Origin of the sequence: Olsenella kribbiana (assembly GCF_036408795.1) — a bacterium.
GTDB classification, from domain to species: domain Bacteria; phylum Actinomycetota; class Coriobacteriia; order Coriobacteriales; family Atopobiaceae; genus Olsenella_L; species Olsenella_L kribbiana.
In genome coordinates, this window is sequence record NZ_JAZGJP010000005.1 from 114,470 (window position 1) to 171,958 (window position 57,489).

At 61.1% G+C, this 57,489-nt stretch carries 49 protein-coding genes and 1 riboswitch (2 of these 50 only partly in view); of the genes, 13 read left to right on the forward strand and 36 right to left on the reverse strand.

All coding sequences use genetic code 11. The features are described 5' to 3' along the window. The 16 genes from VXJ24_RS05040 to VXJ24_RS05115 form a co-directional block, all read right to left on the reverse strand. Positions 1-312: the 5' portion of a DUF948 domain-containing protein gene (locus tag VXJ24_RS05040; RefSeq protein ID WP_330971827.1), read on the reverse strand. The gene continues 234 nt to the left of window position 1, outside the view; only the first 312 of its 546 coding nucleotides appear in the window; the start codon lies at positions 310-312; the stop codon falls past the left edge of the window. A gap of 71 nt (positions 313-383) precedes the next feature. Further along, positions 384-1,748, reverse strand: coding sequence for a replication-associated recombination protein A (locus VXJ24_RS05045; protein ID WP_330971828.1), 1,365 nt, complete (start codon positions 1,746-1,748; stop codon positions 384-386). 4 nt (positions 1,749-1,752) lie between these two features. Further along, positions 1,753-3,015, reverse strand: a complete 1,263-nt coding sequence (locus VXJ24_RS05050) for a deoxyguanosinetriphosphate triphosphohydrolase family protein (protein ID WP_330971829.1) — start codon at positions 3,013-3,015, stop codon at positions 1,753-1,755. Positions 3,016-3,073: 58 nt separating this feature from the next. Next, positions 3,074-4,927, reverse strand: coding sequence for a GNAT family N-acetyltransferase (locus VXJ24_RS05055; RefSeq protein WP_330971830.1), 1,854 nt, complete (start codon positions 4,925-4,927; stop codon positions 3,074-3,076). 52 nt (positions 4,928-4,979) lie between these two features. Then, on the reverse strand, positions 4,980-5,492 hold the full coding sequence (locus VXJ24_RS05060) for a DNA-deoxyinosine glycosylase (protein WP_330971878.1): 513 nt from the start codon (positions 5,490-5,492) through the stop codon (positions 4,980-4,982). After that, positions 5,482-6,273 (reverse strand): metallophosphoesterase, encoded by a 792-nt coding sequence (locus tag VXJ24_RS05065; protein WP_330971831.1) that lies wholly within the window; start codon positions 6,271-6,273, stop codon positions 5,482-5,484. Before VXJ24_RS05065 ends, VXJ24_RS05060 begins: the two co-directional genes overlap by 11 nt. A 148-nt stretch (positions 6,274-6,421) precedes the next feature. Further along, positions 6,422-6,814 carry a hypothetical protein gene (locus VXJ24_RS05070; protein ID WP_330971832.1) on the reverse strand — a complete coding sequence of 131 codons (393 nt, stop codon included), beginning with the start codon at positions 6,812-6,814 and terminating at the stop codon, positions 6,422-6,424. 9 nt (positions 6,815-6,823) lie between these two features. Beyond that, positions 6,824-7,876 carry a Holliday junction branch migration DNA helicase RuvB gene (gene ruvB, locus VXJ24_RS05075; protein WP_330971833.1) on the reverse strand — a complete coding sequence of 351 codons (1,053 nt, stop codon included), beginning with the start codon at positions 7,874-7,876 and terminating at the stop codon, positions 6,824-6,826. A 1-nt stretch (position 7,877) separates the two neighbouring features. Then, a complete protein-coding gene (gene ruvA, locus VXJ24_RS05080) occupies positions 7,878-8,516 on the reverse strand; it encodes a Holliday junction branch migration protein RuvA (protein WP_330971834.1) in 639 nt (212 codons plus the stop codon). After that, positions 8,513-9,148, reverse strand: coding sequence for a crossover junction endodeoxyribonuclease RuvC (gene ruvC / locus VXJ24_RS05085; RefSeq protein ID WP_330971835.1), 636 nt, complete (start codon positions 9,146-9,148; stop codon positions 8,513-8,515). Before ruvC ends, ruvA begins: the two co-directional genes overlap by 4 nt. A gap of 88 nt (positions 9,149-9,236) precedes the next feature. Further along, on the reverse strand, positions 9,237-11,069 hold the full coding sequence (locus tag VXJ24_RS05090) for a nitrilase-related carbon-nitrogen hydrolase (protein WP_330971836.1): 1,833 nt from the start codon (positions 11,067-11,069) through the stop codon (positions 9,237-9,239). A gap of 86 nt (positions 11,070-11,155) precedes the next feature. Further along, the gene (locus VXJ24_RS05095; RefSeq protein ID WP_330971837.1) at positions 11,156-11,536 is read right to left on the reverse strand and encodes a desulfoferrodoxin family protein; all 381 of its coding nucleotides are present in this window, start codon (positions 11,534-11,536) and stop codon (positions 11,156-11,158) included. 87 nt (positions 11,537-11,623) lie between these two features. Next, positions 11,624-15,523: a DNA polymerase III subunit alpha gene (gene dnaE, locus VXJ24_RS05100; RefSeq protein ID WP_330971838.1), complete on the reverse strand. Its 3,900-nt coding sequence runs from the start codon at positions 15,521-15,523 to the stop codon at positions 11,624-11,626. 77 nt (positions 15,524-15,600) lie between these two features. Continuing rightward, complete coding sequence (locus VXJ24_RS05105; RefSeq protein ID WP_330971839.1) at positions 15,601-19,125, reverse strand: UvrD-helicase domain-containing protein; 3,525 nt, start codon at positions 19,123-19,125, stop codon at positions 15,601-15,603. Continuing rightward, complete coding sequence (locus tag VXJ24_RS05110) at positions 19,122-22,385, reverse strand: PD-(D/E)XK nuclease family protein (RefSeq protein WP_330971840.1); 3,264 nt, start codon at positions 22,383-22,385, stop codon at positions 19,122-19,124. The genes VXJ24_RS05105 and VXJ24_RS05110 overlap by 4 nt, the downstream gene beginning before the upstream one ends. 64 nt (positions 22,386-22,449) lie before the next feature. After that, positions 22,450-22,752: a YerC/YecD family TrpR-related protein gene (locus VXJ24_RS05115; RefSeq protein ID WP_330971841.1), complete on the reverse strand. Its 303-nt coding sequence runs from the start codon at positions 22,750-22,752 to the stop codon at positions 22,450-22,452. 159 nt (positions 22,753-22,911) lie between these two features. Between VXJ24_RS05115 and VXJ24_RS05120 the strand changes: the two genes are divergently transcribed. Further along, complete coding sequence (locus VXJ24_RS05120; RefSeq protein WP_330971842.1) at positions 22,912-23,268, forward strand: phage holin family protein; 357 nt, start codon at positions 22,912-22,914, stop codon at positions 23,266-23,268. On the opposite strand, the gene VXJ24_RS05125 is transcribed toward VXJ24_RS05120, so the two are convergent. The 4 genes from VXJ24_RS05125 to dapA form a co-directional block, all read right to left on the reverse strand. Next, positions 23,158-24,438: an Mbeg1-like protein gene (locus tag VXJ24_RS05125; RefSeq protein WP_330971843.1), complete on the reverse strand. Its 1,281-nt coding sequence runs from the start codon at positions 24,436-24,438 to the stop codon at positions 23,158-23,160. The genes VXJ24_RS05120 and VXJ24_RS05125 overlap by 111 nt on opposite strands. A gap of 108 nt (positions 24,439-24,546) precedes the next feature. Beyond that, positions 24,547-25,707: a lactaldehyde reductase gene (fucO, locus tag VXJ24_RS05130; protein ID WP_330971844.1), complete on the reverse strand. Its 1,161-nt coding sequence runs from the start codon at positions 25,705-25,707 to the stop codon at positions 24,547-24,549. A 238-nt stretch (positions 25,708-25,945) separates the two neighbouring features. Further along, positions 25,946-26,665 carry a 4-hydroxy-tetrahydrodipicolinate reductase gene (gene dapB / locus VXJ24_RS05135; RefSeq protein ID WP_330971845.1) on the reverse strand — a complete coding sequence of 240 codons (720 nt, stop codon included), beginning with the start codon at positions 26,663-26,665 and terminating at the stop codon, positions 25,946-25,948. Further along, positions 26,658-27,548 (reverse strand): 4-hydroxy-tetrahydrodipicolinate synthase, encoded by an 891-nt coding sequence (dapA, locus tag VXJ24_RS05140; RefSeq protein ID WP_330971846.1) that lies wholly within the window; start codon positions 27,546-27,548, stop codon positions 26,658-26,660. Before dapA ends, dapB begins: the two co-directional genes overlap by 8 nt. 74 nt (positions 27,549-27,622) lie before the next feature. Further along, positions 27,623-27,792: riboswitch (Lysine riboswitch) on the reverse strand. A gap of 228 nt (positions 27,793-28,020) precedes the next feature. Here dapA and VXJ24_RS05145 point away from each other — a divergent pair. After that, a complete protein-coding gene (locus tag VXJ24_RS05145; protein ID WP_330971847.1) occupies positions 28,021-28,575 on the forward strand; it encodes a MarR family winged helix-turn-helix transcriptional regulator in 555 nt (184 codons plus the stop codon). A gap of 70 nt (positions 28,576-28,645) precedes the next feature. Beyond that, complete coding sequence (locus VXJ24_RS05150; RefSeq protein WP_330971848.1) at positions 28,646-29,842, forward strand: M20/M25/M40 family metallo-hydrolase; 1,197 nt, start codon at positions 28,646-28,648, stop codon at positions 29,840-29,842. 318 nt (positions 29,843-30,160) lie between these two features. Here the strand turns inward: VXJ24_RS05150 and gatB are convergent, their stop codons facing one another. From gatB to gatC, 3 genes are read right to left on the reverse strand one after another with little or no spacing between them, the layout of a single operon-like run. Continuing rightward, positions 30,161-31,690 carry an Asp-tRNA(Asn)/Glu-tRNA(Gln) amidotransferase subunit GatB gene (gatB, locus tag VXJ24_RS05155; RefSeq protein ID WP_330971849.1) on the reverse strand — a complete coding sequence of 510 codons (1,530 nt, stop codon included), beginning with the start codon at positions 31,688-31,690 and terminating at the stop codon, positions 30,161-30,163. Beyond that, positions 31,687-33,183, reverse strand: a complete 1,497-nt coding sequence (gene gatA, locus VXJ24_RS05160) for an Asp-tRNA(Asn)/Glu-tRNA(Gln) amidotransferase subunit GatA (protein ID WP_330971850.1) — start codon at positions 33,181-33,183, stop codon at positions 31,687-31,689. The genes gatB and gatA overlap by 4 nt, the downstream gene beginning before the upstream one ends. Beyond that, complete coding sequence (gatC, locus tag VXJ24_RS05165; RefSeq protein ID WP_330971851.1) at positions 33,183-33,500, reverse strand: Asp-tRNA(Asn)/Glu-tRNA(Gln) amidotransferase subunit GatC; 318 nt, start codon at positions 33,498-33,500, stop codon at positions 33,183-33,185. Before gatC ends, gatA begins: the two co-directional genes overlap by 1 nt. 411 nt (positions 33,501-33,911) lie before the next feature. Here gatC and sufC point away from each other — a divergent pair, with 411 nt between their 5' ends. The 6 genes from sufC to VXJ24_RS05195 are packed head-to-tail and all read left to right on the forward strand — an operon-like array spanning position 33,912 to position 39,418. Then, positions 33,912-34,688: a Fe-S cluster assembly ATPase SufC gene (gene sufC, locus VXJ24_RS05170; RefSeq protein ID WP_330971852.1), complete on the forward strand. Its 777-nt coding sequence runs from the start codon at positions 33,912-33,914 to the stop codon at positions 34,686-34,688. A 4-nt stretch (positions 34,689-34,692) separates the two neighbouring features. Next, on the forward strand, positions 34,693-36,108 hold the full coding sequence (sufB, locus tag VXJ24_RS05175) for a Fe-S cluster assembly protein SufB (protein WP_330971853.1): 1,416 nt from the start codon (positions 34,693-34,695) through the stop codon (positions 36,106-36,108). Then, positions 36,108-37,205 carry a SufB/SufD family protein gene (locus VXJ24_RS05180; RefSeq protein WP_330971854.1) on the forward strand — a complete coding sequence of 366 codons (1,098 nt, stop codon included), beginning with the start codon at positions 36,108-36,110 and terminating at the stop codon, positions 37,203-37,205. The genes sufB and VXJ24_RS05180 overlap by 1 nt, the downstream gene beginning before the upstream one ends. Positions 37,206-37,207: 2 nt before the next feature. After that, entirely contained in the window at positions 37,208-38,461 is a 1,254-nt protein-coding gene (locus VXJ24_RS05185; RefSeq protein ID WP_330971855.1) for an aminotransferase class V-fold PLP-dependent enzyme, read from the forward strand. After that, positions 38,448-38,912, forward strand: a complete 465-nt coding sequence (gene sufU / locus VXJ24_RS05190; protein ID WP_330971856.1) for a Fe-S cluster assembly sulfur transfer protein SufU — start codon at positions 38,448-38,450, stop codon at positions 38,910-38,912. The genes VXJ24_RS05185 and sufU overlap by 14 nt, the downstream gene beginning before the upstream one ends. Positions 38,913-38,914: 2 nt before the next feature. Beyond that, positions 38,915-39,418, forward strand: coding sequence for an RrF2 family transcriptional regulator (locus VXJ24_RS05195; protein WP_330971857.1), 504 nt, complete (start codon positions 38,915-38,917; stop codon positions 39,416-39,418). Between the two features lie 247 nt (positions 39,419-39,665). Here the strand turns inward: VXJ24_RS05195 and VXJ24_RS05200 are convergent, their stop codons facing one another. Together VXJ24_RS05200 and fba are read right to left on the reverse strand one after the other, a co-directional pair. Then, complete coding sequence (locus tag VXJ24_RS05200) at positions 39,666-40,949, reverse strand: C40 family peptidase (RefSeq protein WP_330971858.1); 1,284 nt, start codon at positions 40,947-40,949, stop codon at positions 39,666-39,668. Positions 40,950-41,173: 224 nt separating this feature from the next. Beyond that, positions 41,174-42,046 (reverse strand): class II fructose-1,6-bisphosphate aldolase, encoded by an 873-nt coding sequence (fba, locus tag VXJ24_RS05205; protein ID WP_330971859.1) that lies wholly within the window; start codon positions 42,044-42,046, stop codon positions 41,174-41,176. Between the two features lie 351 nt (positions 42,047-42,397). Here fba and VXJ24_RS05210 point away from each other — a divergent pair, with 351 nt between their 5' ends. Together VXJ24_RS05210 and VXJ24_RS05215 are read left to right on the forward strand one after the other, a co-directional pair. Beyond that, a complete protein-coding gene (locus tag VXJ24_RS05210; RefSeq protein ID WP_330971860.1) occupies positions 42,398-43,756 on the forward strand; it encodes a hypothetical protein in 1,359 nt (452 codons plus the stop codon). 138 nt (positions 43,757-43,894) lie between these two features. Continuing rightward, complete coding sequence (locus VXJ24_RS05215) at positions 43,895-45,289, forward strand: aminopeptidase (protein WP_330971861.1); 1,395 nt, start codon at positions 43,895-43,897, stop codon at positions 45,287-45,289. A gap of 88 nt (positions 45,290-45,377) precedes the next feature. Here VXJ24_RS05215 and dapD read toward each other — a convergent pair whose 3' ends face one another. Further along, entirely contained in the window at positions 45,378-46,088 is a 711-nt protein-coding gene (dapD, locus tag VXJ24_RS05220; RefSeq protein WP_330971862.1) for a 2,3,4,5-tetrahydropyridine-2,6-dicarboxylate N-acetyltransferase, read from the reverse strand. Between the two features lie 25 nt (positions 46,089-46,113). Next, the gene (locus VXJ24_RS05225) at positions 46,114-47,415 is read right to left on the reverse strand and encodes a diaminopimelate decarboxylase family protein (protein ID WP_330971863.1); all 1,302 of its coding nucleotides are present in this window, start codon (positions 47,413-47,415) and stop codon (positions 46,114-46,116) included. A 192-nt stretch (positions 47,416-47,607) separates the two neighbouring features. Here VXJ24_RS05225 and VXJ24_RS05230 point away from each other — a divergent pair, with 192 nt between their 5' ends. Then, a complete protein-coding gene (locus VXJ24_RS05230) occupies positions 47,608-48,747 on the forward strand; it encodes an amidohydrolase (RefSeq protein ID WP_330971864.1) in 1,140 nt (379 codons plus the stop codon). 94 nt (positions 48,748-48,841) lie between these two features. On the opposite strand, the gene VXJ24_RS05235 is transcribed toward VXJ24_RS05230, so the two are convergent. The 8 genes from VXJ24_RS05235 to deoC form a co-directional block, all read right to left on the reverse strand. Continuing rightward, positions 48,842-50,005, reverse strand: coding sequence for a pyridoxal phosphate-dependent aminotransferase (locus VXJ24_RS05235; protein WP_330971865.1), 1,164 nt, complete (start codon positions 50,003-50,005; stop codon positions 48,842-48,844). A gap of 79 nt (positions 50,006-50,084) precedes the next feature. Continuing rightward, a complete protein-coding gene (locus tag VXJ24_RS05240) occupies positions 50,085-50,873 on the reverse strand; it encodes an ABC transporter ATP-binding protein (RefSeq protein ID WP_330971866.1) in 789 nt (262 codons plus the stop codon). Between the two features lie 4 nt (positions 50,874-50,877). Continuing rightward, complete coding sequence (locus tag VXJ24_RS05245; protein ID WP_330971867.1) at positions 50,878-51,930, reverse strand: ABC transporter substrate-binding protein; 1,053 nt, start codon at positions 51,928-51,930, stop codon at positions 50,878-50,880. After that, the gene (locus VXJ24_RS05250; protein WP_330971879.1) at positions 51,927-52,673 is read right to left on the reverse strand and encodes an ABC transporter permease; all 747 of its coding nucleotides are present in this window, start codon (positions 52,671-52,673) and stop codon (positions 51,927-51,929) included. The genes VXJ24_RS05245 and VXJ24_RS05250 overlap by 4 nt, the downstream gene beginning before the upstream one ends. 82 nt (positions 52,674-52,755) lie before the next feature. Then, positions 52,756-53,094: a thiamine-binding protein gene (locus VXJ24_RS05255; protein WP_330971868.1), complete on the reverse strand. Its 339-nt coding sequence runs from the start codon at positions 53,092-53,094 to the stop codon at positions 52,756-52,758. Positions 53,095-53,747: 653 nt separating this feature from the next. Next, entirely contained in the window at positions 53,748-54,620 is an 873-nt protein-coding gene (locus VXJ24_RS05260; protein ID WP_330971869.1) for an SDR family oxidoreductase, read from the reverse strand. Between the two features lie 8 nt (positions 54,621-54,628). After that, positions 54,629-55,591 (reverse strand): class I mannose-6-phosphate isomerase, encoded by a 963-nt coding sequence (locus tag VXJ24_RS05265; protein WP_330971870.1) that lies wholly within the window; start codon positions 55,589-55,591, stop codon positions 54,629-54,631. Between the two features lie 8 nt (positions 55,592-55,599). Next, positions 55,600-56,310 carry a deoxyribose-phosphate aldolase gene (gene deoC / locus VXJ24_RS05270; RefSeq protein ID WP_330971871.1) on the reverse strand — a complete coding sequence of 237 codons (711 nt, stop codon included), beginning with the start codon at positions 56,308-56,310 and terminating at the stop codon, positions 55,600-55,602. A gap of 243 nt (positions 56,311-56,553) precedes the next feature. Here deoC and VXJ24_RS05275 point away from each other — a divergent pair, with 243 nt between their 5' ends. Next, positions 56,554-57,273, forward strand: a complete 720-nt coding sequence (locus VXJ24_RS05275) for a GntR family transcriptional regulator (RefSeq protein WP_330971872.1) — start codon at positions 56,554-56,556, stop codon at positions 57,271-57,273. 91 nt (positions 57,274-57,364) lie between these two features. On the opposite strand, the gene VXJ24_RS05280 is transcribed toward VXJ24_RS05275, so the two are convergent. Beyond that, positions 57,365-57,489: the final stretch of an RNA ligase family protein gene (locus VXJ24_RS05280; protein WP_330971873.1), read on the reverse strand. 805 nt of this gene lie beyond the right edge of the window; 125 of the gene's 930 nt are visible here — the last part of the coding sequence; its start codon lies beyond the right edge, outside the window; the stop codon is at positions 57,365-57,367.

The following is a 57,489-nucleotide window of genomic DNA, read 5'->3' on the forward strand; positions in this document are numbered from 1 at the left end:
TGCTGCCGTGCCGGACACCTCGGAGACATCGTCCAGGATGCCATTGATCTTGGCCAGGCTCTCGTTTGCGGAGTCGACCGCATCGCGTGCGCTCTCGAGGATTGGCTCGACCTGCTTTGCAGATGGCTGCAGGTCGTCCACCATGCCATCGGCCTTCGCGATGATGGGCTCGATCTCGTCGATTGCGTGGTTCGCCGAAGCCGTCACCTCGTCGATGGACTTGCGGGCCTTCCTGATGGTGATGGCAAGCTCCGCCACTGCCCAGATGCCTGCTGCCACAAGCACGGCCAGAAGCACGTCGGTAAGACTCATGCTGGCTCCCTTCCTCTCAGCGCACATACTCAAAGATTCGGCCTCCCCCTGGAGGCATGCTCTTCTGGATTCTATCCGTTTTTGCCGGCCTTATGCGAAGCTGCATCCTGGCGATCGCGTCCTGTCTGCTCGATGCGCCATGATTCCCATCCCCTGCCGCTCGGCTGGAAGAAGCAGCCACGCTCGAGGCCATCCGGCAGATACTGCTGCTCGACCCAGCCAGAAGGATAGTCATGCGGATAGAGATAGGCCCCATAGGACTCGGACCCCGGACGGTGACGGTCGCGCAGATAGGACGGCACGGCACGTGCAGGGCCTTCCCGCACTTCCTTGAGCGCAGCATCGATTGCCGCCTCTGCTGCGTTGGACTTAGGGGCGAGCGCATTGTAGAGCGCGGCCTGGCAGAGGTTGATCCGGCATTCCGGATAGCCGATGACCTCAGCCGAGCGGAATGCTGCCTCCGCCACGCATATTGCCATCGGATCTGCATTGCCGATATCTTCCGAGGCGCAGATCAGGATGCGGCGCGCGATGAACTTCGGATCCTCCCCTGCATCGATCATGCGGGCTAGCCAAAAGACCGTGGCATCAGGGTCGGATCCCCTCATCGACTTGATGAAGGCGGAGATGATGTCGTAATGCTCGTCTCCCGACTTGTCGTAGCTCTGCCCATGGCGAGGATTGGCCTCCTCGACGAGTGCCCGTGTGATCTTCCAAGGGCCTTCGTCTGCCTTGCCTTCGCTTTCTTTGCCAGGCACAGGCGCTGCAAGCTGCGCTGCAAGCTCGAGCGACGTGAGGGCAGACCGCGCATCTCCGCCAGCAAGCGTCACAATCTCCGCTTCTGCATCCTCATCGAGCACATACTTCCCATCGAGACCCTGAGGCGCCGCAACCGCACGCTCGACGATCTGCTTGATATCGTCGTCGGACAGAAGAGAGAGCTCGACGACACGCGAGCGCGAAAGCAGGGCCGAGTTCACCTCGAAGTAGGGATTTTCTGTCGTTGCGCCGACAAGAACGACCGTGCGGTCCTCGACAGCATGGAGCAGCGCATCCTGCTGGCTCCTGCTGAAGCGGTGGATCTCGTCGACGAAGAGGATTGTGCGCTTCCCCTGCGCAAGCCAGCGGTGCTCGGCATCTGAAATCTCGCGCCTCAGGTCCTTCACGGTTCCCGTGACAGCCGAGACCTCGACGAACTCCGCGTGCGTCGTATGCGCGATGATGCGGGCAAGGGTGGTCTTTCCGGTCCCTGCTGGCCCATAGAGGATGACAGAGGTCAGCATATCGTGCTCGATTGCCGCGCGGAGCCACGAGCCAGGGCCTACCGCCTCCGTCTGGCCGACATAGTCCTCGAGCGTCTCAGGACGCATGCGCACTGCAAGCGGTGCATGCTTCATGCGCGCCTCGCGTTCATAGGCACTGAACAGATTGTCCACGCCGCTATCCCTCCCATTCCCTGACAGGAAGCTTGTAGTCGAAGTAGCTGCGCTTCGGGAAGAGCCTTCTCGCTTCAGGGAAGAGCCGCTCGCAGGTTGCTATGAAGTAGTCGTCGGTCATCGCGCTGATGAAGTCTGCCACGGTCTGGTCAGGCGAGCTCTTCCAGTCATAGGTCCTGCCATAGTGCGCCAGATGCGCCTCGAGCGGGATGATGTGATGATGGAAGATCGCGCGGCTCTCGTCTCCCGAAGCGAGGCTTTCGAGCTCATGGTCATAGAGCGCTGAGAAGAGCTCCTGGATGTCCTCCGAGAAGTCGCCTGCCACCTCGTGCGTGCGGTAGATCTTCTCGTAGTTCTCCTCCTTCGCACGCGCGAGCTCCCGGAAGCCTTCCTCGCTCATCGAAATCTCAGGCTTTTCGAAGCTCTCGTTCACGATATCGGCGACGAAGGCCGAGAGCGCCCAGGCATTGTAGCCACCGCCAAGGCCATCCCTGAAGGCGTCCTCGCCGACAAGGCCGGCACGCACCGCATCCTGGCGGTCCTTGCCGACATAGGCAATGATGTCAGAGAGGCGCACGACGCACCCTTCCTTTGTCATTGGCCGCAGCGTCTTCACGAATGCTGGCCCTTCTGCCCAGCAGCGCTCGATCCTCCTGTCGAATTCTCCGAAATCCGCAAGACCGCTTGTCTTCAGATGCTGGTTCACGAACTCGCCGTTGTGGCAGAGGGCGCCGTCGAGCGTCTGGAGCGCGATGTTCCTGCCGTAGAGCACATCGAGGACGCGCACGCTCTGGACGTTGTGCATGAACCAGAGGCCGCTCCTCTCGTGGAAAACATCGTTCAGGAAGTGCTCGCCTGCATGCCCGAAGGGCGTATGCCCAAGATCGTGGCCCAAGGCCATGGCCTCGATCAGGTCGAGATTGAGTCCCAGGGCACGGCCGATATCACGGGCGACCCGGGCCACAAGCTGCACGTGGAGCCCGCGCCTCGTGAGATCGTCATTTGCTGCGAACGAGAACACCTGGGTCTTGCCGGACAGCCTGTTGTAGGCAGGCATATGGATGATCTTTTCCGTATCGCGCAGGAATGCCGGGCGCATGACGGACTCTTCGTCGGCAGCACGCGCGTCGCGCCTGAGCGCTGCCTCGTCGGGAGTTGCACCGTCTGCATGCGCACCCGATGCAAGCAGAGCCTTCACGCCTGCTTCCACATCGGGCGAAAGCGTTCCTGCAAGGTGCGGAGCCAAAGGATTCAGGAGCCTGGCCATACGGTCCTCCTTCTGCTGTCTCGTCTCTTGTCAGGAATCAGTATAGATCAGCCAGCGATCAGACGTTCCCTCTCAGAAGAAGGTACTGCTCATCTGCAGGGCTCACCTCGAAGCCGAGCTCTGAATGGAGACGGAGCGACGGCTTGCTTTCGGGCGCTATGAGTGCCCAGGGCACCCTGCCTTCCGCAAGAAGACGGTTCACAAGCCTGCCTTCGAGGGCAGACGCCCAGCCGCGTCTGCGCCATTCCGGCTTCACTTCGAGAGGGCCGATCGAGCCATCCGCACGAAGCCCCACGACGCCGACCAGCTCGTCTCCATCGAAGCCGCCGAGAAGCGTGCCGCCTGAAAGGCTTTCGAGAATCTCCGCATCGGCACGTTCGCTCTTCCCATGGAGGAAGGCTGATACCTCATCTGCAGCATCCTTGCTGAGCGTCTCGATATGGTAGCGCTTGGCCACCTTGCAGCGGCGCCTTCCCTTGTAGACCGCGAGGTGGAGCGGCATCTTCTTCGTGAGTCCGAGCTCTTCTGCTGCAAAGGATGCAAGTTCTGGCTCGAGGAGCAGGAGGCGGTCTGCATGGCTCTGGAGTGCAAGCGCATCTTTCCCCTCTTCTGCATCAGGCGCAAAGAGGATCTCGGTCCCCTGGGCATTCCGCGCAAGGATCGAACCTTCCGAGACATGGAGAAAGGCAAGGCTGCCCCTTTTTGCCTGCTCCATGAGGGGGAAGGCACGGCGCGGCGCATGGGCAAGGATCTTCCCTGCTGCCGCGGCAAGCTCTTCCTCAGAACGCGTGTCAGGATGCGTCAGATACGCGAAGCGCCGACAGATCGTAGATTGGCTCTTCTCTCCTGGATGGTCGCATCCGTCGGCGAAGGCCCGAGGAGCCCTATCGGAGAGATGCGAGCCATCCACAAGCTTCATGTATGGGTGGCGGGCACACTCCTCTTCGAGCACGGGGGCAACCTTTGCCATGCAGCTTCTCGGATGCGTCTGGTAGCGCTCCTCCCTATAGGGGAACGGCGTCAGGACATACGTCTCGGCATCCGGATAGCGCGCTGCGAGCGCTGAAAGGCTCGTGCGCACATCGAAGCGGAGCCTGCTTTCCGGGTACGCCTCATAGCGGTAGTTTGCACCGAGCTCGACAATGACCTGAGCGACGTCGAGGCCCTCGGGCAGCGTCTCGAAGAACTGCGGCTCGAAGACCTGGCCGCCGACGGACAGGTTCAGAAGGTCGAGGTTCTGAGAATCTGCCCACTGGGCCACCCAGGCATGCCGCGGATCTTCCGTGACGAAGCCCTGGGCTATCGAGTCGCCAATCACAAGGCACAAGGGGCGTGCCTCAATGGGCTCGAGCGTCGTGCCGTCGCCCCAGATCCTGCCCAGGCGCACGCCGCGAAGGCAGGGCAGCCATATCTCCACCTCATGCTCTGGCCCGAAACCCGGAAGGCGCTGCAGGTGCCAGGAAGGATGGAGCGTATCCTCATCGAGATACCAGCTGACGACCTCTCTGCCCTCTCCTGCCTCATGGAATGCAAGCTTCCGTCCATCGCAGGTGCAGGACACCCCGTCATGTGCTTTCCAGGCAGCAGGGTCTTTTCCGTCCACATCCTTGAGCACCGCCCGGGTGCCGGAAGGCTCCTCATCCCACACAAGCTCGAGCGCAATCTCGAGCGAGTTCGTGCGGAGACGCAGCACCATGCCTGCAGAGGTCTTTCCCATCTGCTTGTAGAGCCCTGGATGCCATGCCACGCAGCTGCCGAGCGCGCGCATGCCCGCCTCGCTCATGCGCCAGGGACGGGTGAGGCCCGCTGCCTCCTCTTCCGTGCGGAGCGCTCCATGGAGGAAGCGCGCTGCCGGCGCCTCGATGAGGAGCCGGCGCGTATCCTCTGATGTGAGCATGTCTTTGAGACCCATGGAGCTGACCCCTCGTGCCGCGATATGGCGCAAATCTTACTATTGCTCCATCTTAGCGGGCTTTTCCGCCATCTGCAGCTTCGCGGACAGGACGGTAAGCCAAAAGCAGATCGGGGAGGCGCATCCGGGCATTTGCAGGGCTCGTCGAAGGCAGGGCATGGGCAGAGATGCCTGCTGCCTTCTCCACATAGCGCCGGTAGAGCGCATGCGCTCTCGTGCCCGTCGTGAAGACGCACCCGATCGAGGTGCCTGAAAGAAGCTTCGCTATATCGTTCGGCACGACGTCGGTGATGCTTGCATCAGAGGCACCCCGTATGCGGCAGCGATGGATCACGTCCCAGAGGGCGATATGGTGCACAGCACAGAAGGCAATGCGCTCCTCATTTGTGAGCGGCTCGTCCTCTTCCCAGAGCCCTGCCATGACAGGCCAGAAGCGGTTCTGCGGATTTGCATAGTACATGCCGGTTTCGCGGGACTTGGGGCTCGGAAGGCTCCCCAGGATGAGGACGCGGGCGTCTGCCGGCAGAATCGGTTCCAGAGGATGGACGATCGTCTCAGTCTCCATCAAGCACGTCCTCGTAGAACTCTTTCCGGTCATCGAGCCTCAGCATGCAGAGCCTGCCATGGTCAGGCACCGACCCCGCCCCGCAGTCGATAACAAGACGGTCGGCAACGCCGCCTGTCGCCTCCGTCGCGCCAAGCGAGAGCATCTGGCATCTGCCATCGTCGTTCAGGGCACTTCTGTCTGTCACATCGGCAAGCGTTTCTGCAAGCGCTGTCGGCGTATGTCCGCCGACGATGACGGGGCCTTCGCCCTTTGCATCGAGAAGGCCGGTCGGCCGGTCGAGATACCCTTCGCGGATCCAGACAAGGTCATCCGCATCCTGCGCCGCAAGCGCTGCGGAGATATGGTCCGCTGCATCGGCAGCGAGCTTCTCTGTCCGCAGGCCGGCATGCACGAGCACGTACGTCCTTCCGGCAACGGTCTTCACGATCCAGCGCGCCAGGCCTGCCGCCCAGTCGAGCAAATCGTGGCGTGCGTCCGCCTTCATCTTCATGAGCCCCCGGGCAGTTGGGACGCCGCCATTGATGGCCCAGTTCAGAAGCGCCTCCTGATCCTGCGGATTGTGGAAGAAGTCGAGCATGAGCTGCTCATGGTTGCCAAGAAGGACCGTCGCATTCGGCAGGTTCCGGCAGAGCTTCATGACCTCGACAGAGTCAGGTCCTCTGTCGACCATGTCGCCCAGGATGTAGATCTCGTCGTTTTCGGCAGGCGAGACCTTCTCGAGGAGGCGGTCGAGCGTCTTCAGTCTGCCATGTATGTCAGAGAGTGCATAGCATGCCATGTCCGCTCCTTCCACCGCGCGCCCGCGCCATCACTCTAGGGCTTCTGCGAGAGAAGTGGCAGCAATTCCAGGAACAAAGTCTGCCAATGGCTGAACAGGTGCGGCTAGCGCCTGAATGCACCCCATGAACGGCAGGGAATATCCGCATCTATGCAAGCTGCTTGTCGAGGTCGGCAAGCTCGTCCGGTATGTTCGAGAGGTCCCAGCCGAATGCCACAGCAACGGCACGCGCCTGGGCAAGCCTCAACTCGGACGTCTTGTCATCTCCGCGCCTCTCATAGAGCGAGGCGAGCTTGTCCAGCACGTAGGCAGCATATCCTGCAACCGTATCGCCGATGCCGGAGAGATCCATCATCGTGACGAGCGATTCAGGCGTCAGCATGAGCGCCGTCTCGGGATCGAGCTGCAGGAGGTCACCCACCGCATGCTCTGCCTCGTGGATCGATTTCAGGTCCTGGTGCGCTGCTGCGTGGAGCAGCGGGTCCGTGACGGCGTCGACGAACTGGGTGATGAGCATCATGATATAGTCGCGTTGCAGCATGAGTCGCTCCTATGCGTCGGTAGGCGGAATGAGTCCGAGGTGCTCGAAGGCCGCACGGGTCGCTTTCCTTCCCTGCGGGGTCCGGATCACCAGACCACACTGTAGCAAATACGGCTCGTAGACGTCCTCGATCGTCGAAGGATCTTCGCTGACGGCACTCGCGATCGTCGTGAGGCCGACCGGACGTCCGCGGAACGTGCTGCAGAGCGCTGTCAGGATCTTCACGTCCATCCAGTCGAGGCCGAGCTCGTCGATCTCGAAGAACGAGAGCGCCTCGCGGGCAACCTTTTCCGTAATCGTGCCATCGCTCTTCACCTGAGCATAGTCGCGCACGCGCTTCAGGAGCCTGTTCGCAAGGCGCGGCGTGCCACGGCTCCTCGACGCAATCTCCTGCGCGCCCTCCTCGTCGATCCCGACACCCAGGATGCCGGCAGAGCGTACAACGATCTTCGTGAGCTCAGGAATCGTGTAGTAGTCGAGACGGTAGGAGATGCCGAAGCGGTCGCGGAGAGGCCCTGTCAGAAGGCCGGTCCTCGTCGTTGCGCCGACAAGCGTGAACTTCGGGATATCGAGACGGATCGAACGGGCGGCAGGGCCCTTGCCGATCACGATATCGAGGAAGAAGTCCTCCATTGCAGGATAGAGGACCTCCTCCACCTGATGGTTGAGGCGGTGGATCTCGTCGACGAAGAGCACATCGCCTGGCTCGAGGTTCGTAAGTATTGCAGCAAGGTCGCCTGTGCGCTCGATCGCAGGGCCGCTCGTCGTATGCATCTTGGCACCCATCTCGTTTGCCAGGACATTCGCGAGCGTCGTCTTGCCGAGGCCCGGAGGGCCCGAGAAGATCACGTGGTCGAGCGGCTCGCCACGGCGCTTCGCCGCCTCGATGAGGACACGGAGATTGTCGCGCACACGCTCCTGGCCGATATAGTCATCGAGCGTGCGGGGCCTGAGCGTGCGGTCGACCTCGATATCGTCTTCCGTGAGCTCTCCCGAGACCTGGCGGGCATGTCCTGGCCGCGCCATGTCCTCGAAGAGATCGTCCTGCTTGGCCTGCCACATCCTAGATGCCACCTCCCAGACGCTTCAGCGCATAGCTGAGCGCTGCCTCGACGGACACAGCTCCCGCCTCGTCTGCGCCCTTGAGCGCAAGCTCTGCCTCCTTCGGGGTGAATCCCATGGAGAGAAGCGCCTGCGTAACCTCTTCGGAAGGAGACTCCACAAGCGGCAGAGGCGCACTCTTGCCAGCGGGAACCTCGGTGGCAGCCTTGCCGGCAAGGCCCATGAGGACAGGATCCTTCGCAAAGACGCCCTGGAGCTCCAGGATGAGGCGGTGCGCCGTCTTCTTGCCGACACCCGGCACGCGCGACATGCCCGCTGCATCGTCTGCTGCGACCACGGCATAGAGCTCTGCCGGCGTGAATGTCGAGAGAACGGAGAGCGCAAGGCGAGGCCCCACGCCTGCGACCTGGACCAGCCGGTCGAAGAGCGCGCGCTCCTCCTTCGTCGCGAATCCATAGAGCCGAACTGCATCCTGGGAGACAATCATGCGGGTCAGAAGCGTCACGCCCGCCTCCCCTGCCTGGGGAAGCGACGCTGCCGTGTTTGCCGATATGCCGAGCTCATAGCCGACTCCGCCGACATCGAGCACAGCTGTCGTCGGCAGCACCTCCACGAGCGTTCCTGTCAGCTGCACGATCATCTTGAAGCCCTTTCCCGTGCCATCTTCTCGAGGCGGGCAGCCGTTGCTGCCGCCGTCTCCTCATGCTTCTCCCGGCGCCTCTGCTCCTTCTGGGCAATCTCCGCCTCGCGCACGAGCGCTGCCGTCCTCTGGTTGCCGTTCGCATAGCGGGAAATGTCCTGCGTGCGCCTCAGATTCCAGTGGCAGATGGCAGCAGCAAGCGCATCGGCGCAGTGGTCGGGGTGCGGGTCATGATCGAGCGCAAGCACCTGTCTCACCATGAATATCACCTGATGCTTGTCGGCGGCACCGGTGCCGACGACAGCCTGCTTGATCTGCATCGGCGTGTACTCGCCGACCTTGAGCCCCTTCTCTGCCGCAGCGACAAGTGCCGCTCCTCTTGCATGCGCTGTCGCTATGGCCGAGCGGCTGTTCTCTGCGAAGAAGATCTTCTCGATAGCAAGCTCGGTGGGCTCGAACTGGATGATTGCGTCGTTCACATCCTGGTAGATGCGGCCCAGCCTCTCGTGGAGCGGCTCATCTGCCCCCGTCTTGATGCAGCCATAGGCACGGGCACGGCAGACCGTGCCCCTTGTCTCAATGATGCCCCAGCCCGTATGCGCAAGGCCGGGATCGATGCCGATGATGACCATGGTAACCCCCGAACAACCGTTCTGACTCATACCATGGTAGCACAGACCGGCATGTTGCAGCACGCGGCACAGGAGCGCACAGAAGATATCAGTTCTCCGAGAACGGCTGTCCCCACGACGGGAAGCCGGGGCGGATCGTGAAGCCATCCTGCTCCGTGCCTTCCGGCATGCCCGGCACCTCCTTCGGACCCGGCGTGTTCGAGAGCTCGCGGATGAGCTCGAAAGCATCGGCGAGGGCATCTGAGTCCTGAGGCGGGACAGACCCTGCCTTCTGGCCCCGGAGCATGCGCTCGAGCTCGTGCACGATATCCTCGAGGTTCTCGGCTCCTCCCCCTTCGCGCTCATGGTCCACCCAGGCAACGCCGACGGGGGTCTCAAGCTCGGAAAGCGTGCAGTTCGAGACCTCGAAGCAGGGCGGAAGCATCTGGCGCGTGAGCGCAGCATCATGGAGGCGATGGAGCGCCGCCTTCACGAAAACAGCAGGATAGCCCTCATCGAGAAGTGCTGCTATATCATGCATATCCTCGATGCGTGCGGCAAGCATGCGGTCAAGCGCCTCGAGCCTGCCCTTGTCGGTCGCAGCGCTCTGGGAGATGCCGAAGATGTCAGGCACAGCGTATGCGCTGAGCATCTCGTCCGGAAATACCGGAGAGACACGCATCCTGTCCTCGGCCAGATCGAGGAGCTGGGATCTCCAGATGTCGCCGAAGGGTGCCCAGGCCTTGCCGGAGACGCCCATACGCTCCTCTCCGAGCGCCAGGCCTGTCTTGTCGTCTGGCACGAGCACAAGCGCATGCTCCTGGCGGGCAAGCTCCGCCAGGAAGGCTGCCTCGACACCCCTGAGGAGCAGAGGCGACTCCGTGGCCCAGGCACCCGGCTGCGGCACGGGCAGGCGGAAATCAGGCATCCTTGTCTCGATGTGGAGCCGGTCTGCAAGCTCTGCGGCAGCTGGGCTTCCGTCCACGACGAGGGCCTCGACCTTGCGGGGGCCCAAAGCATCGCAGGCAAGCGTAGCGAGAAGCCCCGAGGCAAGTCTTCCATCGAGCGCCAGCGCGACCTTGTCCTCCCCTTCTGCATGGACAAGATCGGCAAGTCCACGTACGAGAAGCTCCCAGAGCACATGGCTCTTCTCCCGGACGCCCGGATGAGGAAGCTCTGCCACAGGCGTCCCTTCAGCCTTGTCTTCCGTATCGAAGACAAGAAGGCTCTCCTCGAGAAGCGGTGCCTTCGCCTGGAGACGCCCCTCAGCATCGAGCACGAAGCTTCCGCCGGCAAAGAGCTGAGGCCCATAGCCGCCGACGGAGTCGGCGCAGGCAAGCCAGCAGCCGATCTCTTCTGCATCCTTTGCAAAGCGGTTCTCCGCAAGAGAGAGCGAAAGCGCCGAGTCGAGATCTCTGGCAACATAGCCATCCTGCGGAAGGTAGAGCAGGACATCGAGCGAGAAGTCGTAGTCGCGGTAGTCGTCGAGATCGTCGTAGGTGAAGGCGACGCCGATATGCGTGCCGTCGAGCTCGAACTCGGGAAGATCCGGTGCCGGCATGCTGCCTGCCTGGGGAAGCTGCCCCGAGCTGGCAAGCGCGCCCATCGATGCCGCCATGGCACCCATGCGCAGAGGCACAAGCTCCCCATCGTCTATCAGGAAGGCTTCGGCGGCAAGACCAGTGCCGGTTCCTGCCACGACCGGCACGATTGCAGCACAGGGAATATCGTCGGCCAGACGGCGCAGCGTCTCTGCCGCATCTCCCACATAGGCCTCGATATCGCTCTCCTCGACAGGAGAGGGGCCTGTCAGCACGGCATACGGAAAGACGACGAGGCGGGCACCTGTATCGGCTGCCTTCTCCGCGCTTTCGGCCATGCGCTTGGCCGTCACCTCGAAATCGCCCGCCACCGAAGACATCTGGGCTATGGCAATCTTCATGTACACCATCCAAAGAAAAAAGGCCCGGGCGCCTTGCGCCCGAGCCCATACTGCTCGAAACAAAGGTCTTGCCAGAATAGTAGCGCTTAGAGCTCGCACTTCCAAAGGCCGTGGAGGTTGCAGTACTCGTAGACCGTCGCCGGGCCCTCTGCCACGGAAGCGAAGACCGTCTGCGGCTTCTCGCCCGGATGCAGGTGATGGATCTCGACACGGTCGCCCTGGGCAAGAGCGATCCACTGGATCGAGTGCTCCTCGAGCATCGGGTGCTCGACAGAGCCGACGGTGACCTTCACATCTGCGCCCTCACGTACTGCGACCGGAACATGCTTCTCGGTGGCAGCATCGGTGGAGCCAGCAACGAGCTTCTCCATCGGCTGGCCGCAGCACTGGGGTGTGCAGGCACCCTCATTGACGACAGCGACCAGGTTGCCGCACTTGTTGCAGCGATAGAACGTGACTTCACTCATGATGTATCCCCTCTCTTGTGGGACGTGACTTAGTCTCTTTGTTCCCGCCCTTCCGGGCGTTTAAACAGGAGTATATCCTATTTGCTACTAAGCTACTATCACTTTTCCGTCATGTCCAAGAAAATCTGAGACTTCCGCGAGAAGCACCATGTTGTGTGCATCGACCTTGCAGGGAAGCTCGAAGCAGAGCATGTCGCCTGTCGCTGCCTCCACCCTGAGCTCCACATGGTCGAGGCCGGGATAGCGGACAAGCATCGAGTCGAGCGTCTCCATGTGGCCGCGCGAGAGCATCGAGTTCGGCAGGTTCACCTCGAGCACCTTCGGACGGTTCGTCGCATCGTTCAGGATGAGCGGCTCTACGCTCTGGGCAATGACCTGGTCGCCTCTATCGGAGCGCTCGAGCTTGCCGCGCACCTGGATGAAGACATCGCCGACGGTCTCGCCTGTCTCCTCGTCGACCTCTCCTCGCAGGGCCTCTGCACACTCCTCGAAGAGCTTCGGGAAGATGACGATGGTGGTCTCTGCCTCCATGTCGGCAAGCGTCACGATCGCCATGGACTTGCCGGTCTTCGTCGTCTTCTTCTGCGCGGCTGTCACCATGCCGGCAAGGCGGATTGACTTGCCTTCCTCGACGAGGTAGCGCGTCGAGGTGGCGCCGGTATAGCTGTTCGTGACCTCTTCGGAGACTTCGAGGTCGGAAATCTTGTAGTCGCGTGCCTTCGAGAGCGCGTACTCGTACGGGCGCAGCGGATGGTCGGAGACATAGATGCCGAGGACTTCGTATTCCTGGGCAAGCTTCGTGCGGCGGTCCCACTCGATGCCATCAGGCGCCGGCACCTCATCCTCGAAGCCAGAGCCCTCAACCTCCGAGAACATGTCGAAGAACGAGGACTGGCCAGCGGCGCGGTCCCTCTGGCGCTTTGCGGCAGAGTCGATGATGTTCAAGGGATTGTTCTTGTCCACGAAGTGCATGAGCTGGCGCCTCGTGTAGCCCGTCGAGTCGAAGGCACCGCTCTTGATCAGCGCCTCGACGACGCGGCGGTTTGCCTGCGAGGAGTCGACACGGTCCACGAAGTCATGGAGCGTCTTGAAGGGGCCGCCCTTCTCGCGCTCTGCCATGATGGCCTCGCCGACCGACTCGCCGACGCCGCGGATGCCGGCAAAGCCGAAGCGGATGCCCTCATGCGTGGCCGTGAAGTCGCGGCCGGACTCGTTGATGTCAGGCGGCAGGATCTTGATGCCCTCATGCCTGCAGGAGTTCACGTAGTGGACGATCTTGTCCGTCTTGCCCATGTAGGACGTGAGGACCGATGCCATGTACTCGCGCGGGAAATGGGCCTTGAGCCAGGCAGTCTGCATGACGAGGATGGCATAGCCGGCAGAGTGGCTCTTGTTGAAGGCGTAGGAAGCGAACTCGAGGACATCGTCCCAGATGCGCTGGGCCGTCTCCTTCTTGTAGCCATTCGCGACAGCGCCGTTCATCCAGTGGTCGTAGATCGTCTCATCCGCGCCATTGCCTTCCCAGTGGAAGATCTGGCTCGTGAGCATCTTGATCTTCTTCTTGGCCACAGGCTTGCGGATACGGGAGTCGGACTCGCCTGGCGTGAAGCCGCACATCTTCATCGAGATCTGCATGACCTGCTCCTGGTAGACCATCGTGCCGTAGGTCTCGTCCAGGATGTCGGAGAGGCGGTCATCGTAGAAGACGACCGGCTCCTTGCCGTTCATGCGGTTGATGTAGCTTGTGACCATGCCGGCGCCGAGCGGGCCCGGGCGGTAGAGGGCGATGAGAGCGACGATCTGCTTGTACTCGCGCGGCTGCATGTTCTTGATCGTTGCTGTCATGCCGGCAGACTCGACCTGGAAGACGCCAGCTGTGCGGCCGTCGCCCATGAGCTTGTAGATGGCAGGATCGGAGAAGTCGATCTTGTCCACATCGATATCGACGCACTCTGCCCCCGGCTTGATCGTCTTCCTGACGGTCTCGGGCATCTTCTCGATATCTTCCTTTGTGGGATAGCTCGCGCGGATGTTCGCGAGCGCCTTGTTGATGACCGTGAGGGTACGAAGTCCCAGGAAGTCCATCTTGAGAAGGCCCATGTCTGCGACCGAGTGGCCCTCGTACTGCGTGATCGTGACGTTGCCCTTCGTATCGAGCTTCGTCGGGACGTGGTCCGTGACGGGGGTCGGTGCGATCAGCGTAGCGCAGGCATGGACGCCCTCGCCGCGCATGTAGCCCTCGAGCGACATGGCAGCATCGATGATGGCCTTTGCATCCGGGTCCTTGTTGTAGACCTCCTCGAAGTCGGGAGAGTACTGGTCAGGCTTCGCATCGTTCTTGTGGAGGGCATTCTTGAGCGTGAGCTTCGGGTCGTTCGAAAGCATCTTCGAGAGCTTCTGGCCCATGTAGACCGGGAAGCCCAGAACGCGGTTCGCATCGTTGATGGCCTGCTTCGCCTTGATCTGCGAATAGGTGATGACCTTGCAGACGCGGTCCTCGCCGTAGACGTCACGCACATGCTGCAGGACGTCCTGGAGGTGCTCATCGTCGAAGTCCATATCGATATCGGGCATCTCGGTACGCTGCGGGGACAGGAACCTCTCGAACATGAGGCCGTTCTCGAGCGGATCGAAGTTCGTGATGTTCATTGCGTAGGCGACGATAGCGCCAGCAGCAGAGCCACGGCCCGGTCCTACGCCGATGCCGTTGTCCTTTGCCCACTGGACATAGTCCTGGACGATCAGGAAGTAGTTTGCGAAGCCCTTGCCGATGATGATGCCGGCCTCATGCTCGTAGCGGTCCTCGACGTTGATGCCGTTGATCGTCACGTTCTTCCAGTCCGGTCCATAGCGGCGGGCAAGGCCCTTCTCGCACTCGGCGCGGAAGCGCTCCTCTGCCGTCTCTCCCGGCTTGAGGCCTGGGAACTCCGGCAGGTACATCGAGCTCCAGTCGAGCTCGAAGTTGCACTTGTCGGCAATCTCGAGCGTCGTGTCGCATGCTTCAGGACACCAGGAGAAGAGCTCGCGCATCTCCTCCTCGGTCTTCATATAGAACTCCGTGCCCTCCATGCGCATGCGCGTCGTGTCGTTCACGGTCGTGTTCTTGCCGATGCAGGACAGGAGGTCCTGGGTCTTTGCATCCTCGCGGGTCAGGTAGTGGAAGTCGTTTGTGCAGACGACCTTGATGCCGAGCTCGTGGGCAATCTTCACGAGACGCTCGTCGAGCTTGCGGTCATCCCAGCCATTCCTGAACTTCAGGCCATGATCCTGGATCTCCATATAGAAGTCGTCGCCGAAGACGCGCTTGAATTCCTTGGCCCAATGCATTGCATCCTCGAACTCGCCGTCCAGGATCCTCTGCTGGATGATGCCCTGCACGCAGGCGCTCTGGCAGATGAGGCCCTCGTGGTACTCCTCGAGCATCCCGAGCGTCGTCCTCGGCTTGTAGTACATCATCTCGTGGCCTGCCGCCTTCGACATGCACTTGATGAGGTTGACATAGCCCGTCTCGTTCTTTGCGAGCAGGATCAGGTGGTAGCGGCGCTGCTTCGTGCCGCGCGGGATGCAGTCATCGGTGATGAAGTAGGCCTCGCAGCCGAAGATCGGCTTGATCTTGAGGCGCGGACGGTTCGCCTCGACCGCCTTCAGTTCATGGTCCGAGCTTTCCCAGACAGCGACATCGGAGGCCCACTGGGCGTGGACATCGTCGAAGTAGCCGACATCGGGAGAGGAGTTCTGGGGCTCGTCAAGCTCCCAGCCCTTCTTGAAGCATTCCATATCATGGCGCCACTGCTTCATGTTCTCCTGGGCGTCGTTGTAGGAGCGGCACTCGAGGTCGAGGTTCGGGATGCCGAACATGTAGCCATGGTCCGTGAGCGCCACAGCCGGCATATCGAGATCCACGGCCCTCTTCACCATGGCCGGTATGCGCGCCGCGCCGTCGAGAAGCGAGAAGTCCGAGTGGTTATGAAGATGTACGAACGCCATCTATCTCTCCTCATAGGAATTGCTGGAAGGCAGGAAGCCCTCCTTCCAGCATAGCAGAATGCTCTGGAACGTCTGTACTACCAAAGGGCCGGTGTGTGCTCTGCATCATAGTCGTACGCGACCACGAAAGGCTCACCAGGATGGCCTGCATCCTCGAGCTCCACACAGACGAAGCGGCAGGATACCTTCCCGAAGCCCTGATCCATGAGGACACGGGCATAGAGATCCGCCTGGAGGAAATGCCTCTGGAAGATCTCTTCGGACGTGAGCCCCACATCACCTGTCTTGTAGTCGACGAGGAACGCTTCGCTTCTGTCGTTCCAGGCCAGAAGGTCGAAGGCGCCTTCTGCATAGCGCCCAAGCTTCTCTTCATGTGCCTTCGAAAAGAACGGCACCTCCGCCTGGACATGGACATGGGAGAGCGCCTCATGCCTCACGGAAGAGCCGCTCCAGCGTGAAAGCGCCTCTTCGAGCCTCGAAGCCGCCCTGGGACTGAGACGCCAGACCTGCTCCTGCGCTGCAATCCTTTCTGTATCCGGGAAAGAGCCCGTCTCTGCCATGCTCTGGGCAAGGAGATGGAAGGCAGAGCCGAGGTTTGTCGCCTTGTCCGCATCGGCGACGACAGGCGCCCCTTCCTGCATCGCATCGCGCTCGGCGCGGGTCGGGAGCACATGCCCTCCCCGCTTCGGCCGCGCCTCTCCCTCGAAGTCCGGCATGTCGACCATCTCAGCCATCTTCTCATGGACAGACGAGTAGGAGAAGATGCCCTCGCGCGAGGTCTGCATGCGGGTCTCTTCCACCAGCACATCCCTGCTCTCCTCGAAGACCGCAAATGAGGTCTGCGGCTCCTCTTCGGGAGCGACAAGCAGGCGGGGGTCATCCGGAAGAGCGCCTTCGAGCTCGCCTAGCAATCCTCCGGCATCGAGCACCTTGACCTTCTGTCTTTCCACTTCCTGGGTTGCGAGCTTTGCCACATGCACGAGCGCAGGCTCCGTTCCGCCATACTCTATCCGGTGCTCGCCCGGCTCGGGCATCACATCGCCGAAGAGCGCTCCCATCACCTTGGCAGCAAGCTCGTTCTGGGGCCTTGTGGCCTTGGTCGGCGTGCTCTTGCTTGCGCTCCTGACGGGTGCAATGCCCAGGATCAGAGCTTCCTCGGCACGCGTGAGCGCAACGTAGAGAAGGCGGGTCAGCTCTGCAGCATCGGCGGAAGTGTTCTCATCCCTCAGGTGCTCATACCACTCGCCGAGCGTCTCGGGGTTTTCTGGCACCTCTTGGGGCGGCGTATAGGAGAAGCCTTCGGGCGGGACGATGACAGCACGGCCACGGCCCGGGACGGAGCCCGAGCAGAAGGACTCCGCCATCGGGTTTGCCCAGCACTCTGCCACGGCGACAATCTTGAACTCGGCTCCCTTCGAGGCATGCACGGTCATGATCCTCACGGCACCCTGTTTGCCTCCGGAAAGGGAAGCGGGCGGAATCTTCGAAACCTGGAGCCACCGGTCGTATTCCCAGGCTGCACGGGAGCTTCCAAGCCCCAGATCCTCGACGAGCCCGCGGATATAGCGAAGTCCGGCAAGCACATTGGCACAGACTGCCTCGCCCTGGGCGCCCTGGGAGGAAAGCCGTGTGAGCCAGCCCGATTCCCGCACGACATAGGTGCAGGCATCTGCGATATTGTGGCGCTTCGCAATCTGGCGGGCACGCGCGAGGATCTCGTGGGCACGCGCGAGACGCGCCGTCGGCTCGTAGCCTCCTCTGAACTGCATGGTCACGAAGCCGTTCTCGATCGAGCGCTTCGTCGGGAGATCTGCCTTCTTCTGCGTCGTCGTAGCAAGCTGCACGAAATCATCTGCTGGGATGCCGAAGACCGCAGACGACAGGAGCGGGAAGAGGCCGCTTTCCGTATCCCGGCTGTTCGCAAGGTAGTGCAGGAGCGCCTGCAGGATGGCAGCCTCTGCCGTCTTCGTGAAGCCGGAGCCGCCAGAGACGATGCAGGAGAGCCCTTCCCTGCGGATGGCATCGATGTAGTACGCTGCGTTCGTCATTCCCCTCAGAAGCAGCACCATGTCGCCCGGATTCGCACCGGCATCGGCCATCGCGCGGAACCGCTTCGCGATCATGGCCGCCTCGACGGCAGCCTGCGCCTTCGAAGGCCGCGAAGTATCCTCGCAGACCTCGATATCGATGCGGGGGATCTGAGGTGTATCGTAGGTGCCCGTATGCTCTTCTGCCGGGTCGAGATGCATGAAGTGGTCAAGGACTCCCTTCCTGCCTCCCTTGCCTCCGCAGACTGCATCCACAAACGAGAGGATGTCTCTGTGGCTGCGGTAGTTGATTGCAAGACGGATCTTCTCCTCGTCGGGAAGTCCCTTTCCCCTCCCATGGAAGACCGAGACATCGGCACCGCGAAAGCGGTAGATGGACTGCTGTGCGTCACCGACCGTAGCAAGATGGCGGGCACCTTCGCCCGAAAGCAGGCTGATCAAGCGAAGCTGCTTCTCATCTGTATCCTGGAACTCGTCGACCATCACAAGGCGGAAGCGGTTGGCATAGTCGCGCCGCACCTCCTCGTTCTCTTCGAGCGCCCGAAGCGCAAGCGTCACGAGGTCGTCATTGTCGAGCAGCGAATGTGCCTTCTTCTTTTCGAAGTAGCGCTCGTCCACCTTCTTCGCAAGAGCGATCAGGGTCTCGGTCGTGCTGCGGGACTGGGCAAGCAGGAGCTCCTCCTCGGCATGCTCCTTCGCATCCTTTGCGTCGTCGAGTATGGTCTTGTAGTTCTTGGACGATCCAGGCCACTGCACCTGGCCCAGAATCTCGAGAGTCTTCTCCGGTGTCCTTGCTCCTGGGGCCAGATTCTTGTATTCATCAAGCAGCTCCATTGTCGCTTTGACCTTATCGGAGCTCTTTGCCGAGAGCTTCACATCGCTGCTCAAGAGAGATCCGTAAGCAGAAATGAAGCGTTCCATCACCTCATTGGAATCTGCCGCTTCAGGCACGAAGAGGTCCTTGAAGCCGCCCGGCGCCGCAATGGCAGCCTGCCTCGCCGAGAGGACAAGGCCCATGATGCCGGTATAGCTGCCCGATTCATTCCGCGAGCCCAGCCTGTAGGCGGAGAGGAGTTCCTTCATGGCAGGATCTCCCGACTGCCGCTCCTCCCCCATGACTTCCTCGAGGGCCTCGTTCAGATATTGGTCTGTCTCATTGCCAGAAGCGACGCGGAACGCTGGGTCGATGCCGAGATCCAGGGCATGGCGGGTCAGGATCCTCTTGCACATGCCGTGAATCGTAGATATCCAGGCAGAGTCGACCTCGAGCGCATGGTCGTTCATGCCGGAGCTCCTGAGCTTTGCACGCACACGCTCCTTGATCTCGCGGGCAGCGACATTCGTGAACGTAATCACGAGCGCCTGCGAGAGATCGTCGAGGAAGGGCTTGCCGTCCTTGCCCGACCCTGGCGCCAGGGCCCAGGCAATGCGCTGCGTCAGCGTGAACGTCTTGCCGGAACCGGCACCAGCCTCGACGAAGAGCGGCTCGTCGAGCTTCTTGACGATATGCCTCTGGTCGGGATTCAGTTTCGAGATATCGACCTTCGCCGTCATCCAAGCCTCTTTTCGCATCCAAGCACCGGGCAATACATGCACGCTTCGGCGTCGCACGGAGCCGCCTCGATATTTCCTGCCATGAGCTCCGCAATCTTCTGTCTGACAAGCTCCTCTGTCGCATCGAGCACGGCATCTATGCCCCGTCCATCCGTGCCGAAGCTCTCCTGGTCGCTCACGGCCATCGTCTCGAGCGTGCGCTTCGCGGGAGCATGCTTCCAGAAGATCCGGTCTGCGAGGTTTGCCGAGACCGCGCCAGAGACCGCATGGGGGTCCTGTGTCGAGAGATAGACAGCAGCCACCACCTTGAGATCCGGATGCCGGCGCCGCACGACCTGCCCATAGATGAGCGACTGCACACGCCTCGGCAGCACGAAGCCTGCATCCGACGCAGGCGCCCCGTTCGGGAAGACCGCATACTCCTTTGCGAAGCCCGTTGCAGACTTCTGCTTGTAGTCGATCACGCAGGCCAGGCCATGTCCGTCGACATCCACGCGGTCGATCGTGCCTGTGATATAGGCGCCAGCATACTCGACTGCATTGTCCCTGCTGCCGAAGTCCCACTCGAAGTGGCGCGGCTCGAAGCCATCGAAGAGCCCTGCCTCATACCCGATGAAGGTCTCGATATCGTGCCTGATCCGACGAATCGTCCCCAGGTCCGCTTCGGTATGCGGTATGAGCGGCTGCCGCTCATGCTTCCTGACATACTGGCTTTCGAGCCTCTCGTCGAAGATCTTGTCCGCAAGCGCAAGGGCAAAGTCCATGCGCTCGGGGTTGCGCTCCACATCGACGCGTGAATCTGGAAGAGGAGTCCAAGACACAGCTTTGAGATCCTCTTCGCTCATGCCCGCGCGCTCCAGCGCATCGTCGAGCATCTTTTTGTGCAGGCTCTCGAGCACGCCGTGGACGAACGTGCCGATCTCCATGCCGCTGAATCCGGCATCCTGGTTCTCGAGCTTGAGCCTTCTCAGGCTGAACCACTTGAGCGGGCACTCGAGATAGGTCTCGATCTGGGTGGCAGAAAGGAGCGGCTTGCCATCCAGCAGGTCGATCCTGCCAGGAGGCGGCACGACGATGGCATGCTTCGATGCCTCGCTGATTGTGCCTGCAGGCACAATCTCTTCTGCGGCGGCCTGCCTGGGGGCCCTGCCTTCAGGCATGGTCTCTTCCACGATATGCTGCTCGTCTGCAGACGAGGCACCGACTCCTGCTTCACGGGCACGGTCTTCCCAGAGCTTCCCCGCCTTGGCCTTCTTGCCGTCGTCAAATCCATAGACAGAGAGCAGCTCTGTCAGCATGACCGAAGGGTAGCTCTCCTTTGCGTCTGCATCGTTTCTGACGCGCTCCATCACAAGGAGACGGCGGGGCACCGAGAGGGCCGAGACGAACCGGGCACGTGCATCCTGCATGGGGTCGGGTGCCGGCTCGATGCCGCAGCGCTCGACCAGAGCAGAGAGCACATCATCGCCGGTGCCGATGCTGCTTTCCTGCGATGTCTGTCCGCAGCAGATGAGGGCATCTGCCGAGCAGGGCTCCATGCCTGCCACCTCGGACTGAGACGCGATGCGCACCTGGGCAAGGGCGTCCTTCTCGCTCCGGGCAGGCCTCGTCACAAGCGCCTTCTCCCCCATGGCCTGCTTCATCAGGGCCACGACGAGCCTGAGCGATACCGGATGCTCTGCCTTCGGGTCGGCCGAGATGCCAAGCTCCTTCAAGGTCCCCGCAAGCGAGAGGATGCCTTCGAGCGTGCCTGCCTCGAAAGTGTCGGAAAGCGTGTCGGAGAGCCTCTCCGTGCGTATGCTGATGTCCCGGTCTTCATCCACGAAAAGATCGTCAGGCGTCTCGATACCTGCGATATAGGGCGTGAGCAGCCTCTGTGCTGCCGTGCCAATGCGGCCGCGCAGAAGCTCCTGAGTGGCACGGGCGCAGGAAGCGCCGACCTCGCGCTCGTTCTGGAGCGTCGTGAGCACGTCTTCCGGTACAAGGAGCCTGTCAGACCTCCACTTTGCGTCGAGCGTCTGTGCCTTCCCCGTCGTGATGTGGCTGATATCGGAGAGCAGGAAATCCGTGAGGCCTCGGGGCGGCCACCAGGACATGTCGCCGAGGCGAATGCGCTCCGTCCCATCCTCGAGCGTCTCAGGCTCGGGCCACGTCTCTGCAAGCTCGGCGAGCTCTGCTACCGTCTCCGCATAGGAGATGAAGGCATGTCCCGCCTCGGTCTTCGCAAGAGGGCGCTCAAGCCTGGCCGAGACGGCGATATGGCGGCAAGCCAGCTTCGGCGCAAGCTCACGCCAGGCACGCTCGGGATCGGGCGTGGAAACGACAATCTTCTTCTCGCCTGCATCAGCAAGACGGCAGATCGTTGCAGCCAGATGCTCTGCCTCGGCCAGGGGCCCTTCCGGCTCGGCCAGAAAGACAGCGCCGGTGCCATGCATCGTCTCTGCCTCCGTGAAGAGGGCGCGTCTGAGCTTCGAGAGCTCCTCGGCTCGTGCCATGGACTCCGGTGCTTCGGACTCCGGCTCCTCGCATGCGACATGATTGTCGCCCGCAAGGGCAAGAAGCTCTTCCTCGAGGCTCCTAAGCCCGCGGTCTGCCTCCGCATTGCGCTCGGTGCCAATGAACCAGACGTCGGATACACGTGCAGCTGCCGCCAGAAGCTCGCGCTGGCTGCGTCCCAGCTTCGAGATGCCGCTCACGACGAGCGTGGGCACCTGTGCCCCTGCACGCTCCATCGCAGGGACGATCTCGGCTGAAGCCTCTGCAGGCTCTATATAGCCAAGCGCATGGATCATGTCTGCGTAGGCGCCGACAAGCCCTATTGCAGAGGCTTCGGCAGCCGTAAGGCCATACTGCTTTGCCCGGAATTCATCGACCTTGCTGTTCGGCATGAGCGGAAGCCAGGGCAGCGCCTCTTCTGCCAAAGACGAGAGCAGGCGCAGCATGCCCGGAAGCGGCTCTGCCTGGCCAGCATCGAGGAGCACCTGCTCGATTGCGATCGTGCGGACCGGCTTCTCGACGAGATGTCTGCCGTCTCCCCACACATCCCAGCGCTCCTTGATCCACGCGGAGAGCGTCGTGACCGAGATGCCGAAAAGGACTGGGTCGGAAAGGACTGCAAGCTGCTTCTGCGCTGCAATCTGTGCCTCGAATGAGGGCACGACAAGGACAGCTGCGCCCTTGCTGCTGGCCTCGTGAAGCGCTGCCACGACATCTGCCGACACGACGCCCTCTGCGTGCGTATGCACGATATGCATTCCCATTGCTGCTCCTTGCTTCCGGTGTCTCCATCTATGGTAGCGCGCGGAGGCGACAGCAATGCCTGGCCTAGGCGAGCCCCTTGCCCTTGAGGCGTCCCAGCACGAGCCTATAGCCCCCTTCAGGGCCATTGAGGCATTTCGAGACCCTGCTCACGGTCGTCGACGAGGCGCCCGTCGCCTCAGACACGGCGGTATACGACGATCCGGAATCCAGAAGGCGCGCCATCTCGAGGCGCTGGGCAAGATCCTGGATCTCGAGCTTGCTCAGAAGGTCGAGAAGGAACGCATGCGCCTCGTCAGGAGTCTCGAGCAGGCAGAATGCCTCCATGAGACGCTCGGTCTCCCCTGCTCTTCCCATATCGGTGCCCATGTCTCTCCCTCCGGACGACGTCCGTCTACTTTAGCACACTAAAGTAGCAGCTGTGAAGAAAGGATGGGAAGAGCTCTGAGGAAGCGAAACAGGAAAGCGCTTCAGAAGACAGGCAGCCTTCTCGGGTAGACTCGAGGAAAGAGGAAAGGAGCGTCTCCCATGCGTTTTCTCAAGAGCTGGTTCGTCTGTGCCCTTGCCATCGCCCTTGCCATCTATCTCGTGCCCGGCATCGTGCCTCTGGGCGATACCGTGAAGAGCGCCATCTTCGCAGCGCTCGCGCTCGCCCTCGTGAACGCGACGATCAAGCCCATCATGAAGGTGCTGTCGCTGCCCCTGACGATACTCTCGCTCGGCGTGTTCTCGCTTGTCGTGAACGCCGTCGCGCTCGAGATTGCAAGCTGGCTCTCAGTCTCGGTCTTCGGCCTTGGCATCTATTGCACGAGCTTCGGCGCTGCCTTCTGGGGCGCCCTCGTGATCTCTGTCGTCTCTGCCATCCTGAATGCCGTCATCGCGTAGACGTCCCTGTGGCAGCTGCGAGGCAAGCTTTGCAGCGTTCAAGGCGGCTGTCTCCACAGCACGGCTTGCGGCGTGGCGGGCATAGGACATCGTGTTTGTGACCGTCGATGCCACAAGCTTCATGATGGCATCCTTCGTGGCAGGGCTCGATCCGGCCAGTGCCTGCACGACCTTCTGGATGCCATCAGGCGTCGCCGTCACTTCATCCAAAGTCTCAGCTCCTCCTGCAGCAAGCACGCGGAAGAGCTCCTCCGTGAAGGAGCGGCGCTGGTCTTTCGGGACCGAAGCGATCCAGTCCGCAAATATCTGGTTCGTGACCTTGCATTGGGGCAGAAGGTCTTCTGCTGCGACCATGCCTGAAGGCCCCATCTCCCAGGAGGTCGGATCGTGCTGGAGGGCGCCCTGCGCCGTGCTCTTCACATAGATGCGTGGCTCCTCGGGCCTGTCGAAGAGCTCGCCCACGATGGAGTAGGTCGGCTGAATCCGCAGGAACCGGTGTCCGAGCACATCCCAGGCGCTCTTCGGCGAGACCTCTGCATCCATGCCGGGGCCATCGTTGCTCCAGCAGAAGAGGACTTCAGGCGCAAGGTCGGATGGCAGCATCGATGCGGCATAGGAAGCCAGGTTCCCGCCCTTCGAGTGGCCGCCCACATAGAGGCGCCTGCCCTCCTTCTGGGCCCATCTCGCCATGCGCGCAAGATATTCTGCAGAGATCTCCTGCGCTTCCGTGACAGTGAAGCTCAGCATGAAGTCCTCCTGCCACCCCACAAGCGTCGAGTCCGTGCCGCGGAAGGACACATAGCTCTCGTGCGGCGTGACATCGATCGTGACCGCCGATGCCTGGACCAAGCGCTCCGGCACGAAGACATCGACCATATCGTGGAGGGCAAGAGGCCCGAAGCGGCGGGATTCTGCCAGAAGCTCGAGCGTCTCAGCCGTGATGTTTGCCATCGACCGCACATAGGGCGAGATGTCACCGCCCGACGCTGCAAGAAGGCCGCGGAGGGCATCATGCACAGAAGCAGAGCCAGCCTCCCCCTCCTTCGGCACGAACGAGGCAAGGTCGAGGTAGGAGATGCAGGAGCAGATGACATTGTCGCAGTCGTTGAAGGGACGCTCCGCAAAGGAGAGGTCTCCCCGCCACAGAAGATAGTCATCGATCGTCCCCATAGCTCCCCCATCCGCATCCGGTGCTTCAGAGCATCGTAGCAGAAGAAAGCGCCCCTCCGGAAATTCCGGAAGGGCGCACATGCAGCATTTCGGTTTCCGGCTGAATCCTTATGCCATGATCTTGCGGAACATGTCCTTGACCTGCTCCGGCGTGGCCTCGCGCGGGTTGCCCGGATAGCAGGCATCGGCGAGGGCATCCTTTGCGAGCTGGTCGAGGTCCTCCTCGACGAGGCCCTTGCACGTCTTCGGGATGCTGACATCCTCGGAGAGCTTGCGGACAGCGGCGATGGCGGCATCTGCTGCCTCGTCGTCCGTCATGCCCTTGGTGTCGACGCCCATAGCGACAGCGATCTCAGCGAGGCGCTTCGTGACGACCGGCTTGTTGAACTCCATCGCGATCGGGAGCAGCATTGCGCAGGCGACGCCGTGCGGCGTGTCATAGTGCGCAGAGAGCGTGTGTGCCATCGAGTGGTCGATGCCGAGTCCGACGTTGGAGAAGCCCATGCCGGCGATGTACTGGCCAAGCGCCATGCCCTCGCGGCCGGATGCGGGCTTGCCGCTCTTGGCCTCGGCGTAGGCATCGCGGAGGTTCTGGGAGATGAGCTGGATGGCCTTGTAGTGGAACATGTCGGAGAGCTCCCAGGCGCCCTTCGTCGTGTAGCCTTCGATAGCATGGGTGAGTGCGTCCATGCCCGTGGCAGCCGTGAGGCCTGCCGGCATCGAAGCCATCATCTCGGGGTCGACGACAGCGACCTCAGGGATATCGTTCGTGTCGACGCAGACGAACTTGCGGACCTTCTCCGGGTCGGTGATCACGTAGTTGATCGTGACCTCGGCCGCTGTGCCTGCCGTCGTCGGGACAGCGATCGTGAACACGGCATGCTTCTTCGTCGGAGCGACGCCCTCGAGGGAGCGTACATCGGCGAACTCAGGGTTCTCGACGATGACGCCGATGGCCTTGGCGGTATCCATGGAGGAGCCGCCGCCGATCGTGACGATCATGTCAGCGCCGGATGCCTTGTAGGCGGCAACGCCGTCCTGGACGTTCTGGATGGTCGGGTTCGGCTTGATCTCGGAATAGAGGCTCCAGGGGATCTTGGCCTCATCGAGCAGGTCGGTGACCTTGGAGGTCACGCCGAACTTCACGAGGTCGGGATCGGAGCAGACGAAGGCCTTCTTGTAGCCGCGACGGGAAATCTCGCCCGGAATCTCCTTGATAGCGCCAGCGCCGTGATAGGAGATGGTGTTGAGCACGAAACGATTGACCATGAAACAGTCCTTTCCAAGCTGCCGTGTACAGGGTCAGACCAATCGTGCCCCAAATCGCGTACATGAGAATTCGCAATATTGCGCATATTCTGTTCCCGCATTCTGAATGCAGATGCGGCTTTCTGGGCATTTCCTGTCCAGATGCTGCGATTCACGAGATTGGAAATCGCCGAAATATCGAAAATGCCGCCGCTCGCCCATCGGCGAACGGCGGCCCCAGCTGCTATCGGGAAATATGCTATGCGAACATGAGATCTTCGAAGGAATAGAAGCCAGGCTCCTTTGCAAGGAGCTTCTCCGCTGCGGCAAGCGCGCCCTCGGCGAAGATCTGGCGGCTCTGGGCACGATGCGTGAGCACGAGCTCTTCGTCCGTGCCGAAGAAGTGCACCTCGTGGGTACCGGCCACGGTGCCGCCACGAAGGCTATGGACACCGATCTCACGTTGAGGTCTCTCGCCCACGATGCCTTCGCGCCCATAGACAAGCGAGCACGCGCCTTCAGGATCTGCCGCTTCGATGAGCATCTTCGCCGTTCCGGACGGAGCATCGACCTTCTTCTTGTGGTGCGTCTCCTCTATCTCGATATCCCAGCCAGGAAGCGCACTCGCTGCCTCAGCGACAAGGCGGCGGAGCACGGCGACACCCAGAGAGTAGTTGCCTGAATGGACGACCGGGACAGACTTCCCGAGCTCCTCGAGAAGCGAGAGCTCCTGCTCCCCCAGCCCCGTCGTGCCCGAGACGACGGCACAGCCGCAGTTCCTGGCATAGGTGCAGAGATCGGCTGTGAGCGCCGGTGCAGAGAAGTCGATCGCGACATCGGCGAGAGGCAGGCTATCGGGCAGGTCTTCCCTGTTTTCGAAGCCGACCTTGCCCACGAGCTCGAATCCTTCACGCTCGGCAATGAGGCCTTCGAGCACGGTACCCATGCGCCCCGTGCCGATCAGTACTGCCTTAGCCAAGAAGACCCACTCCCTCCATCGCACGGCGAAGCCTTGCATGGTCTTCGTCTGTCATCGGCCAGAGCGGCAGGCGGTAGTTCGCCTGGAGCAGCCCCATGTCTGCCATGGCCTGCTTCACGGGAATCGGGTTCACTTCGCAGAACAGGGCATGGATGAGGTCGAGGCAGGCAAGCTGGGTCTTCCTGGCCTCCTCGATGTTGCCGGCAAGGTAGTTCTTGCACATCTCGTGCACTTCCTTGGGCATGACGTTGGCCCAGACGGAGATGACGCCGCGGGCACCGAGGCTCATGAGCGGCAGGACCATATCGTCGTTGCCGGAGAACATGCCGAAGTCAGGTCCCAGGCAGTGTGCGATCTCGGTCGCATAGCCGATGGAGCCCGACGCCTCCTTGATAGCAAGGGCACGCGGATGCTTCGAGAGGCGCTCGAGGTTCTTCACGCTGATGGAGCAGCCGGTACGGGAGGGCACATTGTAGAGGATGGCCGGCACATCGATTGCATCGAGCACGGTCTTGAAGTGCTGGTAGATGCCTTCCTCATTCGACTTGTTGTAGTACGGGGTGATGACGAGGAGGCCATCGACGCCGACCTTCTCGAGCTCGAGCGACTTGTTGTAGCTCTCGCGCGTGCAGTTCGATCCTGCGCCGCCGAAGATAGGCACCGCACCTCCGACATGCTCGACCGCGAACTTCGCGACGGCGATATCCTCTGCGTCTGTCATGGTCGCCGACTCGCCCGAGGTGCCGAGCACGAGGATGCCATCCGTCCCATTCGTGACCTGGAATTCGAGAATCTTGTCGAGCGAAGCGTAATCGATGGAGCCGTCCTCATTGAACGGCGTGACAAGAGCGACGATGGAGCCGGTGAGCTTCTGAAGATCCATGCGGTCTTCCTTTCCATAAATCCTGCCCAATACAGCAATCGCCAGCAAAGAGCACTTTGCTGGCGACCTCGGCCACATGACATAGCGCTCCTGCAGGCATTCCCGCAGACAGTCCCCGCCGTATTCCCGCGGGGCCCACCCCTTCGACATGCCTGCCGAGGAGGTTCGGCGGATTCCGCCTCCGCCCAAGGTCTTTGCCTGCCGGCTCGCCTGGGCATCATCTGTCCGCGCCTCTACCTTGAGCGCATGGTAGCACGGAGAATGGCGCTGAAAAAGGGATGCACCCTATCGGAAATAGGGATGAAACGTAGATGGTCCATGCACCTTGGGCACACCGAAAGCACGTTTGCCGAAACAAAGTGCCAAATAATGCACTCACTGCAAAAAACACGGTTTTCGTTCAATATCTCTGCCCTATTATGATACGGAGTTCCAAATGGCACTCTGCCCAGTTTCCGCTAAAGAGGTTTACATGAGATACAGCGGCACGTCTTCCATCGAATCGGTTGCTTCCAAGGTCCTGCATGCTGATGAACTGTCTGCAAAGGCAGAAGCACTGCGCGCAGACCAGTCAGAGAATGCGCCTTCCGAAGACAGCGGAGCCGAAGCGGCAAAGGCCTGCCTCGAGACATTCGAGAGCCTCTACCGCATCTCGATACCGCTGCTGCGCTGCCTTTCGCAGGGCAATGCGACCGTGCTCCTCTATCTCGACACCCATAAGCATGACACCTCTGCTGTCCGCATCGCAGAAGAGGTCGGCCTCACGCGCCCCCGCATCACGCAGATCATCGACGACCTCGAAGAGCAGGGGCTCGCAAAGCGTGTGAAGGATCCGCATGATGCCCGCAAGATCAGGGTCACGATCACGCGCAAGGGCAAGAAGCTCGTTGCCGGTACGCGCCAGAGCTTCCAGAAGATCATCGAGGACTATGGAGCGGTCATCGGCCAGGACCAGCTCGAAGAGCTCACCGGCATCCTGAACGAGACCTATGCGCTTTTGCAGGAGCTTGGACAGGTAGACGCCTAGGCTAACTGGCAGAAAAGCTTCCCTCTGCTACGATGGGGCCGACCAGTGGGAACCGGACCGGAAGGCAGATATGGACGCGAAGCTCACCGCCCTTGCAAAGGCATATGCACGCACTGTCTACGACGAGGAGATCATGCTGACAAGCGCCCTCGCCTCGCTTCCTGCCCCCTCCCACCATGAAGGCAGGCGTGCCCAGTTCGTCTGCAACTGGTTCCATGCAAACGGCGCGCCCCAGGCCTACATCGATTCCCAGAAAAACGTTATCGTGCCCATCGCCACCCGCCACAAGGATGGCTCGCCTCGTGACCTTGCGGTCTTTGCTGCGCACACCGATGTCGTGTTCCCTGACCGCGATTCCTTCCACCCCGAGGTGGATGGAAAGAAGATCATGGCGCCAGGCATCGGCGATGACACGGCCTGCCTTGCCGGGCTCCTTCTTGCGGCACGCTACCTCATCCGCCATCCCGAGATTGCAGAGCATCTCGACTGCGGCATCCTCGTCGTCGCGAATTCCTGCGAGGAGGGCCTCGGCAACCTCGATGGCACCCGCCAGGTTTTCGAGAAGCTCGGCCACCGCATCCACGAATACATCTCATTCGACCGCTACATGCCCCAGTGCTGCTCTGTCGCCGTGGGATCGCGCCGCTTCCGCATCAGCTGCCATACGCAGGGCGGACACTCCTGGGCAGATTTCGGAACGCCGAATGCGCTCGAGCGCCTCTGTGCGCTCACAGAGCGCCTCTATGCGCTCGAGCTTCCGAAGGATCCGCGCACGACGATGAACATCGGCAGGATGGAAGGCGGCACGACCGTGAATTCCATCGCCGAGGATGCGTCGCTTCTCTTCGAGTTCCGTTCGACCGACGAGAGCGTGCTCGCAGAGCTCGAGCAGAAGCTCCGCGAGATCGTCGCCTCATTTGCCGTGCCTGGCTGCACGATGGACATCTCCCCCATCGGCAGCCGCCCCGGCAACGGCGATATCCCGGAGGAGGATGAGGAAGAGCTCACGCACGCCTGCCTCGATGCGCTGAGAGAGATTGCAGGAGCTGCACCCGATACCTCCCCTGCCTCGACCGATGCGAACATCCCGCTCTCCATGGGAATCCCTGCTACCTCGGTCGGCACGATCGTCGGCGGCGGTGCCCATACGCGCGAGGAATGGATCGATGCGACGAGCCTGCCGAAGGGCTTGGCCGTCACGCTTGCCCTGATGCTCCGCCATGTCTCAACCGATGCGCTTGCAGCAGAGGAGAAGAAGGAAGCCTAGCGCTCCATCTCTTATATATGTCTTCAGACTTGACGGGGGCCCCGGACGAAATCACGGGACCCCCACTTTCCGGGCTCTTGGCAGAACCTCTGAGGTGCCGAGTACACCTCCTTGTCCTGTCTGCCCTTGCGCACTCATATGATGCCCGCATAAAGCGTTCCAAATCTTGCGCCCGCGTGAACGGCCACATTCGGCCGCAGACGGTCGATTTCCCGCTTCCATCTGTTTTGTTCGTGGCCGGCTCATGGACAAGCCGTGAACTCCATGAAAAGGGGCTGCCCCGAAGAGCAGCCCCTCGATGAGCTCCTGTCCTGAGAGCTAGCCGAGCTTTTCCCTCAGCATCTCGTTGAAGCGCTTCGGGTTGCCCTTGCCCTTCGATGCCTTCATGCACTGGCCGACAAGGTATCCCAGGACCTTCTTGTTGCCACCCTGATACTGTGCGACCTGGTCCGTGCAGCGCGAAAGCACCTCGTCGACGATGGGCTCAAGAGCGCCCGCATCGGAGACCTGGCGCATGCCGCGCCCGTCGACGACAGCTGCCGGATCCTTGTCCGTTCCATCGACCGCATCGAGCACTTCGCGTGCCTGTGCGAACGTGATTGCATCTTCTGCCAGAAGCTTGGAGAGGCTCTGGACCTGGGCAGGCTTCACGTCGGCATGCCCTGGCACGAGGTTCACCATCACATTCGCGACCGTGGGGACCGTCTTCTTGTCGGCGCCGTCAAGCGCCTCCTCGAAGAACTTCGAGACATCCGGGTCTCCTGCAAGCTGCGCGGCGTCAGCATGCTTGAGACCGTAGTCACGCTCGTAGCGTGCACACTTCTCATCCGGCAGCTCCGGGATGCGCGAGCGGCAGTCGTCGATGAAGCCGTCGGTAAGGTCGAAGGGTGCCAGGTCGGGGTCGGGCATGAGGCGATAGTCGTCTGCCGTCTCCTTGACGCGCATGACGACAGTACGGCGCTTGGAGGGCTCCCAGTGGCGGGTCTCCTGATAGATGATGCCGCCCTCCTCGAGCACCTCTGCCTGGCGGCGGATCTCGTACTCGAGTGCATCGTGGAGGCTCTTGAACGAGTTGATGTTCTTCATCTCGGTCTTCGTGCCGAGCTTCGTCTCTCCGCGGCGCCTGAGGGAGATGTTGCCGTCGCAGCGCATGGAGCCGGACTCGAGCGAGCAGTCGGAGATGCCGAGCGTGCGGAACGTCTGCTGGAGCTTCTCCATGAAGAGGCGGGCCTCTTCAGGGGTCCTGAGGTCGGGCTCCGTGACAAGCTCGATCAGGGGCGTGCCGCAGCGGTTGTAGTCGACGAATGACTCGGCAGCACCCGTGATGCGGCCTTCCTCGCCGCCCGAGTGCACCATCTTTGCAGCATCCTCTTCCATGTGGATACGCAAGATCCTGATCGGTGCCGTATAGGAGCCGTCCTCGGCGCGCTCGATCGGTGTGCCGTCAGCTGCCATATCCTCCCAGGCAGGGCGCTCCTTCGCGCCTGCTCCGTCGACGGTGAGGTCGAGATGTCCATGCATGCAGAAGGCAACCGGGCCCTGCGTCGTCTGGTAGTTCTTTGCCATGTCTGGATAGAAGTAGTGCTTGCGGTAGAACATCGAGTGCTTCATGATCTGGCAGTTCGTCGCAAGGCCGGCCATGACAATGGACTGGATGGCCTTCTTGTTCGGGACCGGCAGGGCGCCGGGCATGCCGAGGCAGACCGGGCACACATTCGTGTTGGGCGGATCGTTGTGCGAGAGGCGGCAGTTGCAGAACATCTTCGTATCGAGCGTCGTGAGCTCCGTGTGGACCTCGAGGCCGATCACGGCCTCCCAGTCCTTGAGCACCTCTTCGAGCGTCATCATCTGAGCTCGCCTCCCTTCCCGGCAAATGCAGGCGCGACGGTGCCTTCAGCCGTGAAGGCGCGCTCGATCGCGCGTGCAAACTGCAGGAGCCTTCTGTCGGAGAAGGCAGGTCCCTGGAGCTGTGCCGAGACCGGAAGCTTCGATTCTGCGCCGAGTCCGAGCGGCACGGAGATGCCGCCATTTCCGGCAATGTTGTTCGAAATCGTGAACATGTCGGAGGCATACATCTCGGTCGGATCGCTCATCTCGCCGAAGCGGAAGGCCGTGCGGGGTGCCGCCGGCATGAGTATCACGTTGCACTTCTTGTAGGCGTTGACATAGTCCTGGGTGATGAGCGTGCGTACCTGCTGCGCCGGATAGTAGTACTTGTCGTAGACGCCCGAAGCGAGGAGGTAGGCACCGAGCATCTGGCGCCTCTTCGCTTCCTCCCCGAAGCCATGGCTCCTGCTCTTGGCTGTCTGCTCGGCAAGCGTTGCACAGTTCGGCTCCTGGTAGCCATAGCGGACGCCGTCGAAGCGGGCAAGGTTCGAGAATGCCTCGCAGGGGGCGATCACGTAGTAGGCGGCAATGGCGGAGCGGATGTTCGGAAGATCGACCTCGACGACAGAGGCACCCTGGTCCTTGAGCGCTGCGATGGCACCGGCAAGCGCATCCTTCACTTCCTGCGTGAGGCCAGGAGCATCCATAAGCTCGGGGACGATGCCGACAACCTTGCCCTCGATCGGGTCCTCGAGATGCTCGAGGAAGTCGACCGGGCAGTTCTGGCTCGTCGAGTCATACGGGTCGCGTCCAGGACCGGTAAGCGCATTCATCGCAAGTGCGACATCGGCGACGCTCCTGCCGAAGGGGCCGACCTGGTCGAGCGAGGAGCCGAAGGCGACGACGCCGTAGCGGCTCACGGCACCGTAGGTCGGCTTCATGCCGACAACGCCGCAGAGGCTTGCCGGCTGGCGGATCGAGCCACCCGTATCGGAGCCGAGCGAGAGCGTGACCTCGCCTGCAGCGACCGCTGCAGCAGATCCGCCCGAGGAGCCGCCCGGCACCCTCGTCGTGTCCCACGGATTGTTCGTGCGGTGGAAGGCGGAAGACTCCGTCGAAGAGCCGAATGCGAACTCGTCCATGTTCGTCTTGCCGACAGGCGTCGCTCCTGCATCGAGCATGCGCTGGACGCAGGTTGCCGTGAACACGGACTCATAGTTCTCGAGCATCTTCGAGGCGCACGTCGTGTGCGTGCCGACAAGATGCATGTTGTCCTTGAAGGCGCAGGGGACGCCGGCAAGGATGCCGAGAGGCTCCCCCTTCGCGCGTGCCTTGTCTGTGCGCTCGGCAGCTGCAAGCGCGAGGTCTGCCGAGATCTCGAGGAAGGCCTGGATATCGCCTTCGCGCTTGTCCACTGCGTCGAGCGTCGCCTTCGCGACCTCGGTTGCGCTGAAGGAGCCATCCTTCACGCCCTGGGCAATCTGGGATGCCGAGAGCTCGTCGATGTCTGCCACTAGCGGTCTCCTTCCTCATCGCCCAGGATCGAGGGGACCCTGAAGTAGCGCTCGTGCACCGAGCCGGCATTCTGGAGCGCTGTATCGATATCGAGATGGCGGACGGAATCGTCGACGATATCCTCGCCCATCACATTCGAGAGGTCTCCAATGGGGTGGAAGGTCGGCTCCACCCCCTCGAGGTCGTATTGCCGGATAGGCGCAAGCATGTCCATTGCATCGTTCATGTACTGCGTCATCTCGTCGAGCTCGTCAGGGGTCAGATGGATGCGGGCATAGTCCGCAATCCCTGCCACATCTTCTCTCGAAAGAGCCATGCGGTATTCCTGCCTTTCGGTCTCGTGTGCGTTCTGATTGCTTCAACATTCTATAGCGGAAGGAGCGGACATCCGCACGCTGCAACCGCACTGCAACGTTTCGGGACCCATCCAGATGGCCGGATTTCCGTCAAAGCCCCTGCATTGTGCACATTCGGAGAATGTGTCCTCAATTGGTCGCAATTGGCCGGTATAGAAATGGAATGAGGCGGTAAAATACCCAAAGTACGGTAGGAATTATGAAAGACGCCCCGTACAAGGCGTGCAGGGACCATGATGCCAGCACTTTGCAGGCTTTGTTCGGAGCTTGTCTCCTAAATACCCCTACGAGTACTATGAATTGGTCAGAGGGGGCTGCACACCGCAGCCGGAAAGAGACCGGAAGGCCTCGCGAGCGTTTTGGAGAGAACTATGTCCCAGACTCTGCTCCAGGTGAGCAATCTTTCAGCGGGCACCGAAGACAAGCCCATCCTGCACAATATCTCGCTCGAGGTGGGTGCAGGCGAGACCCATGTCCTCATGGGCCCGAATGGCGCCGGCAAGTCCACGCTCGGCCATGTGATCATGGGCGACCCGCAGTATATCGTGAGCGAAGGCAAGATCGTCTTCGACGGCCAGGACGTGACCGAGCTTGCTGCTGACAAGCGCTCGCTTGCCGGCATCTTCCTCTCCTACCAGGCACCGGTCGAGGTCCCTGGCGTTCCTCTCTACACGTTCCTGCGCACAATCACGCAGATGCGCCCCGGGCTCAAGACGACAGCACGCAAGTTCCGCCAGCGCGTGAACGAGATTGCCGATGAGCTCGATATGGACGAGTCGTTCCTGACGCGCGAGCTCAACGTCGGCTTCTCCGGCGGCGAGAAGAAGAAGATCGAGATGCTGCAGCTCCTGCTCCTGAAGCCGAAGCTGGCCATCCTCGACGAGACCGATTCCGGCCTCGACGTCGACGCCCTGAAGATCGTCTCCAAGGGCATCGAAGCCTACCGCAGGGACTGCGACGGCGCGCTTCTCATGATCACGCACAATACGCGCATCCTCGACAAGCTCTCTGTCGACCGCACCCATGTGATGGTCCACGGCAACCTCGTGGAAGAGGGCCCCGCCGACCTCATCACCGAAATCGACACCCACGGCTTCGGCCGCTTCGAGCAGGCACTCGAGAACTCCGAGAAGTCCCAGGAGGCGTGAGGCTGTGAGCGAGAAGAAGACACAGGTAGCGGATATCAACCGCTCCCTCTATGATTTCGTGAAGCCGGAGGAGGGCTACGAGCGCTACGCGAACGGCCTGACGCCGGATATCGTGCGTGCCATCTCCGAGAAGAAGGACGAGCCCGAGTGGATGCTCAAGAAGCGCCTTGAAGCGCTTGAGCTCTTCCAGGACATGAAGATGCCGGCAAACTGGGGCCCCTCCATCGCCCGCCTCGATATGGACCACATCTCCACGTATGTGAACCCGAAGACAAAGCAGGCCAGGAACTGGGACGACGTGCCGAAGGACATCAAGGACACGTTCGAGCGCCTCGGCATCCCGCAGGCAGAGCGTGACAGCCTCGCCGGCGTCGGCGCCCAGTACGACTCCGAGATCGTCTACCACAACATGCGCGACGAGGTCGCGAAGTACGGCGTCGTCTACACGACGATCGAGGATGCCATCCACGATCCGAAGTGGGAGCCTGTCGTTAAGCAGTACTTCGGCACGCTGATTCCGCCCACCGACCACAAGTTCGCAGCGCTCCACTACGCAGTCTGGTCCGGCGGCTCATTCGTCTATGTGCCGGCAGGCGTCACGGTCGAGTACCCGCTCCAGAGCTACTTCCGCCTGAACGCTTCCGGTGCCGGCCAGTTCGAGCACACGCTCATCATCGTCGAGCCCGGCGCGAACCTCCACTTCATCGAAGGCTGCTCGGCACCCAAGTACTATGAGGCAAACCTCCACGCCGGTGCCGTCGAGCTCTTCGTGAAGGATGGCGCACGTCTGCGCTATTCGACGATCGAGAACTGGTCGAAGAACATGTACAACCTCAACACGAAGCGCGCGACGATCGGCAAGGACGCCACGATGGAGTGGGTCTCCGGCTCCTTCGGAAGCCATGTCTCCTACCTCTACCCGACGACGATCCTCGCAGGCGACCGCTCGCACTGCGAGTTCACGGGCATCACGTTCGCAGGCGCCACGCAGGACCTCGACACCGGCTGCAAGGTGATCTTGAACGGCCGCGACACGACCGCTTCCGTCGAGACGAAGTCCATCTCCAAGGACGGCGGCATCAACACGTTCAGGAGCTCGGTCGTCGTTGGCAGGCACGCAGAGCATGCAAGGGCTACGGTCTCCTGCCAGTCCCTCATGCTCGACGACATCTCCCGCTCCGACACGATTCCTGCCATGGACGTGCGCTGCAGCTCCGCTTCTGTAGGCCACGAGGCAACGATCGGCCGCATCTCGGACGATACGATCCTCTACCTGATGAGCCGCGGCTGCTCCGAGCAGGAGGCAAGGACCATGGTCGTGAACGGATTCGCGAACCCGGTCTCCAAGGAGCTCCCGCTCGAATACGCCGTCGAGATGAACAACCTGATCAAGCTCGAGATGGAAGGAGCGATCGGCTGATGGCAGACACGCAAGAAGCGCTCACCACGCTCTCCCATATCAATGTTCCGCCTGCGCAGACGTGGAACTACCTCAAGATCGATGAGACTTCGCTTACGGTCCCTGCCGCCAAGGCGACAGGCGATGTCTATGCACGCCTCCCCCGTCTCTTCGATGCCCTTGAGTGCGGCATCGGCGAAGAGGCCGTCTCCTGGATCGAGGACGCTGCCAAGGACGCCACCTATATCGAGGTGCCGGCACACCATAAGCGCGAAGAGCCCATCGTCTGCGTCGTCGACGGCGACAAAGGCGAGGTAGCCGATACCGGCATCATGGTCCGCCATCACGCCGAGGCGACGATCGTCATCGTCTCCCGTGGCGAAAAGGCAGATGCAGCTACCTCTGCGAACCTCGTGCGCGTCGTTGCAGAGCACGATGCCCAGGTCCATATCATCGAGATCATGGCGCTGCCTGAAGAGCACCAGCATCTCGAAGGCATCGGCATCCGTACCGCAAGGAACGCTGTCGTCGATGTGCGCCAGTATGCGCTCGGCGGCGCAAAGGTCGCTGCCGGCCTGGCCGCTGACCTTGCCGGGGACAACGCCCGTTTCGACCTTGTGAGCCGCTACCTCGTGCGCGGACATGAGGAGCTCGACCTCACCCACACGGTGCGCCAGCGCGGCTGCAGCACCCGCTGCGACATGAACGCCTCCGGCCTTCTGGCAGACGCTGCCAAGAAGACCCTGCGCGAGACGATCGACCTCGTGCATGGCGGCAAGGGCTCCAAGGGCAACGAGCTCGAGACCGTGCTTGTCGAGGGCGACGATATCGTCAACAAGACGCTTCCTGTCATCCTCTGCGACGAGGAGGATGTCCAGGGCAACCACGGCGCCTCGATCGGCTCGATCAGCCCCGAGCAGGAGATGTATCTCGCTGCCCGCGGCCTCGGCGAAGACGGCGTCTCGAAGCTCTTTGCCCAATCCATCTTCGACGATGCCCTCATCCATGCGCCGGAGACGGCATCGCGCGAGGCGCTTGGCACCCGCATGAAGGCTGTGCTCAGCGAGGACGCCCTGGCAGATGCCCTGGCTGGACTTGCACTCGATAAGGAGGACTGATCATGGATATCGCCGATATCGCATCGAACCCGTTCAGGCAGGACTTCCCGCTTCTCTCAGCACAGCCCGGCCTTGCCTTCCTCGACTCTGCGGCCACGGCACAGCGCCCTGCCTCCGTGCTCGACGCCCAGCGTCACTTCTATGAGACGATGAACGCCAATCCCCTGCGTGGCCTCTACAAGCTCTCTGTCAAGGCGACAGAAGAGATCGACAAGACCCGCGAGCACATTGCCCGTTTCATCGGCGCCGTGAACGAGAAGGGCGAGCCCCAGGGCTCCGAGATCGTCTTCACGCGCAATGCGACCGAGGCCCTGAACCTTGTCGCCTGGACGCTCGGCCGCACGGTCCTGCATGAGGGCGACGAGGTCGTCGTCTCCATCATGGAGCACCATTCCAACATCATCCCCTGGCAGCAGGTCTGCGCCGCTACAGGCGCCACGCTCAAGTACCTGCGCTTCGATGATGACTTCCGCTTCACGGAAGAGGAGCTCGAGAAGAAGATCGGCCCGAAGACGAAGATCGTGTCTGTGACGCAGGTCTCCAATGTCCTCGGCGTCGAGAACCCGATTGCCGACATCGCGAAGCATGCGCATGCGGTCGGTGCCTACATGGTCATCGACGGCGCCCAGTCCGTCCCGCATGTGAAGGTCGATGTGAAGGCGATGGATGCAGACCTTCTGGCCTTCTCCGGCCACAAGCTCGGCGGCCCCATGGGCATAGGCGTCCTCTGGGGCAAGGCAGACATCCTCGACAAGATGCCTCCGTTCCTCACAGGCGGCGAGATGATCGACTCCGTGACGGAGCAGGCCGCTGTCTGGGCGCCGGTACCGCAGAAGTTCGAGGCAGGCACGCAGGATGCTGCCGGCATCTATGCGACGGGTGCTGCGATCACCTACCTCGAAGACCATGACTTTGCAGCGCTCGAGACCCGCGAGCGCAAGCTTGCCCGCTACCTCACCGAGAAGCTCGAAGAGCTTCCCTTCATCGAGATGGTCGGTCCTGCCTCCCCTGACCGCCATGTCTCTGCCATCTCCTTCAATGTGAAGGGCATCCACCCGCATGATGTGGCATCGCTGCTCGATATGCGCAATGTCTGCATCCGCGCAGGCCATCACTGCGCGCAGCCGCTCCTGACCTCTATGGGCATCTCGAGCTGCTGCCGCGCCTCTGTTGCGTTCTACAATGAGAAGAAAGACATCGATCAGCTGATCGATGCACTCACATTCGTTTGGCAGGTGTTCCATGGAAGCAACTGATCTCTACAACGCCGAGTTCATCGACCATGTCGCCCATCCGGACTACAAGTACCAGATGAACGACCCGAGCATCGTGCATGAGGGCATCAACCCCTCCTGCGGCGACGATCTCACGCTGTCTGTGAAACTCGGAGATGACGGCAAGATCGAGGAGGCCGCCTATACGGGCCACGGCTGTGCCGTCTCCCAGGCTTCGGCCGACATGATGAGCGACCTTATGGTCGGCAAGACCCCCGAGGAAGCCATTCATCTCTGCGAGCTCTTCATGGGCATGGTTACCGGCAAGGTGACCGACGATGCGGAGCTCGACGAGCTCGACGAGGCAGCAAGCCTGAAGTCCGTCTCCCACATGCCGGCACGCGTCAAGTGCGCCGAGCTCTCCTGGAGGACGCTCGAGGAGATGCTCAAGGGGAACACTTCCCAGGCTTCCACGACGGAGGACAAGGACTGATCATGGCGGGGAACATGTTTTCCACCAAGGGCCGCTACGCCCTGCGTGCCATGGCAGACCTCGCCACACATGATGGCTGGGTCTCTCTCGGCGATGTCTCGAAGCGCCAGGGCATCTCGAGGAAGTACCTCGAGCAGGTCATTGCCCTCATGCACAAGGCAGGATACGTTGAGAGCCAGCGCGGCAAGGGAGGCGGCTACCGCCTCACGAGAAAGCCTGAGGACTACACGCTCGGCGAGATCCTGCGTGCAGCCGAAGGCTCGCTTGCCCCTGTCGCCTGCCTTGACTGCAGCACAGGAGATATCTGCTCGCACCTCAAGGACTGCCCCACGGTCATGATCTACCGCGATCTCGGCAAGGTCACCTCGGAGTACCTCGACTCGAAGACGCTGCGCGATATCACGCTCTCGGCAGGCTTCACGAAGCTCACGCCGGAAGAGCTTGCGCTGCGCGAAGCGGAGGAGAAGCTCGAGGAGCGTGACGCAAAGAAGGGCAAGGAGAAGTAGCCTTCCTTGAAGCAGCCTCATTGCATGCTGCAGGGCCCGGAGCAGCCGCTCCGGGCCCTTCTTCTATCAAAGAGGCAATCTCTCCCCATGCAGGCCGCATCGATGCTCTCGCATGCTCTCAGAGCCTCATGCTGCATACACCATGCATGATCCGAAGCTCGATGAGCAGGACTATCGGCACATAGGAAAAGGCACGGAGGAGCAGATGCCCCTTCCGTGCCTTTCTGCATGTCTCTTAGAAGAGATCCTAGCGGTAGGTGCCGACCATGATATAGCCGCCCCACACCCCTTCGGTCCTGACATAGACGCCAGGATACGGTGCATGGAGAATCGTGTTGTTGCCGACATAGATGCCCACGTGGCCGGAGTACCAGATGAGGTCGCCCGGCTGTGCCTGGGACAGCGGGATGGACGTGAAGTAGGCCATCTGTGCATCGGAGGAGTGCGGCAGCGAGATGCCAGCTGCTGCGTAGGCGACCATCGTGAGGCCGGAGCAGTCATAGCCGGAAGCAGAGGCGCCGCCCCACACGTACGGCGTGCCAAGCGCGCCATAGGCAACGCTCAGGATTGCAGAGCGCTGGGCGCTCGTGAGACCACTTGCAGACATATCGCTCGAGCTGCTGCTGTACGACGGTGTCGGAGGTGTAGACGGCGTGCTCGGCGTAGACGGCGTGGACGGAGTCGATGGGGTGGACGGCGTCGTATCCGTGTTCGTATTGGTGTTGGTATTGGTGCCGCCATCGGTGTTCGAGCTCGTGCCCGAAGCACCATTGTCAGATGTTCCGCCATTGCCCGTCGTAGCCGCATCGGACGAAGTGCTGTTCGAGGAGGAATCAAGTGCAGCCTGTGCGAGTTCGGAAGCATTGGCACCTGCATTGGCTGCGGTCTGCTGTGCGGCGGCAGCCTGTGCGTCGGCCTCTTCCTGTACAGCCGCCCTCACCTCATCGGAAAGGGATGCCACATAGGACTGCTGGTCGGAAATCTGGGACTGCAGGGACTCGGTCTGGGAAGACTTCTGTGCGACAAGCGACTCCTGCTGGCTCTTCTGTGCCTCGAGTTCGGACTGCTGGTCCTTGAGCTCGTTCTGGAGCGTCTTCACCTGGCTGATAGCATTGGCGTCGGACTCTGCGACCTTGTCTGCATAGTAGATGCGGGAGAACAGGTCCTCGAAGCTGTCAGAGTCGAGCACGAGGGAGACGAGATTGACGCCGCCCGTCTTGTAGTTCGCGGAGACTCGCTTGCCGAGCGTGGCCTGAGCCTGCGAAAGCTCTTCCTGCTTGGAAGCGATATCGGAGTTGAGCTGATCGATCTTCGACTGGGTGTCGTTCAGCTGGACGACGGTATTGTTGAGGTCCTCCTGTACAGCTGCCAGCTGGTAGCCCATCTGGGAGAGCTGAGAGTTCGCCTCATCGAGCTGCGTCTGCAGCGTCGCCGAGTCTTCGGCAAGGGCAGGAACAGAGATTGCCCCGAGGGTACCGCCGAACGTCAGCACGGAAGCGATTGCAAAAGCAACAGTCTTTCTGCGCGTCATGAAGCCCCTTTCGGTCATCATTCGTCCGAGAACATGATGTCCTCCGGCGTATACTAACGGTCTCAAGTCTAGCAGCATCGATTTTCAATGGAACCCTTTTGGGGCAATTCGAAGAATCCTGCGAACGTCTTCAACATACCTGAAATAGTATCTCGACATGAAAAAGGGGGCCGCACCGAAGTGCAGCCCCCTGCTCTGCGCCTGATTGGCACTGGGTTTGAAGCTTACTCCCAGCCCTTGCCCACGGAGCCGAACTCCTCCATGAGCTCCTTGGTGCGGTCGATGACGGCCTGCTTGCCAGGAGCGAGGAGCTTGCGCGGATCGTAGCCCTTGCCCTGCTGATCCTTGCCAGCCTCGATGTACTTGCGGGTAGCCTCAGCGAAGACGACCTGAAGGTCGGTGTTCACATTGACCTTGGAGACGCCGAGGGAGATTGCCTTCTTGACCTGGTCGACAGGAATGCCGGTGCCACCGTGAAGGACGAGCGGAAGATCGCCGACCTTCTCCTTGATGGCTGCGAGGGCGTCGAACTGCAGGCCCTTCCAGTTTGCCGGATAGAGGCCGTGGATGTTGCCGATGCCGCAGGCGAGGAAGTCGACGCCGAGGTCAGCGATGACCTTGCACTCCTCAGGATCTGCGATCTCGCCCATGCCGGTGACGCCGTCCTCGGTACCGCCGATGCCGCCGACCTCAGCCTCGATGGAGATGCCCTTCTGGTGGGCAAGCTTCACGAGCTCCGTGGTGTGCTCGACGTTGATGTCGAAGGTCTCCTCGTGGGAGCCATCGTACATGATGGACGTGAAGCCAGCGTCCATTGCCTGGAAGCAGGCCTCATAGGTGCCGTGGTCGAGGTGAAGGGCCACAGGAACCGTGATGTTCATATTCTTGACGAGGTGGTTGACGATAGCAGCAACGACGTCGTAGCCGCCCTGATACTTTGCTGCACCCATGGAGCACTGGATGATCAGCGGGGACTGCTCCTCCTCAGCTGCGGTCAGGATTGCCTGGGCCCACTCGAGGTTGTTGGTGTTGAAAGCACCAAGGCCGTAGTGGCCCTTCTCGGCGGACTGGAGCATGTGCGTTGCATTGACAAGCATTGTTACCTCCGTTTGACAGAGCTGCAAACACTGGACAATTCAGATTTTACCGCTTTGCAGCACCTTTCATGCGCTGCAGTCAATACTGCATAAGATTTCGCCAGAAGGCGGCACAGGCCGAGCCAGAAGTCCTTCCCGAGCATAGAATCGCTTTACTTATGCACTGCAAAGTTGCAGGTAGACTTCCGTTTTGTCAAGATTTGCTGACGCTTTCATAGAGCAGCTGTAGAGAGTGGGCACGCCCTCCGTTTCTGCCTACTTTTTTGTCACACGCCGCCGCTATACTGAACGCTCCGAAAGACAACGACCCCTTGTCCATGGAGCCCATCCCTTTCCAAGGAGGCAGTATCCGTGTCTTACGAAGACAATGATGGCAAGACCCAGGTCTACAATCCCCAGGCCTATGGTTCGAACGATAGAACACAGACATTTAGTGCAAGCGACGAGACCCAGCAGGCAACGGTAGTAGATGCTCCGGCACTCCATGAGCTCTTCCCGGAGCACAAAGACGCTGATGCGACCGTCGTGGCACCGGGTGCCCAGGCAGCACGCATCCGCACCGCACATGCGCAGCATTCCCCCTACGCCTCTCAGGCGACGCAGAACTACGCCGCCCAGAACCCCTACGGTGCGACGCAGAACTTCGCTTCCCAGAACCCCTACGGCGTCCAGGCAACGCAGAACATCTCCTCCCAGAGCCCATATGGCCAGGGCGGAGACGGAAACGATAGCGGCGATGGCAAGAAGGACAAGGGGATGTTCAGCGACATCTCGTTTGCCCAGGTGACCGCAACGGCGCTTGCCGCTGTCACCTCCACCCTCCTCTCCTCCCAGATCGGCATCGCCGGCTCCATCATCGGCGTCGGCCTCGGCGCTGCCGCCTCTGCGGTCGCGACCTCGATCTATAAGAACATCCTTTCCCGCTCTGCCGACAAGCTCAAGAGCCTCAAAGACAGCGGCGAAGAGCAGATCGAGGGTGTCATGGACTCCTCCGAGCTCGGAAGCTATGAGATCGGCCCCGACGGCCAGCGCATCGCTTCCGACTCCATGCTTGCGGCAGCCGACTCCCAGCGCAAGCGCCAGAAGCGCATCGCTATCGCTGTGACCTCCATTGCCGCTGTCGCCGCCGTCGCAATCGGCGCAGCTGTGATCAATGTCGCGACCGCAGGAAACGGCCTCGGCACGAAGACGACATTCGCCGCTCCTGCCCAGCAGAGCGAGAGCGCAGACGACACGAAGGCAGACGACCAGAAGACCGACGACAAGAAGACGGATACGACGTCTTCCGACAAGAACGCCACATCGTCTTCCAAGACATCGAACTCCGGCACGGGCACTACCTCGTCTACGAACTCCGGCACCTCGAGCACCGATGCGAATGATGAGAGCGCTTCTGGCACGAGCTCCTCGTCGAACAGCGGCACGTCAGGCACGGGCACGTCGAGCTCCACATCAAACAATTCAGGCTCCTCGAGCTCCAGCTCTTCGAGCTCGAATTCCGGCACGTCGAACTCTTCGAGCTCGAATTCCGGCACATCCTCTGATTCCTCGAGCTCGAACAGCTCCTCAAACTCAGGCACGAGCTCGGGTTCCAGCTCGACGGACAGCTCCAAGAGCTCGAGCAGCACGTCTGGCTCCGGCACACCGGGCACAGGCACGACCAGCTCCACGACGACCAGCTCCACGACGACAAGCTCCACGAACTCATAGCAAGCTGCCACAGCCTGGCATATCGAGGGCTGCATCTTTCGGGATGCGGCCCTTTTCTGTGCACAGCGCAACGCTCCTGGTTCCTGTGGCACAATGGATGCAGTTTTTATAAGCATCCATCAGCCGGAAAGAGGTTCCATGGAACGACCGAACGCATGGAAGGAATCGACGCAGGACGAGCGCCAGGAGGCGCTGCGTTTCTGCGAGGGATACAAGGCATTCATCAGCCAGAACAAGACCGAGCGCGAGTGCTGCGCGGCAGCAGCTGCGCTGGCAGAAGGGCAGGGCTACCGTGCACTCGATAGCCTCATCGCCGAGGGAGCAAAGCTCGTCTCCGGCGACAAGGTCTATGCCACGAACCACGGCAAGGCGCTCCTGCTCCTCGAGGTCGGCACGAAGCCTCTCGAGGAGGGACTCAACATCCTCGGCGCCCACATCGACTCGCCCCGGCTCGATGTGAAGCAGAACCCGCTCGAGGAGAAGTCGGGCCTTGCCTACCTTGACACGCACTACTACGGCGGCATCAAGAGCTATCAGTGGACTGCGCTGCCGCTCGCCCTTCACGGTGTCGTCTGCAAGAAGGACGGCACGAAGGTCCAGATCGCGCTCGGCGAAGACCCGTCCGACCCCGTCTTCTGCGTGACCGACCTTCTCCCCCATCTCGCGAAGGACCAGATGTCCAAGAAGGCAGCGGAAGCTGTCGAAGGCGAGATCCTGGACCTTCTTGTCGGCAATGAGCCGCTTGCCATCGAAGGAGACGCAGACGAGGCGAAGGACCCTGTCGCTGCACACGTCCTCTCGATCCTGAAAGAGCGCTACGCAATCGAGGAAGAGGACTTCCTCTCGGCCGAGCTCGAGATCGTGCCGGCAGGCGCTGCCAGAGACCTTGGCTTCGACCGCTCGATGATCCTGGCCTATGGCCAGGACGACCGCGTCTGCAGCTATCCGTCCCTTCTGGCCCAGCTCGAGAATCCGGTACCGGCACGCACGGCCGTCACGCTTCTCGTCGACAAGGAGGAGATTGGCTCTGTCGGCGCAACGGGCATGACGAGCAGCTTCTTCGAGGACACGATTGCAGAGGTGCTGGCACTTGCGGGCGAGACCTCGCCGCTTGCCTTGAGGCGCTGCCTCAGGCACTCCCGCATGCTCTCGAGCGATGTATCGGCCGGCTTCGATCCGAGCTTTGCCTCGGTCTTCGAGACGAAGAATTCCTGCTTCCTCGGGCGTGGCCTCACGTTCAACAAGTACACAGGCTCGCGCGGCAAGGCTGGCTCGAACGATGCTGACGCGGAGTACCTGGCCCAGGTCCGCGCTGCCATGGACGAGGCAGACGTCAAGTGGCAGACAGCCGAGCTTGGCCGCGTCGACGCCGGTGGCGGCGGCACGATTGCCTACATCCTTGCCAAGTACGATATGGATGTCGTGGACTGCGGCGTGCCCGTGCTCTCGATGCATGCACCTTGGGAGGCAACGTCCAAGATCGACATCTTCAATGCCTACAAGGGCTACAAGGCCTTCCTCAAGACCGAGTAGAGCCATCTATGCATAGATAGGAAGAAGCGCTCCTGGAGACCACCTCCGGGAGCGCTTCTCTTTCTATCTGCAGCAAGTATCTGAAAAACTAGAGCGTCCTCAGCGCATCGACGAGCGCCGTCTTGCCGGCCGTCTTTGCGTCCTTCATCTTGATGACCTTGGCGGGGCAGCCAGCAACGACCGCTCCTGCCGGGACATCCTCAATCACGACAGCGCCGGCAGCGACGACGGCACCCTCGCCGACATGGACGCCTTCGATCACGACGGCGTTGGCGCCGATCATGACATTGTCCTCGATGATGACAGGGGTGGCAGAGGCAGGCTCGACGACGCCTGCAAGCACGGTTCCGGCACCGATGTGGCAGTGTGCGCCGACGGTGGCGCGGCCACCCAGGACGGCACCCATATCGATCATCGTGCCCTCGCCCACGACGGCACCGATATTGATGATGGCACCCATCATGATGACGGCGTTGTCGCCGATCTCGACCTTCTCGCGGATGATGGCACCCGGCTCGATGCGGGCATTCACGCCTTTGAGGTCGAGAAGTGCCACGCCGGAGTTCCTGCGGTCGCACTCGATCTCGATGTCCTCGATCTCTTCTGCATGCTCCTCGACGACGGGGGCAAGCTCTGCCCAGTCGCCGAAGACAATGGCGGTCTGGCCAGCATCGAAGACCTTGCTGTCTCCCCAGTCGAGCCAGTCCATCTCTGCCTCAGGCGCAAGCTTTATATAGAGCTTCACGGGCGTCTTCTTCGGAGCCGTAGCGATGTAGTCGATGATTTCCTGTGCGTCCATGGACGCTCCTTCCTGTCAGATACGTCTATTCTTCGTTATCCAGCCTATGCTCGATGGCCTCGAGCCTCTTGAAGACCGGCAGCACATCGAGCGTCGCGAAGTAGTCGAGCGGCGTCTCGGCACGGCGGATGAGCTCGACCGAACCGTCCTCCTTGAGCAGGAGCTCTGCCGAACGGAGCCGGCCATTGTAGTTGTAGCCCATCGAGTGGCCATGCGCACCCACATCGTGGATGAAGAGGAGGTCGCCCACCTTGACAGGCGGCAGCGCCCTGTGCGTCGCAAAGCGGTCGGAGTTCTCGCAGAGCATGCCCGTCACGCTGTAGCGCTCCGTTGCTGGCACATCCTCTTTCCCCATGACCGTGATGTGATGGTAGGCCCCATAGAGCATGGGGCGCATGAGGTTTGCCGCACAGGCATCGACACCCACATAGTCATCGTAGATATGCTTCATATGGAGCACTCTCGTGACGAGTCCCGCGTAGGGACCCATCATGAAGCGGCCAAGCTCGGTCGCGACAGCGACATCCCCCATGCCTTCCGGTACGAGGATCTCGTTGTATGCCTCCTCTACGCGCCTGCCGATGAGCGCGATATCGTTCGGCTCCTCTTCGGGCTTGTAGGGAATGCCGACGCCGCCCGAGAGGTTCACGAGCGTGACCTTCACGCCGAATGCCTTCTTCAGCTTCACGGCGAGCGTGAAGAGCAGACGTGCGAGCGCCGGGTAGTAGTCGTTCGTGACCGTGTTGGAGGCAAGCAGGGCATGGAGGCCGAACTCCTTGACGCCAGCTTCGGAGAGCTCGCGCACGGCTTCGAAGATCTGCTCTTCGGTCATTCCGAACTTCGCATCCTCAGGAGAGCCGAAGATGCCATTTGCGAAGGCAAAGTCGCCGCCTGGATTGAACCTCAGGCTCACGAACTCAGGAAGCGGATTTGCCACCTTCTTCAGGAGCGCGATATGGGAGATATCGTCCAGATTCACGCCGGCACCGAGCTTGACGGCGTAGGCCATCTCCTCTTCCGGCGTATCGTTCGAGCTGAACATGATATCGCGGCCCGTGATGCCCAGAGCCTCTGCGAGCATGAGCTCTGCCTTGCTCGAGCAGTCGACGCCGAAGCCATACTCATGGAGCATGCTGATGAGGACAGGATTGGGCGTCGCCTTGATTGCGAAGAACTCCTTGTAGGCAGGATTCCACGAGAAGGCATCCTTGACGCGCTCGGCGCAGTCTCTGATCCCTTTCTCATCGTAGATATAGAACGGTGTCGGATAGCTCTTCGCTATCTCTTCGAGCTGCTCCTTCGTCGCGAAGGGATGTTTGGTCTGCACGCGGCGCCTCCCTGGATGCCTGATGTGGCTATCGATATGCACCTGCAATCGTATACGCATCCGATTATAGGGAGCGGGGCCAGAATGCTCCCGTCCCTGTAACAGAATGGATGCGCGGCGCCCACAGCGGCCCCACACGGCTGCATCACAATGGATGCAGCAACCTATCCATAGCACGGAAGGACCTTGCCTATGTCCAAAGAGCCGACTGCAGCAGACCTGCGCCAGTGGCGGCGCGACCTGCACCAGATACCAGAGACCGATTTCGACCTGCCTGAGACGCTTGCCTATATCGAGCACGAGCTCGAAGGCGTGAGGGATGCCCTCGTAGCCAGTGGGCAGAAAGCTGAGATCCTCCACCCCTGCCGCTCCACTGTCTGCCTCTTCCTCGACCGCGGAAGCGAGCACACGACAGCCCTCCGCTCCGATATGGATGCCTTGCCTGTCACAGAGACGACCGGCGTCCCCTTTGCCTCGACGCATCCGCACAAGATGCACGCCTGCGGACATGACGGACACATGGCAATGCTTCTGGGACTCGCACACCATATTGTCGCCTGTGCAGATGAGCTTCCCCGTTCGGTGCTCCTTGTCTTCCAGCCGGCAGAGGAGACGACGGGAGGTGCCCGGATTGTCTGCGAGTCGGGCATCTTCAGGAAGGTCCATGCGGACAGGATCTTCGGCTTCCATCTCTGGCCCGATCTTCCGAAAGGCACGCTTGCCTCGAAGCCAGGACCTCTTCTGGCAGGCTCGCATGAGACCGACGTCACGTTCCTGGGCAAGGCGTCCCATATCGCGAAAGCAGACCAGGGAGCAGATGCCCTCTCTGCTGCCTGTCGCTTCCAGCGTGCGGCTGCAGACCTCCTCGAGGAACGCAGGGCAGTGGAGCCCTGCATCCTGAAGTTCGGCCGCATGGAGGCGGGTTCTGTCAGAAACCAGATTGCCGATACGGCTAAGCTCGAAGGCTCCTTGCGCATCTTCTCCGACGCAATGGACACGCGCCTTCAGGACGAGGTCAAAGATCTCGCTGCCAGAGCCGCAGAGGACGAGCGCTGCACCTCCGAGGTCCACTTCTCCCAGGGCTATCCCCCGGTCACGAACGACCCAGGCCTCTTCCAGAAGGCGCTTGCCGCGCTTCCCGAGCTCGAGCTTCTGCCCGAGCCGCTCCTTATTGCCGAAGACTTTGCCTGGTACCAGCGCTACCTTCCCGGCGTCTTCCTGCTTCTCGGCACCGGCGAGAAGACGCCGCTCCATGCTGCAGACTTCAACTTCGACGAGTCGATCTTGACGGTGGGCCTTTCTGCCTACGAGCGCCTGATCCGCATGCCATAAGGGCGGACGGCAAGGACAGCAGAAAACACGAGAGGGCAGCCGGCTGGCTGCCCTCTCTTCATGTCCATCTGCTTTTCTGCTCCAGCTTGCGAACTCAGATCCTCTGCAGGCTTCCCACGAAGGACGCAAGACGGCGGAGACCCTCCTTGAGCGTCTCCTCGTCTGTCGCATATGAGATGCGTACATGGCCGGCACAGCCAAAGCAGGTGCCCGGCACGAGGGCAACCCCTGCCTCCTTGATGGCACGGGTGCAGAAGCGCTCCGCACCGATATGGCTCCCATCTGTATCTGCAAGCCCTGCGACCGATGGGAATGCATAGAAGGCGCCTTCTGGCACGACGCAGGGAAGGCCCATTTCCTGGAGCGCCGCAATCGTGCTGTCGCGCCGCCTCTCGTAGCTCTGCCTGAAGGGCTCCACATCGCTTGCCAGCGCCCTGGCAGCGGCATCCTGCGTGAATGCGACGACGCTCGAGATGGCATACATGTGGACCATCGAAAGGGCAGGCATGAGGGGCTCTGGCGCCGCAAGCCACCCCAGGCGCCAGCCAGTCATGGCATAGGGCTTCGAGAAGCTGTTCACGACGATTGTCCGGTCCGCAAGCTCCGGATAGCTCTCGGCAAAGCCCGTGAACTCGTCCGCATAGACAAGCCGCTCATACACATTGTCGCAGATCACATAGAAGTCATGCTCACGGGCCAGCTCAGCCACAGCAGCCAGGCTTTCCTTCGTGAGCACGGTGCCTGTCGGATTCAGGGGCGAGTTCAGGATGATGGCCTTGGTCTTGGGGCCCACAAGAGCAGCGAGCTTTTCCTTCTCTATCTGGAAGCTGTCCTCTGACGTATCGAGCGTTATGGGGTTCGCGCGGCAGATGCGCGCGATTGCATCGTAGAGGAGGAATGCCGGCGTGGGGATGATGAAGTCATCGCCCGGCTCCAGAATCGTCGTGAGGATCGTATAGATGGCCTCGGTCGCGCCCGAGGTGACGATGACCTGCTCCGGCGAAAACGCAAGGCCGCGCCCTGCCATGTAGGATGAGATGGCTTCCCTGAGCTCAGCTGTGCCATTGTTCGGCGGATAGTGGGTCTTGCCCTCTTCGAGCGAATGTGCAACCTCTGCACGGATGGGAGCAGGCGTCGTCTCCCCCGGCTCGCCGAGCGTGAGCGAGATGCACCCCGGCGTCTCATGCGCGAGACGTGCAAACTGGCGGATGCCCGAAGGCTTGAGCGTGGAGAGCGCCGAATTGAGCGTAAGCGGCATGAAAAAGTCCCTTCATCGGATATGGACATCCATTATCCTCCGAAGGGACCTTGCGCACATCAGATCGCTGACACTGCCATCAACTTGTAGCGTTGGCACCCAGAAGCTCGAGCACCTGCTTCTTGCAGGAGAGGAAGTCATCTGTGAGCGCGAAAGCAGAAGCGGAGAGATCTCCTCTTGGCACGGCAATCTCGCCGACAAGGTGGCTCGGCCTGCCTTCTGAGGGGTTGCCGCCGAGGACATAGATCCTTCTCGCCATGCTCACTGCCTCGTCGACATCGTGCGTGATCATGAGGGTCGCATATCCGAGCTCCTCTGCCATGCTGCAGTACCAGCTCCTCATGTCTGCTCTCGTCAAGGCGTCCAAAGCGCTGAACGGCTCGTCCAGAAGCATCACATCGTTGCCCATGAGGTAGGTGCGCAGGAACGCCGCACGCTGGCGCATGCCGCCCGAAAGCTCCGAGGGCCACTTCTTCTGCGTCCCCTCAAGGCCGAAGCGGCCAAAGAGCGGTGCCGCCTTCGCACGTGCCTCCTCTTTCTTCATGCCTCCGAGCACGAGCGGCAGGGAGACATTGTCCTCGATCGTCTTGTGTGGCAGCAGGAGATCCTTCTGGAGCATGTAGCTCACCTTGCCCGGATGCCCCGTGATGTCTGTCCCATGCAGGAGCACGCGGCCCGCATCGGGAACGGTGAGTCCTGAGAGAGCATGGAGGATCGTCGTCTTGCCGCAGCCGGAGCGTCCGACAAGGCAGACGACCTCTCCTGGCGCTACCGACATGCTCACATGAGAGACGACTGCATGGACCCCATCCCAGGAAAGGACGAGATCGTCGGCTTCGAGCGCTGGCGTGTTTGCGGATTCTGCCATGGCCTCAAGCCTCGAGGTAGTCCATCGTCCAGCCAGCATTGACATCGAGCTTGTTCGTGACAAGGTCGTTGTCGTTGAGCCACTGGAAGTAGGCTGCCCAGCGGTCGGCGTCGATGACGCCCCAGGAGGAGGCATCTGCCTGGTACTGGCCAGCAAGATAGGTCTGGCTCTTCTTCACGAGGGCAGAGTCGAGCTCCGGCACCTCTTCGAGCAGGATATCCGCCGCCTCGTCCGGATTCTCGATTGCGTACTCGTAGCCCTTCTTCGCCGCGCGCACGAAGGCAGCAACCGTATCCGGGTTCTCCTTGCAGAAGTCGTTGTTCGCAGCGAGGACCGGCGTATAGAAGTCGAAGACCGGATCCATCGAGATGAAGCTGAAGTAGTTCACCGGATAGTCCTGGACCGCAGCATTCTGCACAGCCCATCCCTCATAGACCCAGACGCAGTCGAACATGTTCGCCTTGAGGCCACTGACCTCGTCGTCCACGGAGTAGGCAACCATCTTGAGCTTCGAGAAGTCGCCGCCGTCTGCCTCCATGACCTGCTTGATCGTCGCCTGCTCGACCGGCATGTCCCACGTCGCATAGACATGGTCTTCCATCTTCTTTGCGGACGTGATGCCATCCTCCTGGCGGCTCATGATGCCAGAGGTGTTGTGCTGGATGATGGCAGCGACTGCCTGGATCGGAAGCGGATTGTCAGAGGCAAGGGCATTGGCAATGTAGTCCTGGTAGGAGACGCCCATCTGCGCCTGGCCCGAGCCGATCAGGGCCTCTGCCGTATCGTCTGCCGGCTGGATGATCGAGACATCGAGACCTTCATCGGCAAACCAGCCCTTCTTCTGGGCGACGTAGATGCCGGTGTGGTTCGTGTTCGGGGTGTAGTCGAGGCAGAAGTCGATATGCGTCGTTTCGGATGAATCCGAAGACGAGGAAGCAGACGAGCTCTGCGACTGGGACTGGGCACCGGAGTTGTCATAGGATCCGCAGGCGGCAAGAGCGCTCGTGCAGGCAAGGGCGCCTGCTCCCAAAAATGCGCGGCGGGAGAGATTCTTCATTTTCTGTTCTTCCTTTCTGCCTTGAGCCAAGGCATGGTGAGTTTCTGGAGTGCATCGACGCCCTTCATGAGGAGAAGGGAGAGGGCCGAGATCAGGATGATCACGGCAAACATGCGGTCATAGGAGAACGACTTCCTGACGCGTGTCATGTACACGCCGAGTCCGCTGAAGCCGCCGAGCCACTCGGCGATGACAGCACCGACGATTGCGTAGGTAGCTGAGATGCGAAGGCCGCTATAGAACTCATTCAGGGCTGCCGGCAGCTTCACCTGCCAGAAGATCTGCCAGCGGCTTGCGTTCATCGTGCGCATGAGGTCGAGGAGATCGGGGTCGACCGAGCGAAATCCCGAGACGAGCGAGACCGTCACGGGGAAGAAGGTGGAGATAACGACGAGGACGATCTTCGGGGCAAGGCCGTAGCCGAACCAGAGGACGAGAAGCGGCGCGATTGCGACGGTGGGAATCGTCTGGCTGATCGTGACGAGAGGATTGAGCGCCAGTGCCACGCCCTCGAAGCGGTCCATCAGCACTGCCACGACAAAGCCGACGGCGACGCCGATAACGAGGCCCAGGATGGACTCGACAAGCGTCGTCACGGAGTGCGAGGCAAGAAGCCCTGCATCGGTCACAAGCGCCGTGATGACCTGGGTCGGGCTCGGCAGAAGGAAGTTCGGGATGAGGCCGACCACGACGACAAGCTGCCAGATTGCAAGGATCGCCAGTATCGTCAATGCAGGAATCATGACGGCACGGCGGTGCGCACGCTTCCTGCGCTCGGCAAGCAGCTCCTCTGCCTTCTTCTCCGTCTCTTCGGAGACATCCTCGCTAGGCAACGTCTTCGCTCCTGTCCCGGAACTCGCTGTCCGTGGGATGGTACTTCCCCACCTTGTGCTCTGTGGTCATTACGTCGCCCTCGGAGCGGTAGTCGATCTTCACATAGGTCGCCACATGCTTGCAGCCGGCCTTGGCGCCGACGAGCTGGCACTGCTTCACGATCTCCATGCACTCGTCGTAGTCGCCCTCGATAGCGGTCTCGAAGGGCCCTACGAAGTAGTCGATGCCCGTGGAGTCGATGTAGGCGATGACCGCATCGACGATGCGGCACACCTCTTCATCGGTTGCCGCATCGAGCGGCAGATACTGGATTGCGACAGAGCAGTTCATGCATATCCTTTCCGGGCACCAAAAAGGCGCCCTACATCTCGTAAGGCGCCCGAACACGTTGCTCTGGTCCCTACGCCGGCATTATCCGGATCAGGTAATTGGGTCGTGGCAGGAGGTGCCACCTCTCAGCCGGGCCATAGCCCCAGCTCCCCCATGTCAAGGCCATTATAGCGCGCGCACAGTCCATCACAAACACCCAGGTAGATTGGGTCATATGACTGTTTGCGAGCTCAATTACAGACTTCATACGAACGGTTCCGGAAGTCAGCTGTACATGTACAGATGGACGGCGGAACCTGTGCGCGGCGGCCGGAGAGGCCGGCCAGACGACGTGCAGGAATAAGCTGACATCGCATGTCCGGAAGATCCAGGAAGAAAGGGAGGAAGCCCCCAGTCCAGGGCATATCTGAGTCTGACGAAGCCGGAGAGGAGGCTGGTCGAGGAAGGCCTCGACCGCGGCAACAGCTGCATCCGTTCGGCTAGCTGCAGGAATCCTGACCTGCCCCCCGGAGTGTACGGATGACAGGTGAAATCAACCCCGGCAAGCGCAGCGCCCATCGAAGCCGCCATCAGACGCAAGCTCCCCATGACATAAAAGCCGGAGCGGGAGAAGCCCTCCTGCTCCGGCTGGTTCAGACAGAATGCCTGCCGCTCTATGCAAGCCCGAAATCACGCAGGCAGAGATCGAGATCTTCCTCGAACGTCCCGAGCTCGATGCCAGCAGCTTGAATCTTGTCGGATGCCAGACGGAAATCGCGCGGAGCCTCTGCATACGTCTTCTCATCGGGCAGGATGATGCGCTCTGTGATTCTGGAATCACAGCCAAGACGTGCAGCAATCACCCGTGCTGCCTCATAGGTCGTATAGGGATTCTGGCTCGCAAGATGGTAGACGCCAGACGGCAGTGCCAGAATCTTCGGCAGCTGTCCAGCAAATCTCTGTGCGTACGTCATGTTTCTCCGCTCATGCACGCGGAAGCCTGTCGGCGTATCCGTTCGGAGCGCCCGCATCACGTTCGTGAGGATGTTGGGGGAAGGATGCACGCCCGGCAGCGCAAGGCCGAACATCCAGGAGAAGCGGAGGATCACATAGTCCTCGAGGTGCTCCTGGATCCAGAGATCGGCCTCTGCCTTCTGCTGGCCATAACGGCTGACCGTCCCCATCTCATCCGTTTCGCAGTATGGTGCCTGTCCCGGCGCGGCATTGAAGCACTGCTCGGTCGAGATGAAGACAAGCCTCTTGCCCCGCTCCTGGCAGACGCGAGCAATCTCGATAGCGGACTCCGTATTCACGCGATGTGTGCCTTCGGAGTCCTTCTCGCAGTGTGCCGTCGTGGCATCTGCTGCCATATGGAGGCAGATATCGAAGTCTGCCTTCCTGAAGCGCTCTGCTACCCGCTCGGGATCAGCGAAGTCCACGTCGCTATGCGATACCCGGATGAAGTCGTAGGTGCCTGCGTTGTAGAGCTGCGCCAGACTTGCAAGATATCCGTGCGCACCGGTAATCAAGACCCGCTCTCTTGCCATGTCTCCTCCTATTTGCCTTCATCTTCGAACTCGCAGGAGTGTGCTGCATAGCTCCTGAGCACGCGGCAGCATCCCTCAACGGTGTAGCTTCCGGCAGATGCCGGAACGATAAGGGAACGTGTGGGAGCAAGCGCTGCAGTTCCGTCCTCAGTCTCCACTTTTGCCGTGCCGGCTACGCAGGAGATGATGTGATAGCGGCTACAGGTATCCTGCGTCCAGCTGCCTCTGACATCAGCCACATCAGAGACGAAGATGCTGGTCGTGATGCCCCGGCGAACGCCCGCAGGAGCCTTTGGATCCAAGGCGCCAAGCCTTCTTGGCTCAGGCCTGCTCTCAGTCCTCAGCACATCGAATCCCTGCTTCACATGGAGCTCGCGGCCACGGCCCCAGTCGCAGATGCGGTAGGTCTTGAAGCCGAAGGATCCTACCTCCAGCGCAAAGACGCCTGCACCGAGTGCATGGAGCGTCCCTGCCGGCACAAGCACGAAGTCACCTTCCTCTACAGGGATGCGGCGCCCATAGCGCTCGCCAATCGTGTCATCTGCTGCAGCTACACGCAGAGCCCCGACATCGTCTGTCGTCGTTCCGAGTATGATGGTCGCACCCGGATCTGCCGCCAGGATGTACCAGGACTCCGTCTTCTCGTGGTCGTGCTCATGTGCCTGGGCATACGCCTCATCGGGATGTACCTGCACGGAGAGGTTCTGAGCAGCATCCATCGTGAGCACCTGCACGATGCCAGGATCGCCTGCACACTCCCCCATGATCTCTTCTCGATGCTCGTCGATGAGCCGGTCGAGCGACATCCCGTCGAAGGGGCCTCCCTCGACCATGTTCACGAGTCCCTCATGTACAGAGACGTCGAACGACTCGCCGTACCAGACATCCGCCTCGAGGCCTCTCGCCTCATTGATTCGAGGACCTGACCAGACGGGAGAGATGTAGTTTGGCCTCAAGAGTATCGGTCCCATAGAGGTCCTTACAGCTCGAAGATGTCCGTGCCGGACTCGGCTGCACGCTGCTTGAGCTCTTCCATGATGGGAACGCCGGCACTGCAGCCAATGCGCTCGGCGCCTGCCGCGACCATTGCAAGGAAGGCATCGGCCGTGCGGATGCCGCCTGCCGCCTTCACCTTCACGCGCGGATCGACATGCCCCCTCATGAGGCGGACATCCTCGACCGTAGCGCCGCCCGTCGAGAAGCCGGTAGAGGTCTTCACAAAGGTCGGCAGCACCTTCGAGGCCACCTCGCAGAGCTTCAGCTTCTCCTCATGCGTGAGCAGGCAGTTCTCGAAGATCACCTTGGAAGGCACACCTGCCTCGCGGCAGACACGCACGATCTGCGACATCTCCGATGCGATGTAGTCCCAGTTGCCCGCCTTCACTTCCGTGAGGTTCACGACATAGTCGATCTCGTTCGCGCCATTTGCAAGGGCATCCTTCGTCTCGAAGACCTTCGTGGCAATCGAGGTCTGGCCGAGCGGGAAGGAGATGGCAGCGCCCGTATGGACATTCGTGCCAGCAAGCAGGGTCGAGCAGAGCTTCGACTGCACCGAATTGACGGCAACCATATGGAAGCCATACGTCACTGCCTCATGGCAGAGCTTCTCCATGTCTTTGCGCGTCGCATCGGGATGCAGATTCGTATGGTCGACCATATACGCAAGCTCTGAGATCGTATAGCGCTTCATGCATGCTCCCTTTCCGGAAGGCAGGCACCATGTTCTGCCTCTGTCGGTCTTTATGTCTGACATAATAGCGCCTATAGCTGACCTCTATGCCGCAATTGCCTGACTTTCTTGCAGAAGATTCTTTCAAGCAGCAGGTACCTGGACCAGAATTTGCTGCTTTCCCAGACTTTTTATGTCATACCTTACTTCATGCCATTCCCAGTCACCTACAATGGGGGCATCCACACAGACGAAAGGCCAGACGTGGCAGAGACGCTCTACGACAGGATAAAGGACGACCTTCTCGCAAAGATCAAGGACGGGACCTATCCCGAGGGCACGACCATCCCCACGGAGATCGAGCTCGCACAGGCCTACGGCGTGAGCCGACCCACTGTTCGCCAGGCGCTCCAGATCCTTGCAAGCGAGGGCTTCCTGGAAAAGCGCCGCAAGCGTGGCACGATCGTTACGCATCCCAAAGTAAGCCAGCGCGGATTCACGATGGAGCTCGCAAGCTTCGAGGATGCGATGCGTCTGGCAGGACGCATGCCGAGCACGAAGGTGCTCACGTTCCGCCGCGAGCGTGCAGGCGAGGCGGTGCAGGAGGCGCTCGAGCTCTCCCCGGGAAACGAGGTCTACAAGCTTGTGCGCCTGCGCTATGCAGACGGAGAGCCCAATGTCTTCGTGGAAAGCTACATCCCCTATGCGCTCTATCCTGGGCTCGACCAGTACGACTTCGACACGAAAAGCCTCTATGCCGCCATGAGCGAATGCGGGAAGCAGGTCATGCGTGCACGGCGCCACCTCGAGGCCATCAAGGCAGAAGGTGCCACGGCAGCGCTTCTCGATGTGGAGCCAGGAGACCCCCTGATCGTCTTCCACTCCGTCGCGCGCGATGCGGACGGGACAGCGGTGGAGTACTCCGTTGCCACCTACCGCGGAGACAGCAACTCGTTCGATCTCGAGGTAAGCAGGAGTTCCTGAATCCCTCCCATAAAAGCAGGAAGCCCGTACAGGACGTTCATTTCCGTCCCATACGGGCTGCTCTTCCCTGCTTTTCTCCATGCAGGCAGTCCTAATGCTTGGCTGCAGCAAACGTGCCGACACGTCTGGAGCAGAGACCCTGCAAGGTCCCGAGGTCGACCTTCGGATTCCTGAACTTCCTGGCCCAGTTCGGGCACTCCCCAAGCAAGTCCTTCC

What these genes read in the sequence shown, in the direction of transcription:
- VXJ24_RS05105 (WP_330971839.1), bottom strand. Translation starts at nt 19,125, where the DNA reads ATGACGGCGAAGGTCGATATCTCGAAACTGAATCCCGACCAGAGGCAT.
- ruvC (WP_330971835.1), bottom strand. Translation starts at nt 9,148, where the DNA reads ATGGTCATCATCGGCATCGATCCCGGCCTTGCGCATACGGGCTGGGGC.
- sufU (WP_330971856.1), top strand. Translation starts at nt 38,448, where the DNA reads ATGGAAGCAACTGATCTCTACAACGCCGAGTTCATCGACCATGTCGCC.
- VXJ24_RS05070 (WP_330971832.1), bottom strand. Translation starts at nt 6,814, where the DNA reads ATGCTGCAACGCGACTATATCATGATGCTCATCACCCAGTTCGTCGAC.
- sufC (WP_330971852.1), top strand. Translation starts at nt 33,912, where the DNA reads ATGTCCCAGACTCTGCTCCAGGTGAGCAATCTTTCAGCGGGCACCGAA.
- VXJ24_RS05125 (WP_330971843.1), bottom strand. Translation starts at nt 24,438, where the DNA reads ATGGGGACGATCGATGACTATCTTCTGTGGCGGGGAGACCTCTCCTTT.
- VXJ24_RS05240 (WP_330971866.1), bottom strand. Translation starts at nt 50,873, where the DNA reads ATGGCAGAATCCGCAAACACGCCAGCGCTCGAAGCCGACGATCTCGTC.
- VXJ24_RS05260 (WP_330971869.1), bottom strand. Translation starts at nt 54,620, where the DNA reads ATGGCAAGAGAGCGGGTCTTGATTACCGGTGCGCACGGATATCTTGCA.
- gatB (WP_330971849.1), bottom strand. Translation starts at nt 31,690, where the DNA reads ATGATGACGCTCGAAGAGGTGCTCAAGGACTGGGAGGCCGTGATCGGC.
- VXJ24_RS05185 (WP_330971855.1), top strand. Translation starts at nt 37,208, where the DNA reads ATGGATATCGCCGATATCGCATCGAACCCGTTCAGGCAGGACTTCCCG.
- VXJ24_RS05095 (WP_330971837.1), bottom strand. Translation starts at nt 11,536, where the DNA reads ATGAGTGAAGTCACGTTCTATCGCTGCAACAAGTGCGGCAACCTGGTC.
- VXJ24_RS05150 (WP_330971848.1), top strand. Translation starts at nt 28,646, where the DNA reads ATGGACGCGAAGCTCACCGCCCTTGCAAAGGCATATGCACGCACTGTC.
- dapA (WP_330971846.1), bottom strand. Translation starts at nt 27,548, where the DNA reads ATGGATCTTCAGAAGCTCACCGGCTCCATCGTCGCTCTTGTCACGCCG.
- VXJ24_RS05090 (WP_330971836.1), bottom strand. Translation starts at nt 11,069, where the DNA reads ATGAAGATTGCCATAGCCCAGATGTCTTCGGTGGCGGGCGATTTCGAG.
- VXJ24_RS05180 (WP_330971854.1), top strand. Translation starts at nt 36,108, where the DNA reads ATGGCAGACACGCAAGAAGCGCTCACCACGCTCTCCCATATCAATGTT.
- VXJ24_RS05145 (WP_330971847.1), top strand. Translation starts at nt 28,021, where the DNA reads ATGAGATACAGCGGCACGTCTTCCATCGAATCGGTTGCTTCCAAGGTC.
- VXJ24_RS05265 (WP_330971870.1), bottom strand. Translation starts at nt 55,591, where the DNA reads ATGGGACCGATACTCTTGAGGCCAAACTACATCTCTCCCGTCTGGTCA.
- VXJ24_RS05235 (WP_330971865.1), bottom strand. Translation starts at nt 50,005, where the DNA reads ATGCCGCTTACGCTCAATTCGGCGCTCTCCACGCTCAAGCCTTCGGGC.
- VXJ24_RS05245 (WP_330971867.1), bottom strand. Translation starts at nt 51,930, where the DNA reads ATGAAGAATCTCTCCCGCCGCGCATTTTTGGGAGCAGGCGCCCTTGCC.
- VXJ24_RS05055 (WP_330971830.1), bottom strand. Translation starts at nt 4,927, where the DNA reads ATGGGTCTCAAAGACATGCTCACATCAGAGGATACGCGCCGGCTCCTC.
- VXJ24_RS05195 (WP_330971857.1), top strand. Translation starts at nt 38,915, where the DNA reads ATGGCGGGGAACATGTTTTCCACCAAGGGCCGCTACGCCCTGCGTGCC.
- dnaE (WP_330971838.1), bottom strand. Translation starts at nt 15,523, where the DNA reads ATGGCGTTCGTACATCTTCATAACCACTCGGACTTCTCGCTTCTCGAC.
- VXJ24_RS05050 (WP_330971829.1), bottom strand. Translation starts at nt 3,015, where the DNA reads ATGGCCAGGCTCCTGAATCCTTTGGCTCCGCACCTTGCAGGAACGCTT.
- VXJ24_RS05215 (WP_330971861.1), top strand. Translation starts at nt 43,895, where the DNA reads ATGGAACGACCGAACGCATGGAAGGAATCGACGCAGGACGAGCGCCAG.
- VXJ24_RS05200 (WP_330971858.1), bottom strand. Translation starts at nt 40,949, where the DNA reads ATGACGCGCAGAAAGACTGTTGCTTTTGCAATCGCTTCCGTGCTGACG.
- ruvB (WP_330971833.1), bottom strand. Translation starts at nt 7,876, where the DNA reads ATGTGGCAGGCCAAGCAGGACGATCTCTTCGAGGACATGGCGCGGCCA.
- deoC (WP_330971871.1), bottom strand. Translation starts at nt 56,310, where the DNA reads ATGAAGCGCTATACGATCTCAGAGCTTGCGTATATGGTCGACCATACG.
- ruvA (WP_330971834.1), bottom strand. Translation starts at nt 8,516, where the DNA reads ATGATCGTGCAGCTGACAGGAACGCTCGTGGAGGTGCTGCCGACGACA.
- gatC (WP_330971851.1), bottom strand. Translation starts at nt 33,500, where the DNA reads ATGGCTCTTTCGAGAGAAGATGTGGCAGGGATTGCGGACTATGCCCGC.
- fba (WP_330971859.1), bottom strand. Translation starts at nt 42,046, where the DNA reads ATGCTTGTCAATGCAACGCACATGCTCCAGTCCGCCGAGAAGGGCCAC.
- VXJ24_RS05250 (WP_330971879.1), bottom strand. Translation starts at nt 52,673, where the DNA reads ATGATTCCTGCATTGACGATACTGGCGATCCTTGCAATCTGGCAGCTT.
- VXJ24_RS05255 (WP_330971868.1), bottom strand. Translation starts at nt 53,094, where the DNA reads ATGAACTGCTCTGTCGCAATCCAGTATCTGCCGCTCGATGCGGCAACC.
- fucO (WP_330971844.1), bottom strand. Translation starts at nt 25,707, where the DNA reads ATGGTCAATCGTTTCGTGCTCAACACCATCTCCTATCACGGCGCTGGC.
- dapD (WP_330971862.1), bottom strand. Translation starts at nt 46,088, where the DNA reads ATGGACGCACAGGAAATCATCGACTACATCGCTACGGCTCCGAAGAAG.
- VXJ24_RS05065 (WP_330971831.1), bottom strand. Translation starts at nt 6,273, where the DNA reads ATGGCATGCTATGCACTCTCTGACATACATGGCAGACTGAAGACGCTC.
- VXJ24_RS05060 (WP_330971878.1), bottom strand. Translation starts at nt 5,492, where the DNA reads ATGGAGACTGAGACGATCGTCCATCCTCTGGAACCGATTCTGCCGGCA.
- VXJ24_RS05120 (WP_330971842.1), top strand. Translation starts at nt 22,912, where the DNA reads ATGCGTTTTCTCAAGAGCTGGTTCGTCTGTGCCCTTGCCATCGCCCTT.
- VXJ24_RS05110 (WP_330971840.1), bottom strand. Translation starts at nt 22,385, where the DNA reads ATGGGAATGCATATCGTGCATACGCACGCAGAGGGCGTCGTGTCGGCA.
- VXJ24_RS05230 (WP_330971864.1), top strand. Translation starts at nt 47,608, where the DNA reads ATGTCCAAAGAGCCGACTGCAGCAGACCTGCGCCAGTGGCGGCGCGAC.
- VXJ24_RS05115 (WP_330971841.1), bottom strand. Translation starts at nt 22,752, where the DNA reads ATGGGCACCGATATGGGAAGAGCAGGGGAGACCGAGCGTCTCATGGAG.